Origin of the sequence: Paenirhizobium daejeonense (genome assembly GCF_014280875.1) — a bacterium.
GTDB lineage: Bacteria > Pseudomonadota > Alphaproteobacteria > Rhizobiales > Rhizobiaceae > Allorhizobium > Allorhizobium daejeonense.
In genome coordinates this window covers 65172-122266 of the sequence record NZ_JACLAL010000010.1, presented here as the reverse complement: position 1 = coordinate 122266, position 57095 = coordinate 65172, and the positions used below count along the sequence as shown (strand labels likewise).

At 61.8% G+C, this 57095-nt stretch carries 50 protein-coding genes (2 of these 50 cut by a window edge); 20 read left to right on the top strand and 30 right to left on the bottom strand.

Going from position 1 to position 57095, the window contains the following annotated elements; genetic code table 11:
• The 6 genes from H4I99_RS21355 to H4I99_RS21330 all read right to left on the bottom strand — a co-directional run.
• On the bottom strand, nucleotides 1-847 hold the 5' portion of the coding sequence (locus tag H4I99_RS21355) for a beta-1,6-N-acetylglucosaminyltransferase (RefSeq protein WP_163901718.1). It extends 101 nt beyond the left edge of the window; only the first 847 of its 948 coding nucleotides appear in the window; its start codon is at nucleotides 845-847; its stop codon lies off the left edge, out of view.
• A 49-nt stretch (nucleotides 848-896) separates the two neighbouring features.
• Nucleotides 897-1337: an acyltransferase gene (locus H4I99_RS21350; protein ID WP_163901716.1), complete on the bottom strand. Its 441-nt coding sequence runs from the start codon at nucleotides 1335-1337 to the stop codon at nucleotides 897-899.
• A 37-nt stretch (nucleotides 1338-1374) separates the two neighbouring features.
• Entirely contained in the window at nucleotides 1375-2226 is an 852-nt protein-coding gene (locus H4I99_RS21345) for a glycosyltransferase family 2 protein (RefSeq protein ID WP_163901714.1), read from the bottom strand.
• Between the two features lie 443 nt (nucleotides 2227-2669).
• Nucleotides 2670-3656: a UDP-glucose 4-epimerase GalE gene (gene galE, locus H4I99_RS21340; protein WP_163901712.1), complete on the bottom strand. Its 987-nt coding sequence runs from the start codon at nucleotides 3654-3656 to the stop codon at nucleotides 2670-2672.
• Nucleotides 3657-3816: 160 nt separating this feature from the next.
• Nucleotides 3817-6552 (bottom strand): DNA translocase FtsK, encoded by a 2736-nt coding sequence (locus H4I99_RS21335; protein WP_425314402.1) that lies wholly within the window; start codon nucleotides 6550-6552, stop codon nucleotides 3817-3819.
• A gap of 184 nt (nucleotides 6553-6736) precedes the next feature.
• Nucleotides 6737-7972: an ROK family transcriptional regulator gene (locus H4I99_RS21330; RefSeq protein ID WP_163901708.1), complete on the bottom strand. Its 1236-nt coding sequence runs from the start codon at nucleotides 7970-7972 to the stop codon at nucleotides 6737-6739.
• Between the two features lie 305 nt (nucleotides 7973-8277).
• Between H4I99_RS21330 and xylF the strand changes: the two genes are divergently transcribed.
• From xylF to H4I99_RS21315, 3 genes are all read left to right on the top strand, one after another.
• On the top strand, nucleotides 8278-9321 hold the full coding sequence (gene xylF / locus H4I99_RS21325) for a D-xylose ABC transporter substrate-binding protein (protein ID WP_163901706.1): 1044 nt from the start codon (nucleotides 8278-8280) through the stop codon (nucleotides 9319-9321).
• Nucleotides 9322-9448: 127 nt separating this feature from the next.
• Complete coding sequence (locus tag H4I99_RS21320) at nucleotides 9449-10750, top strand: sugar ABC transporter permease (protein WP_244625224.1); 1302 nt, start codon at nucleotides 9449-9451, stop codon at nucleotides 10748-10750.
• A gap of 15 nt (nucleotides 10751-10765) precedes the next feature.
• Complete coding sequence (locus H4I99_RS21315) at nucleotides 10766-11548, top strand: ATP-binding cassette domain-containing protein (protein ID WP_163901704.1); 783 nt, start codon at nucleotides 10766-10768, stop codon at nucleotides 11546-11548.
• Nucleotides 11549-11605: 57 nt separating this feature from the next.
• Here H4I99_RS21315 and H4I99_RS21310 read toward each other — a convergent pair whose 3' ends face one another.
• Complete coding sequence (locus H4I99_RS21310) at nucleotides 11606-12649, bottom strand: GlxA family transcriptional regulator (protein WP_163905906.1); 1044 nt, start codon at nucleotides 12647-12649, stop codon at nucleotides 11606-11608.
• A gap of 349 nt (nucleotides 12650-12998) precedes the next feature.
• Here H4I99_RS21310 and H4I99_RS21305 point away from each other — a divergent pair, with 349 nt between their 5' ends.
• On the top strand, nucleotides 12999-13847 hold the full coding sequence (locus H4I99_RS21305) for a sulfite exporter TauE/SafE family protein (protein WP_163901702.1): 849 nt from the start codon (nucleotides 12999-13001) through the stop codon (nucleotides 13845-13847).
• A 16-nt stretch (nucleotides 13848-13863) separates the two neighbouring features.
• On the opposite strand, the gene H4I99_RS21300 is transcribed toward H4I99_RS21305, so the two are convergent.
• The 12 genes from H4I99_RS21300 to ubiT all read right to left on the bottom strand — a co-directional run bounded on the left by H4I99_RS21300 (nucleotide 13864) and on the right by ubiT (nucleotide 27531).
• The gene (locus H4I99_RS21300) at nucleotides 13864-14664 is read right to left on the bottom strand and encodes an ABC transporter ATP-binding protein (protein ID WP_163901700.1); all 801 of its coding nucleotides are present in this window, start codon (nucleotides 14662-14664) and stop codon (nucleotides 13864-13866) included.
• A complete protein-coding gene (locus H4I99_RS21295) occupies nucleotides 14661-15458 on the bottom strand; it encodes an ATP-binding cassette domain-containing protein (RefSeq protein ID WP_163901698.1) in 798 nt (265 codons plus the stop codon). The genes H4I99_RS21300 and H4I99_RS21295 overlap by 4 nt, the downstream gene beginning before the upstream one ends.
• Nucleotides 15455-16288, bottom strand: coding sequence for an ABC transporter permease (locus H4I99_RS21290; RefSeq protein WP_163901696.1), 834 nt, complete (start codon nucleotides 16286-16288; stop codon nucleotides 15455-15457). The genes H4I99_RS21295 and H4I99_RS21290 overlap by 4 nt, the downstream gene beginning before the upstream one ends.
• A complete protein-coding gene (locus H4I99_RS21285; protein ID WP_163901695.1) occupies nucleotides 16285-17274 on the bottom strand; it encodes an ABC transporter permease in 990 nt (329 codons plus the stop codon). The genes H4I99_RS21290 and H4I99_RS21285 overlap by 4 nt, the downstream gene beginning before the upstream one ends.
• Nucleotides 17275-17330: 56 nt before the next feature.
• Nucleotides 17331-18941 carry an ABC transporter substrate-binding protein gene (locus tag H4I99_RS21280; protein ID WP_163901694.1) on the bottom strand — a complete coding sequence of 537 codons (1611 nt, stop codon included), beginning with the start codon at nucleotides 18939-18941 and terminating at the stop codon, nucleotides 17331-17333.
• Between the two features lie 134 nt (nucleotides 18942-19075).
• Nucleotides 19076-19690 (bottom strand): TetR/AcrR family transcriptional regulator, encoded by a 615-nt coding sequence (locus tag H4I99_RS21275; protein WP_163901693.1) that lies wholly within the window; start codon nucleotides 19688-19690, stop codon nucleotides 19076-19078.
• Between the two features lie 4 nt (nucleotides 19691-19694).
• The gene (locus tag H4I99_RS21270) at nucleotides 19695-22766 is read right to left on the bottom strand and encodes an efflux RND transporter permease subunit (RefSeq protein WP_163901692.1); all 3072 of its coding nucleotides are present in this window, start codon (nucleotides 22764-22766) and stop codon (nucleotides 19695-19697) included.
• On the bottom strand, nucleotides 22763-23845 hold the full coding sequence (locus H4I99_RS21265) for an efflux RND transporter periplasmic adaptor subunit (RefSeq protein ID WP_163901691.1): 1083 nt from the start codon (nucleotides 23843-23845) through the stop codon (nucleotides 22763-22765). The genes H4I99_RS21270 and H4I99_RS21265 overlap by 4 nt, the downstream gene beginning before the upstream one ends.
• Entirely contained in the window at nucleotides 23842-24993 is a 1152-nt protein-coding gene (locus H4I99_RS21260; protein WP_163901690.1) for an efflux RND transporter periplasmic adaptor subunit, read from the bottom strand. The genes H4I99_RS21265 and H4I99_RS21260 overlap by 4 nt, the downstream gene beginning before the upstream one ends.
• A gap of 122 nt (nucleotides 24994-25115) precedes the next feature.
• Nucleotides 25116-26054 (bottom strand): ubiquinone anaerobic biosynthesis protein UbiV, encoded by a 939-nt coding sequence (gene ubiV, locus H4I99_RS21255; protein WP_425314398.1) that lies wholly within the window; start codon nucleotides 26052-26054, stop codon nucleotides 25116-25118.
• A 2-nt stretch (nucleotides 26055-26056) separates the two neighbouring features.
• A complete protein-coding gene (gene ubiU / locus H4I99_RS21250) occupies nucleotides 26057-27034 on the bottom strand; it encodes a ubiquinone anaerobic biosynthesis protein UbiU (RefSeq protein WP_163901687.1) in 978 nt (325 codons plus the stop codon).
• On the bottom strand, nucleotides 27025-27531 hold the full coding sequence (ubiT, locus tag H4I99_RS21245; protein ID WP_163901685.1) for a ubiquinone anaerobic biosynthesis accessory factor UbiT: 507 nt from the start codon (nucleotides 27529-27531) through the stop codon (nucleotides 27025-27027). The genes ubiU and ubiT overlap by 10 nt, the downstream gene beginning before the upstream one ends.
• Before the next feature lie 111 nt (nucleotides 27532-27642).
• Here ubiT and H4I99_RS21240 point away from each other — a divergent pair, with 111 nt between their 5' ends.
• Together H4I99_RS21240 and H4I99_RS21235 are read left to right on the top strand one after the other, a co-directional pair.
• On the top strand, nucleotides 27643-29151 hold the full coding sequence (locus tag H4I99_RS21240; RefSeq protein WP_163901683.1) for a UbiD family decarboxylase: 1509 nt from the start codon (nucleotides 27643-27645) through the stop codon (nucleotides 29149-29151).
• Nucleotides 29148-29738, top strand: a complete 591-nt coding sequence (locus H4I99_RS21235) for a UbiX family flavin prenyltransferase (protein WP_163901681.1) — start codon at nucleotides 29148-29150, stop codon at nucleotides 29736-29738. Before H4I99_RS21240 ends, H4I99_RS21235 begins: the two co-directional genes overlap by 4 nt.
• On the opposite strand, the gene H4I99_RS21230 is transcribed toward H4I99_RS21235, so the two are convergent.
• Genes H4I99_RS21230 through H4I99_RS21220 form a run of 3 tightly spaced genes read right to left on the bottom strand, consistent with a single transcriptional unit; the run spans nucleotide 29735 to nucleotide 31054 of the window.
• A complete protein-coding gene (locus H4I99_RS21230; protein WP_163901679.1) occupies nucleotides 29735-30418 on the bottom strand; it encodes an NnrU family protein in 684 nt (227 codons plus the stop codon). The genes H4I99_RS21235 and H4I99_RS21230 overlap by 4 nt on opposite strands.
• Nucleotides 30415-30888 (bottom strand): hemerythrin domain-containing protein, encoded by a 474-nt coding sequence (locus H4I99_RS21225; protein ID WP_163901677.1) that lies wholly within the window; start codon nucleotides 30886-30888, stop codon nucleotides 30415-30417. The genes H4I99_RS21230 and H4I99_RS21225 overlap by 4 nt, the downstream gene beginning before the upstream one ends.
• Before the next feature lie 10 nt (nucleotides 30889-30898).
• Complete coding sequence (locus tag H4I99_RS21220) at nucleotides 30899-31054, bottom strand: hypothetical protein (protein ID WP_164490835.1); 156 nt, start codon at nucleotides 31052-31054, stop codon at nucleotides 30899-30901.
• Between the two features lie 99 nt (nucleotides 31055-31153).
• Between H4I99_RS21220 and H4I99_RS21215 the strand changes: the two genes are divergently transcribed.
• The 6 genes from H4I99_RS21215 to H4I99_RS21190 all read left to right on the top strand — a co-directional run bounded on the left by H4I99_RS21215 (nucleotide 31154) and on the right by H4I99_RS21190 (nucleotide 36865).
• Nucleotides 31154-31720, top strand: coding sequence for a cytochrome c oxidase subunit 3 (locus H4I99_RS21215; protein ID WP_163901675.1), 567 nt, complete (start codon nucleotides 31154-31156; stop codon nucleotides 31718-31720).
• 4 nt (nucleotides 31721-31724) lie between these two features.
• Nucleotides 31725-32006, top strand: a complete 282-nt coding sequence (locus tag H4I99_RS21210) for a cytochrome C oxidase subunit IV family protein (RefSeq protein ID WP_163901674.1) — start codon at nucleotides 31725-31727, stop codon at nucleotides 32004-32006.
• A gap of 162 nt (nucleotides 32007-32168) precedes the next feature.
• Nucleotides 32169-32621 carry a c-type cytochrome gene (locus H4I99_RS21205; RefSeq protein WP_163901673.1) on the top strand — a complete coding sequence of 151 codons (453 nt, stop codon included), beginning with the start codon at nucleotides 32169-32171 and terminating at the stop codon, nucleotides 32619-32621.
• Nucleotides 32622-32649: 28 nt separating this feature from the next.
• Nucleotides 32650-33996 carry a nitric-oxide reductase large subunit gene (locus H4I99_RS21200; protein ID WP_163901672.1) on the top strand — a complete coding sequence of 449 codons (1347 nt, stop codon included), beginning with the start codon at nucleotides 32650-32652 and terminating at the stop codon, nucleotides 33994-33996.
• Nucleotides 33997-34149: 153 nt separating this feature from the next.
• Complete coding sequence (locus H4I99_RS21195) at nucleotides 34150-34956, top strand: CbbQ/NirQ/NorQ/GpvN family protein (protein WP_163901671.1); 807 nt, start codon at nucleotides 34150-34152, stop codon at nucleotides 34954-34956.
• 10 nt (nucleotides 34957-34966) lie between these two features.
• Nucleotides 34967-36865 (top strand): nitric oxide reductase activation protein NorD, encoded by a 1899-nt coding sequence (locus tag H4I99_RS21190; RefSeq protein ID WP_163901670.1) that lies wholly within the window; start codon nucleotides 34967-34969, stop codon nucleotides 36863-36865.
• An 84-nt stretch (nucleotides 36866-36949) separates the two neighbouring features.
• Here the strand turns inward: H4I99_RS21190 and hemN are convergent, their stop codons facing one another.
• Nucleotides 36950-38302: an oxygen-independent coproporphyrinogen III oxidase gene (hemN, locus tag H4I99_RS21185; RefSeq protein WP_163901669.1), complete on the bottom strand. Its 1353-nt coding sequence runs from the start codon at nucleotides 38300-38302 to the stop codon at nucleotides 36950-36952.
• A gap of 218 nt (nucleotides 38303-38520) precedes the next feature.
• Between hemN and H4I99_RS21180 the strand changes: the two genes are divergently transcribed.
• Genes H4I99_RS21180 through H4I99_RS21165 form a run of 4 tightly spaced genes read left to right on the top strand, consistent with a single transcriptional unit; the run spans nucleotide 38521 to nucleotide 41039 of the window.
• Nucleotides 38521-38802: a DUF2249 domain-containing protein gene (locus H4I99_RS21180; protein WP_163901668.1), complete on the top strand. Its 282-nt coding sequence runs from the start codon at nucleotides 38521-38523 to the stop codon at nucleotides 38800-38802.
• Nucleotides 38803-38836: 34 nt separating this feature from the next.
• On the top strand, nucleotides 38837-40189 hold the full coding sequence (locus H4I99_RS21175) for a hypothetical protein (RefSeq protein WP_163901667.1): 1353 nt from the start codon (nucleotides 38837-38839) through the stop codon (nucleotides 40187-40189).
• Between the two features lie 2 nt (nucleotides 40190-40191).
• Nucleotides 40192-40713, top strand: a complete 522-nt coding sequence (locus H4I99_RS21170; protein ID WP_163905904.1) for a DUF2249 domain-containing protein — start codon at nucleotides 40192-40194, stop codon at nucleotides 40711-40713.
• A gap of 5 nt (nucleotides 40714-40718) precedes the next feature.
• The gene (locus tag H4I99_RS21165; protein ID WP_163901666.1) at nucleotides 40719-41039 is read left to right on the top strand and encodes a metal-sulfur cluster assembly factor; all 321 of its coding nucleotides are present in this window, start codon (nucleotides 40719-40721) and stop codon (nucleotides 41037-41039) included.
• Between the two features lie 75 nt (nucleotides 41040-41114).
• On the opposite strand, the gene H4I99_RS21160 is transcribed toward H4I99_RS21165, so the two are convergent.
• On the bottom strand, nucleotides 41115-42323 hold the full coding sequence (locus H4I99_RS21160) for an NnrS family protein (RefSeq protein ID WP_163901664.1): 1209 nt from the start codon (nucleotides 42321-42323) through the stop codon (nucleotides 41115-41117).
• Between the two features lie 251 nt (nucleotides 42324-42574).
• Between H4I99_RS21160 and nirK the strand changes: the two genes are divergently transcribed.
• The 4 genes from nirK (at nucleotide 42575) to H4I99_RS21140 (ending at nucleotide 46070) form a co-directional block, all read left to right on the top strand.
• Complete coding sequence (nirK, locus tag H4I99_RS21155) at nucleotides 42575-43717, top strand: copper-containing nitrite reductase (protein ID WP_163901662.1); 1143 nt, start codon at nucleotides 42575-42577, stop codon at nucleotides 43715-43717.
• Nucleotides 43718-43790: 73 nt separating this feature from the next.
• A complete protein-coding gene (locus tag H4I99_RS21150; protein WP_164490836.1) occupies nucleotides 43791-44690 on the top strand; it encodes an SUMF1/EgtB/PvdO family nonheme iron enzyme in 900 nt (299 codons plus the stop codon).
• Between the two features lie 97 nt (nucleotides 44691-44787).
• The gene (locus H4I99_RS21145) at nucleotides 44788-45483 is read left to right on the top strand and encodes a Crp/Fnr family transcriptional regulator (RefSeq protein WP_163901660.1); all 696 of its coding nucleotides are present in this window, start codon (nucleotides 44788-44790) and stop codon (nucleotides 45481-45483) included.
• Between the two features lie 149 nt (nucleotides 45484-45632).
• Nucleotides 45633-46070, top strand: a complete 438-nt coding sequence (locus H4I99_RS21140) for a pseudoazurin (protein WP_425314401.1) — start codon at nucleotides 45633-45635, stop codon at nucleotides 46068-46070.
• 114 nt (nucleotides 46071-46184) lie between these two features.
• On the opposite strand, the gene H4I99_RS21135 is transcribed toward H4I99_RS21140, so the two are convergent.
• The 6 genes from H4I99_RS21135 to H4I99_RS21110 form a co-directional block, all read right to left on the bottom strand.
• Nucleotides 46185-46811 (bottom strand): exopolysaccharide biosynthesis protein, encoded by a 627-nt coding sequence (locus H4I99_RS21135; protein WP_246225630.1) that lies wholly within the window; start codon nucleotides 46809-46811, stop codon nucleotides 46185-46187.
• Between the two features lie 206 nt (nucleotides 46812-47017).
• Nucleotides 47018-48115 carry a DUF475 domain-containing protein gene (locus tag H4I99_RS21130; protein WP_163901654.1) on the bottom strand — a complete coding sequence of 366 codons (1098 nt, stop codon included), beginning with the start codon at nucleotides 48113-48115 and terminating at the stop codon, nucleotides 47018-47020.
• A gap of 336 nt (nucleotides 48116-48451) precedes the next feature.
• Nucleotides 48452-48871, bottom strand: coding sequence for an OsmC family protein (locus H4I99_RS21125; protein ID WP_163901652.1), 420 nt, complete (start codon nucleotides 48869-48871; stop codon nucleotides 48452-48454).
• Between the two features lie 91 nt (nucleotides 48872-48962).
• The gene (pbpC, locus tag H4I99_RS21120) at nucleotides 48963-51053 is read right to left on the bottom strand and encodes a penicillin-binding protein 1C (protein WP_163901650.1); all 2091 of its coding nucleotides are present in this window, start codon (nucleotides 51051-51053) and stop codon (nucleotides 48963-48965) included.
• 13 nt (nucleotides 51054-51066) lie between these two features.
• Entirely contained in the window at nucleotides 51067-56523 is a 5457-nt protein-coding gene (locus H4I99_RS21115; RefSeq protein ID WP_163901648.1) for an alpha-2-macroglobulin family protein, read from the bottom strand.
• Between the two features lie 107 nt (nucleotides 56524-56630).
• Nucleotides 56631-57095: the final stretch of a CynX/NimT family MFS transporter gene (locus H4I99_RS21110; RefSeq protein WP_163901646.1), read on the bottom strand. Its footprint extends 819 nt past the window's final position; the window shows 465 of its 1284 coding nt (coding positions 820-1284); its start codon lies beyond the right edge, outside the window; the stop codon is at nucleotides 56631-56633.

Sequence of the window (57095 nt, the reverse complement as noted above, 5' to 3'; positions counted from 1 at the left end):
GATCTGCTTCTGTCAGAAGCTTCGGATGGCCATGCCTGGATTTGCTCATGTCGAAGTAGCGTCGGTTCTTGGCATGGAAACGGAAGCGCCGGTTATTCACCAGCACGGTCTGAATGAAGGATTCATCGGGAACGAGAACATGCCTGAAATATTCGACCGTTTCAGGGTGTTCCTCGCAGAAGTCTAACATGTATTCGGCGCATTCCCGCCTGATCGTATGCCAGTAGCTGCCAGCGTAGCACTTGAAATCCCCTTTGAAGGGATGATTACGTGCATGCGTTCCGATCATCAGACCATAGGCCGTATTGATACGTAGAAACCGAAGGTATTTTTCTGCGAAGATGCGCGGGAAAGCCAGAAGTTTGCGCTCGAATTGGTTCAACTCTGGTTTGTACTTCCTGTATTGGTAGTAATAGCGGTCGTATCCATGGTGCTGGGCCCAAGACATTGGCGCCATTTCCTCAGGTGCTTGCGTCAGAACGTCGAAATGGTGCAGGAAGCCATCATGCTGGGTGCGGGCGAGTTCTTCCTCGAAGCCTTTCAGCGAGGTGACTGGAAAATCGGCGCCGCTCAGGTTGATCAGCCAGTCATATTCGATCTGATGATCTCTTAACCAGGCCAGTGCTTTCAGGTAGCCATCGATGATGAGGAAGTCTCCGCGACCGCCACGACCGGAGGTCAAGTGCACATGCGCGTCTTCGGCAAAAAATCCTGTCGGAAGCGGCGGGGCCTTCTCGTCGTGGCAGATCAGAACCTGGGATGTCGGGCAGCCCTTGCGCAGTAGGCTGACCAAACGTTTCAGGTGCTCTGGGTCCTTATGGGTCTGCAGGAGAAACAATATCGTCATTTATCGCACCGCGGAGGAGTTGAGGGCGTGTCACAAGAAGGCCGAGGCGTTATTCCTTTATCCGGTCCTTCAGGCGTCCGAATTTCAGGGTTTCGATGCCGCTGCGAATGACCTGTGCCGGGTTGCCGGCGGCGGCGCTGTTTGGAGGAATGTCCTTGGTGACCACGGCTCCGGAGCCGATGACGCAGCTGTCGCCGATCGTCACGCCGGGGAGAATGATGCTGCGGGCGCCGATGAAGCAGTTCTTGCCGATCCGCGTGTCCGTCTTGATGGCGCGGGTCATGTCATGGGCGAGGATGGCGGCATCGAAGGCGATATAGGTGCCTTCGCCGATATGGATGCCCCTGGGATGGGTCTTGTCCAGCCGGGCACTCAGCGACATGACCACGGTTGGATGGATGTCCATGCCCCAGACCTTTGTCAGGTAAAGGCGCTTGCAGCCAACAACGAGACGCTGGAGCTTGATGAATTGGTTCAACGAACGAAGCATGGAGGACCTTTTCGCTTAATGAACTGGCCTGGCGGGATCATCGCGCGAACGCGCGCGTCAGAGCTGAGAAATAGTCCCTCCAGGACATCTGGCTGCGGGCGGCAAGCAGGCTTCCGACAAGGACCTTGCGCCCCAGCGCATGTATCTCCGAGGGGCGTGTGCGCACGTTCTTGGCGATCGCCCGCAGGGAGCCCGGATAATATTTCGCTTTCAGTGCCTTGTTAGGGTCACGGTGACCGATGCAACGCGCGTCGATATAGGCAGACTTGCGGGCACCCTGGAACGCACGCATCGCGTAATCGGTATCCTCGCCGCCCGAAAGGGTTGCGCCGACGCCAAGCTGCTCATCGAAGCCGCCGATCCTTGCCGCGAGTGCACTGCGCAGAACGATGGTATTCGACGAGGCGAAGGAGATGACGGTCTGGAGGCGCGGCTGGGTTGCCGGGAAAGATGCAGCCGAACGAGGTTCCATGCCGTAACGGCAGAACCAGAAATCGAGTGACGGGTCTGTGGAGAAGGCGTCGTGGATGGTGTCGAGCGTATCCTCGGGATACCAGCAGTCATCATCGGGGAAGGCGACGATGCCGTTGAGCGCGAGGCGGCGTCTTGCGTTCTCTCCCGTCAGTAGCATGTTGCGCGCAGCCGACAGAGACCGCCGATCCGGTATGGCGGATACCTGTGCCCAGGCCGGGCCATTTGCGATGAAGCGTTCCGCGGTGGCAGCGTCACAACGTTGCAGAAGGAGGAACAGGACGACGTCCACGTCCGGATTACGTTGCTTGAAGGCCTCGACCGAGCCAAGCATCCTGACGATGTCGTCATCGCGGCCCGACTGCATGTCCGTGGTCGAAAACAGGGTGATGGGCAGCACGGTACCGTTTTTGGTCATGGGCAAACTTCCTGCAACTCGGTTACTCTGTTTTCGCGGGGTTGCCGAACGGCTCGCCGCTGGAAATGGCGGGCGAAGGAACACGTCCCGCGACTTCCATGTCAAGCTGGCGCAAGCGTCTTGTTTTGGGCATTGTTGCTGGCTGCAACGTGTTTCCGTTCAAGTCTTTCAGCCCCAGATTGATTTTCGGCTATGGTTATTTAGCGGGTTCGTACGGCTTCTCTTGCGACACGGCAGGCGTTATTTGTGCGGAGCCGCGTCGGCTTCAGGTGCCATCGGTCCCAATGCGTATTCCCATGGGTAATACTATAGTCCGAGCCATCGCAGATCATCAACCCCGATTTGCCGCACCGCACAATTAACCTTTACGGGCCAGTCGGTCACCCTTCCCGGCGGCAGGGAAAACCTCTTGCCGCGCAATGGCTTGGCATATGGTGAATGACTTATCCGAGTAGGTTCGACGAGGAGTGCCAACGCCAGGCGGTGCGAATGATATCCTCGAGCGAGGATTGCGGCTCCCAGCCGAGAACCTGCCGGGCCTTGTCGTTATTGGCGACGAGAGCGGGCGAATCTCCTTCGCGGCGGTCGACATAGTCCACCGGGAAATCGCGGCCTGAAACGGTCTCGATCGTCTGGAGCAGTTCCTTCACCGTCGTGCCGGTGCCGGTGCCGAGATTAAGCGCCACGGAGGATCCGCCATCCAGAAGGTATTGCAGGGCGCGGACATGGGCGTCGGCGAGATCGAGCACGTGGATATAGTCGCGCACGCAGGTGCCGTCGCGCGTCTCATAGTCGCTGCCGAATACCTTAAAGCCGGCCCGGCGTCCGAGTGCGGCCTCGATCGCGAGCGGAATGGCATGGGTTTCCGGGGTGTGCCATTCGCCGATGCGGCCCTCGGGATCGGCGCCTGCCGCATTGAAATAGCGCAGGACGGCGGAGCGCAGGCCGACATAGGCGTCATAGTCCGACAGAGCCTGTTCGATGATCCACTTGGTGCGACCGTAAGGATTGATCGGCTGCTGGCGGTGGGTCTCGTCCATCGGCACCTTCTCCGGCAGACCGTAGGTCGCGCAGGTAGACGAGAAGACGAAGGCCTTGATACCGGCTGCCTGAGCTGCGGACAGAAGGGTGAGGGAGCCGATCACGTTGTTTTCGTAAAAGGACGGCGGGTCCTTGACGCTTTCGCCGACTTCGATCAGCGCGGCGAAGTGCATGATGGCAGCAGGCTTGTATTTGCTCAGGACCTCGTTCAGGCGGGTCCGGTCACGGATGTCGCCCTTTTCGAGAGGGCCCCATTTGACGAATTCCGAATGGCCGTTCGACAGGTTGTCGTAAACGATCGGCAGGAAACCTTTTTGCGAGAGTTGCAGGCAGGTATGCGAGCCGATGTAGCCAGCGCCGCCGACTACCAGAACAGGCGTTTCCGTCATCAGTAATAAGGCTCCCGTTGCAGTGCACACTTTTCTAGAGACTGTATCGGGAAAAGACAAGCCGGCGTTTCCGCCGGCTCTGCTTTCGAAATAACACTATATGAGAGAAGGAAAATCGGAGGCAGACAGCCCACCTTTGATTTCTCTTTTGGCCGGCCGCTCAGAATTCCGCGTCGGCGCCCGGCACTTCGGCGGTGTCACGGCCGCCGATGATGATCGAGCGTTTTCCGACATGGTTGGCTGGGCCCACGAGCCCTTCCTGCTCCATACGCTCCACCAGCGATGCCGCCTTGTTGTAGCCGATCGAGAGCCGCCGCTGGATATAGGAAGTCGAGCACTTCTTGTCGCGAAGGACCACCTTGACCGCCTTATCGTAGAGGTCGCTTGCGTCCTCTTCGCCCATTGCGGACTTGTCGAAGACCGCGCCGCCATCGTCGGGCGCTTCTTCCGCGTCGTCCGCATCTTCCGTGACAGTGCCGAGATATTCGGGACGGCCCTGCGTCTTCAGATGAGCGACGACCTTTTCGACTTCCTCGTCCGAGACGAAGGGACCGTGAACGCGGGCAATGCGTCCGCCACCCATCATGTGCAGCATGTCGCCCTGGCCGAGCAGGTGTTCGGCGCCCTGTTCGCCAAGAATGGTGCGGCTGTCGATCTTCGACGTCACCTGGAAGGAGATACGGGTCGGGAAGTTGGCCTTGATCGTGCCGGTGATGACATCGACAGAGGGGCGTTGGGTTGCCATGATGAGATGGATGCCGGCGGCACGCGCCATCTGCGCGAGACGCTGGATTGCGCCTTCGATCTCCTTGCCGGCAACCATCATCAGGTCGGCCATCTCGTCGACGATGACGACGATGTATGGCATCGCGGCGAGATCCATTTCCTCCTGCTCGAAGATCGGCTCACCCGTCGAACGGTCGAAACCGGTCTGGACGCTGCAGAGGATCGTCTCGCCCTTGGCACGGGCCGAGGCGGCACGGGCGTTATAGCCGTCGATGTTGCGCACGCCGAGCCGCGACATCTTGCGATAGCGGTCTTCCATCTCGCGGACGGCCCATTTCAGCGCCATGACGGCCTTCTTGGGATCGGTCACGACGGGGGTCAGCAGGTGCGGGATACCGTCATAAACGGAAAGTTCAAGCATCTTGGGGTCGACCATGATCAGGCGGCATTCTTCCGGTCGCAGGCGATAAAGCAGGGACAGGATCATGGTGTTGATGGCGACCGACTTGCCGGAGCCGGTGGTGCCGGCGACAAGCAGGTGAGGCATCTTGGCGAGTTCGGCGATCACCGGTTCGCCGCCGATGGTCTTGCCAAGCGCCATGGCGAGCTTGAAACGGGTCTCGGTGTAATCGTGGGACTCGATCAATTCGCGCAGATAGACGGTCTCGCGCACCGGGTTCGGCAATTCGATACCGATGACGTTGCGACCGGGGACGACTGCAACGCGGGCCGACAGGGCCGACATCGAGCGGGCTATATCGTCCGACAGGCCGATGACGCGAGAAGACTTCACGCCCGGGGCCGGTTCGAATTCGTAGAGCGTGACGACGGGGCCGGGGCGAACGTCGATGATTTCGCCCTTGATGCCAAAATCTTCCAGCACGCTTTCCAGAAGGCCGGCGCTCTGTTCCAGCGCTTCGGGCGACATGGTCGTCGTTTCCTGGAACTGTGGTTCCTGCAGCAGATCGATCGGCGGGAACTCGTATTCACCTTCGGCAAGCGCGGATACCTTGCGAAAAACCGGCTGACTCGGCCTTGGCAGGGGAGCGGCTTCCAAGAGCAGGTTCTCGGCCGAAGCCTCGGTCATAGGTTCATGCTCAGCGGAGACTTCTGCGGTTTCGTCAACGATTTCGCAAGAGGCGGTGTTCGGATCGGCCTCCCGCAGTCCGACTTCGCGATAGAGCGCAATGACCGACCAATCCGGTGCCTGAAATGTCGGCAACGCTGTCTTTGGTAACGCCTGAGCGGTTTGGGGGGCGGGTAACGGCGCCCTGACGACGGTCGCCTTCACGACTGGAGATGGGCGGGCTGACGTGACAGACACCCGACTGGTGGTCCCGACCGGGATCGGGCCGGGTGTGGCGGTGTCTGCGAGAATCTGCCCGACGTCGCCAGTGTCGCTGTCGAGGTTCATCGCCTCCCAGAATACATGGTCCGAAAGATAGGTGGTATAAGCAGGCAGGGCGGGAGCGGTTACAATCACCGATACGACGGGTTTGCCCTGTTCCTGCGGCTGCGCCGAGACGTTCGGCTGGTGCTGTTCGGTAGTGACGGTTGCGGCAGTGGGCTGGTGTATTTCGGGTGCTGGCGCGGCAATTGGCTCTTGAGCCGAGGGAGCGGCGACCTGCTGCAGACCTGCGGAGGCGGCTTCTTCCCGCTGGCGGGCGAGTTCGCGCCGCAGCTTGTAAGTAAGCGCACGGGCACCTGTGGAGTCCGGCGGCTGGGGTAGCATGACGGAAAGCCCGGCGCGGCGTTCCTGGCGGGGAGCGGCAGACTGCTCGGGGACTGCCTGAGCAGGTGCGGGTGTAGCCTGAGCAGCAGGCGCTGGCGCAGGTTCCGGGACAACCGCAACAGGTGCGGCAATCTCCGGCGCGACCTTACGGCTGAGCGCGTTTTCGGGTGTGCGGGTGAACCGCACGTTCGGCGCCATGGCAAAGGCGTTCTGCCAGACCGGCATTTCGGAGCGGCCCTCGATTTCGCTGGCCGCAAGTGCGTCGGTATGATGGCCGTTTACTCTTGGCACTGATGTCGGGGTTCTTGCCTGGGGAGCAGCTTCAAGCGGGCGAAGCACCGCCGGAGCGGGCTCGTGGGCTTTTTCTTCCCCTATGCTGTTGTCAGAATTCAAGAAATTGGAGCGGGGGAAATTCATGGCAACCTGTACACTCGTTATACGCGGACAATGAACATGCCTTTTCAATAGAAAATAAACGTTAACCACCTCTTGCCGAGGTGACGGACGAGGCCCGTTTCGGAATGCCAATGGCGGTCCCGCAACGCCAATTTCCAAGCAGGTTCAAGGCCTATCGAGGGGTAAAAAAATTTTGTTAAATTTGCTTTTGTGGATGTACGGTGCGTCACGCGACGTTATTGTTTGAATGGGCGCGCAACTGCACGATGTCCTGATCCACCAATGCCAGCGCCTGATCGAGATGCCCCTCGAATACGAGGCTGCCTTCATCGGGCAGGACGGTAATTTCCGGCATGCCGGCGAGCCTCACGGCATGGGATTGCGACAGGCCTTCCTCGATGCCCTGCTGCAACAGGTCATAGTAGCGCGTGCCGGGGCCGGTGATGGTGATCGGCATATGTTCATAGAGGCTGAGAAGCCGGGAAAGCCCGTTGCCGAGTGCAAGGCCCGCCTGCCGGAAGGCATGGACGCTGCCTCGGTCGCCGCGGTTGGCAAGTGCCGCGATCTTGTCCACCTCCGACAGGGGCACGAATTTTGCCGGCAGCGTGTCGATCGGTACCTCGAAGGCGGTCCGCAGAATAGCATAGAAGCCGGCATAAGCCTCGATGCAGCCGCGGCCACCACAGCGACAGAGCGCACCGTTCGCCAGATGCAGCATATGCCCGAAGTTCGGAGACGCGAGGACGTAGCCGCCAGCCGGAGATTGCGAGGCGAGGCCCAGACCGATGCTGTGGCCGAGGGAGAGTGCCGCAAGCGAGCGTCTGGCCGTTTGCCCCGATCTCCCGACGCGGCCAGCAAGCGCGCCCGCTACAAGTTGTGTCTCGTTGGCAAGCAGGATCCGGGCTTTCCAGTCTCGCGACAGAAGCGACTGAAAGTCGATCTGTTCGCTACCGAGCACTGGGGACCATATGAGGATAGGCCGTTCCGCATCGACCAGCCCCTTGCTGCTGATGGAAATTGCCAGCACCTCATCCCTGTCCAGGGCGGCGCGGCTTACGGTCCTTTCCAAGCCTGCCTCAAGGGCCGCGGAAAAGGCGGCTGCTCCGCCGGATGGTATTCGAGGTTCCGCAAAGCGGTCGATCAGTCTGCCGGAGTAATCTACAAGCGAGTATTCGAAGGTGTCGGAGGAAATGCTGACGACGATGAGATAGCCGCAATCGCGCCGCGGTTCGAACAGCACCCGCGGACGGCCTCTTCCGCCTACTGGCTGCTGCTCGGATTTTACCAGGATTTCCGCGCGCTCGAGTTCGGCCGTGATGGCGGAAACCGTGGCTGATGACAGGCCGGTCGCGGCGGAAAGTTCGGTGTGGGCCAGCCTGCCGCCGCGCCTTAACGCAGAAAGCACCAGGGCGCTGTTCTGCCGGCGGATGATTTCCGTGCTGCTGGATTTCGTCGGAAACATCTATACCCGTTCCTGCCCGTCGCCAACCTTCCGGTAACGTGGCGGGTAACCGTCACAACAACCGAAGGGGTTCGCATGTCAATCGGCAAAAGCCGCTGAGCCGCTTTTCGGTCGATTTTTCCACCTGCGCAGGATTGCAGATGACTGCCGGATTTCACCGGGAATTGCCGTGTTGACAGTGCCAATATTCTCTGACATCTATTTTCTCGACTGTCGAGAAAAATATTGGAGGCTCGACGGCGCAATCGTGGCAGCCGGCGGGAGCAGAGAAATTGCATCCGGCAGCCTCACATCGGGAGGACATCATGAAGCCTATTTTTAAGCTGATGGCAGGGGCTGCCATCATCGTTTCCATGCATTCTGTTGCTGCCAAGGCTGCCGACGTCGTTGTTGGCGTTTCCTGGTCCAACTTCCAGGAAGAGCGCTGGAAGACCGACGAGGCCGCCATCAAGAAGGCGCTTGAAGCTGCCGGAGCCAAGTACATTTCCGCCGACGCGCAGTCCTCGGCCGCAAAGCAGCTGACCGATGTCGAATCGCTTATTTCCCAGGGCGCCAATGCGCTGATCGTACTGGCGCAAGATTCTGATGCGATCGGTCCCGCTATCGAGAAGGCCACGGCTGAAGGTATCCCGGTCGTCGGCTATGACCGTCTGATCGAGAACCCTGAAGCCTTCTACATCACCTTCGACAACAAGGAAGTGGGCCGTCTGCAGGCGCGCGAAGTGTTCAAGGTCAAGCCGGAAGGCAATTACGTCTTCATCAAGGGCTCGTCTTCCGATCCGAATGCTGACTTCCTTTTTGCAGGCCAGCAGGAAGTGTTGAAGGAAGCAATGGACGCAGGAAAGATCAAGAATGTCGGCGAGGCCTATACCGACGGCTGGAAGCCCGAGATCGCCCAGAAGAACATGGAGCAGTTCCTGACGGCCAACGACAACAAGGTTGATGCGGTCGTCGCTTCGAACGACGGCACCGCAGGCGGCGCTATTGCGGCTCTGGAAGCCCAGGGGCTAGCCGGCTCCGTGCCCGTGTCCGGTCAGGACGCTGACAAGGCCGCCCTGAACCGCGTCGCGCTCGGCACGCAGACCGTTTCGGTGTGGAAGGACAGCCGCGAACTCGGCAAGAACGCTGCCGAAATCGCCCTGCTTCTCGCTAGTGGCAAGACCATGGACGATGTCCCCGGCGTGCAGACCTTCAATGGCGGTCCGAAGGGCGTTGCAATGAAGTCGGTCTTCCTCGCTCCGTTGCCGATCACCAAGGACAACCTCAACGTCGTGATCGATGCCGGCTGGATCAGCAAGGCGGAAGCCTGCCAGGGCGTTAAGGCGGGTTCTGTCGCCGCCTGCAAGTAAGGGCGGATGCATTGCCTCAAATGCCGCAGCGAAACCGCTGCGGCATTTGTCGCGATAGGCGAAGGGACGAGAGACCTTGTCATCAGTGAATGAAGAGTGGAGGGGCGGCAACGCAATGGCCGGCACGATGCAGACCACAACATCGAAGAATGCAGGAACGTCCAGCGGCGGGGCAATCGCTTCGTTTTTCCGTGCGACCGAGATCGACACGCGCCTTCTCGGCATGGTCGGAGCCCTTCTCATCATATGGATAGGCTTCGAAATTCTGACCGGGGGATTATTCCTGACACCCCGCAATCTGTGGAACCTTTCGGTGCAGACCTCCTCGGTGGCCGTAATGGCGACCGGCATGGTGCTGGTCATCGTGACGCGCAACATCGACCTTTCCGTCGGTTCCATACTCGGCTTTACCGGGATGATCATGGGCGTGTTGCAGGCCAAGCTGCTTCCAGGCATTCTGGGTTTCGACCATCCCGCCACATGGATCCTTGCGCTTACAGGCGGCATTGTCGTCGGCGCGCTGATCGGCATGTTCCATGGCGCCATCATCGCCTTTCTCAATGTGCCGTCCTTCATCGTTACGCTTGGCGGTTTGCTGGTCTGGCGCGGCGCGACGTGGTTCGTTACCAGCGGCCAGACGGTTGCGCCCATGGACGCCAATTTCCGCTTGATGGGTGGTGGCACGGACGGCTCCATCGGCTGGACCGCAAGCTGGATCGTCGGCGTCATCGCCTGCATCGGCATCGTCGCCGGGATCATTCATTCGCGTCGTCAGCGCAAGCGTTTCGGCTTCCCGCAGCGGCCGCTCTGGGCGGAGTATTTCCTTTCTGCGCTGGGCTGCTTCATTGTGCTCGGTTCCGTGCAGGTGGCAAACAGCTATTACTGGCCGACGAATATCGCTCGTCGCTATGCCGATGCCAACGGCATTGCGTGGCCCGATGGCGGACTGCTGATTTCCCATGGCATCGCCATTCCGGTGCTGATCGCGCTTGGCGTCGGTCTTGTCATGACTTTCGTCGCCACCCGGTTGCGGTTCGGACGCTATGTCTTCGCCATCGGCGGCAACCCCGAGGCGGCGGAACTCGCCGGTATCAAGACCCGCTGGGTTACGGTCCGCATCTTTGCGATCATGGGTATTCTCTGCGCCATTGCGGCTGCGATCTCCACCGCACGCCTCAACGCGGCGACCAACGCCCAGGGCGAGCTCGACGAGCTCTATACCATTGCCGCGGCCGTCATCGGCGGTACGTCCCTTGCCGGCGGCACCGGCACTGTTGCGGGGGCAATCCTCGGGGCGCTGGTCATGCAGTCGCTGCAGTCCGGCATGGTGCTTCTCGGCATCGATACACCCTTCCAGCGCATCGTCGTCGGCGTCGTCCTTGTTGTCGCCGTCTGGCTCGACACCGTCTATCGCGCTCGCGCCAAGTAATCAGGAGTTTCCATCATGACGGAGCAACGCACTCCCCTCGTGGAAATGAAGGACATTTCCATCTCCTTCGGCGGTATTCACGCCGTCGACAGGGCATCTGTCGATCTTTACCCCGGCGAAGTCGTGGCCCTTCTCGGTCATAACGGTGCCGGCAAGTCGACGCTGATCAAGATCCTCTCCGGCGCCTACCGGCGTGATAGCGGCGATATCCTGATCAACGGCACATCGGCCGATATCCGCAATCCGCGTGATGCGAAGGCTTATGGCATCGAGACGATCTACCAGACGCTCGCGGTTGCCGATAATGTCGATGCCGCCGCCAATCTCTATCTTGGCCGCGAACTCAAGACGCCGTGGGGCACGCTCGACGACGTCGCCATGGAGGCGAAGGCCCGCGAGGTGATGGGTCGGCTCAACCCGAACTTCAAGCGCTTCAAGGAACCGGTGAAGGCTTTGTCCGGTGGTCAGCGGCAGTCTGTGGCGATTGCCCGGGCGATCCTGTTCGACGCCCGCATCCTGATCATGGATGAGCCGACCGCAGCCCTTGGGCCTCAGGAAACGGCGCAAGTCGGCGATCTCATCCGGCAGCTGAAGTCGGAAGGCATCGGGATCTTCCTCATCAGCCACGATATCCACGACGTCTTCGATCTGGCGGACAGGGTGTTCGTGATGAAGAACGGCCAGGTTGTGGGGCATGCCCGCACCGAGGATGTGACCAAGGACGAAGTGCTCGGGATGATCATCATGGGCAAGTGCCCGCCCGGCGCGATTGCCGGCCCCGGCGCCATGCGCAGCTGATCAATGGCTTCCGGCGGGCGACTGCCGGAAGCATTCCTCTTCCAGGATACGGATGTGTTACTGCGTCTGCTCGATGCCGGCGAAGAGGTCGTCGTCGAGATGCACGAAGCCATTGTCCTTCTGCCGGGATCTCAGCACATTCGGCGTGCAGCCGAAGGTCTGGCGAAAACGCCGGCCGAAATGGCTTGAGTTGGCGAAGCCCACTTCAATGGCAATGTCGATCAATGGCTTCGACGTCTGTAGCACAAGGCTTCGGGCACGCCGCATCCGCAGCCGCGCATAGACCGCGCCGGGCGACATCTTGAGCCGGCGATGGAAGAGCCGCTCCATCTGCCGGCGCGAAAGGTTCATCGATTTCGCCACATCGTCCATCGAAACCGGCTTGTCGAGATTGTTCTCCATGAAGATCAGCGCAAGCCGCATCTTGGAGTCCTTGTGCTCGGTCGAAAGCGGGTTGCGCGGCTGAATCTCGCGGCCTTCGCGCCGACGCTCGATCTGCAGGATCTGAAGGGCATTCTTTTCTGCCGAATTCCCGATGTGCCGGCGGACCAGACTGGCCGCGAGGTCGGCCACGGCGCTTCCACCAGCGCAGGTGATGATGTCGCGATCCTCGACGTAAAGCTGGTTGCTGACGAGCCGGTGGTCGGGGAACCGGTCGAGATAATCGTGATGGTGCAGCCAGCTCACGCATGCCGTGCGGTTCTTCATCAGCCCCGCCTGTGCCAGAATGAAGCTTCCGGTGCAGACCCCTATGACCTTTACCTTTTCGGTGATCGCGCGCTTCAGATAACGCTCCATCTCCCCATCGATCGGGTCCTCGACATTCAACAGGCCGCCGACAACGGCCAGATAGTCGAATTCCTTCGGGGCCGGCAGCCCGGTTCCCGGTGCGATCTGCACGCCGCAGCTCGAGCGGATGAAATGGCCGTGGGCGCTGAGGATCTGCCAGTCGCAATTCTTGCGCGTCGAGCGATCCTCGTCATCGCTGGCGAGCCGCAACGTATCGACGAACAGCGCAAAGGCGCTGAGCGTGAAGCTCTTGCTTAGGATGAAGCCGACCTTGAGGGGCTGGCGCGGCTTGATGGGCTCGGAACTGGTCATGATGCGATCAGCAAGGCTTTCCCGAACAGAAAAGAGGATATCGGCGACCGACGATTTTACTGCCTTCAATCAAAAGCGCCATCCGTGATTTTTGAAGCATGGTCTGTGGAATTCCGATCGCGTCAACGAAGGTGCTCCTGATCGCTGCTCAATCGTTTCTTGCCCATTGTCTCGAACCTCGCCCAATCTGGACCGACCGAACCGTTCACGCCGGAAGTTACCTTGTCATACTCTCTCCGGGCGCTATGGTCCGGTCCGTTTACGGCAGGCTTTTGCGGAGACAGATCGGTCACCGCATGTTTGATCCGGTAGTAACCAGACTTCACGCACGACGGACGAGACGCGTTCCATGATATTCGGCATGCCCTATGGCGACCTTCTTCTTCTGATCCTCGCCCTGCTTGCGGCCGGGGCGCTTACCGGAGTGCTTGCCGGCCTGTTCGGCGTCGGCGGCGGCACGGTCATCGTGCCGATCCTCTACGAACTTTTCCGCATTCTGGAGGTGCCGGAGGCTGTGCGCATGCAGCTCTGTATCGGCACCTCGCTTGCGGTGATCATTCCGACCTCCTTCCGTTCCTTCATGACCCACAAGCGAAAGGGAGCGGTCGATCTCTCGGTGCTGCGCATATGGGCGGTGCCGATCGTCGCCGGCGTACTCGGCGGCAGCGTCATTGCCCGCTATGCCTCACCAGAAATCTTCAAGGTCGTCTTCGTGGTGGTGGCCGGCTTTTCGGCGATACGCCTGTTGTTCGGCCGGGACAGCTGGCGTCTTGGCGACGACCTGCCGGGCAGCCTGCCGATGAGGATCTATGGCGTGGTGATCGGCGTGCTGTCGTCCCTGATGGGTATTGGCGGTGGACAGCTTTCCACCATGGTCCTGACCTTCTACCGCCGGCCGATCCATCAGGCGGTTGCCACGTCCGCCGGCGTTGGCATGCTGGTGTCGGTGCCGGGTGCGCTCGGCTACATGTATGCCGGCTGGGGTCGCGCTACTGATTATCCCGATGTCATGGCGCTGCAGTTCCCCCTTTCGATCGGGTTCGTCTCGCTGATCGGTGCCGCGCTTTTTATTCCGACCAGCGTGATGTGCGCTTCATTCGGCGCGACGCTTGCTCATGCGCTTTCCCGCCGCAAGCTGGAGATCGCCTTCGGCCTGTTTCTGCTGGCAGTCAGTGTCCGCTTCCTGCTGACGCTTTGAAAAGGCTTGCCCTCCCTCACGGATGGCTGGGGTCCGGTTCAGTTGGCGTTCCGGTGACTAGCCGAGGCACGGCGGCGATGAGCGCCTTCGCCGCCGACGATTGCGGATTGCCGATCACAGCATTGGTGGCTCCCGTCTCCACGATTCGGCCCTCATGCATGATCGCGATCCGGTGCGAGACGACCTGGAGAACGGCGAGGTCATGGGAAACGAAGAGATAGGCGATCCCGCGTTCCTGCTGCAGTTCGACCAGAAGCTCGAGGATGCGGCGTCTCACCGAGGCATCCAGTGCGGAAACGGCTTCATCCAGAACGATCAGCGACGGTCGCGTGGCGATGGCGCGGGCGATTGCCACGCGTTGGCGCTGACCGCCCGATAGCTCGCGGATCGAACGCCCGGCATAAGATGTCGGCAGTCCGACGCGGTCGAGCAGGCCCGCGATCTCGCGTGGCCGTTCGGCCCGGGCGACGATGTCGTGGATGCGCAGAGGATCGTCGAGCACGGAGCCGACCGTCGCGCGCGGGTTGAAAGCGCCGAGTACATCCTGAAAGACCATCTGCATTCCGCGACGCCGCTGCCTGAGCCGGGAGCCGGAAAGCGTCAGCCAATCCTCACCGGCGAAGTGCACCTGTCCGGCGTCGGTGGCAAGCAGCCGTAGCAGTACGCGGGCGAGCGTCGATTTCCCGCTGCCCGAAGCGCCAGCGAGGCCGAGCGTCTGTCCCTCGGCGAGTGTGAACGACACGCCGTCGAGGGCCGTGACATGACGGCCATGGCCCACGTAACTTTTGGTCAGGTTATCCACGGTCAGCAGTGTCATAGGGGAGACGCCTTCCCTATGAGCGGCGGCGAGGACAGATCGAGATGATTGGCGATCAGGCTTCTGGCATAGGTGGTCTGCGGGGCCGCGAGCACAGTGCCGGTTGGCCCTTGCTCGACCAAATGACCACCCTCGAAGATGGCGACGCGATCGGCGAAGCCCGAAGCTAGCGCCAGATCATGGGTGATGAACAGCAGCGTCATGCCGGTTTCGCGGACGAGTTCGTCGAGCAGCGATACGATTTCGGCCTGCACCACCATGTCGAGCGCGCTCGTCGGCTCGTCGGCGATCAGGAAGGAGGGGCGGGCGGAGATGGCCGCGGCAATTGCGATGCGCTGGCGCTGGCCGCCGGAAAACTGGTGCGGATAGGCCTTCAACGCCTTTTCCGGATGGGGAATGCGGACGCGGTGCAGCAGCTCCAGCGCATGCGTGAACGCTTCCTTCCAGCCGATGCCGAGATGCCGGCAGGCGCCTTCGGCAATCTGCTCGCCGATGGTGAGAACGGGGTCGAGGCTTGCTGTTGGATCCTGAAAGATAAAGCCGATGTCCCTACCAGGTTTCGGTTGGTCTCCTCCGGAGGGCCAGCCGATCCCGCCTTCTACCCTCGATCCTTCCGGCAACAATCCGGCAATGGCTCTGGCCAGCGTGCTTTTTCCCGAACCGCTTTCGCCGATGATGGCGAGACGTTCGCCTGCGATTACGTCGAGGTTTACGCCGCGAAGCGCGGCGGGCTGTGTGGTGTCCTTCCCGTAAGTGACTGAAAGCTGTCGGATAGCGCAAAGAATGCTATTCATCGCGTGCTATCCTTCTGGTCTTTCAGCGTCCGGTCGAGACCTTCGCCGACGAGATAAACCGCGATCACCGTGACGACGAGAGCGAGCCCCGGAATGACCGAAAGCCAGGGCGATGAACGCAGCACGTTGCGTCCCTCAGCAATCATCGATCCCCATGTCACCATGTTCGGGTCGCCCAACCCGAGGAATGAAAGGGCTGCTTCCGTCAGGATCGCCGCGGCGACGATGACGGCGGAAAGGGCAAGCAGCGGCGGCAGGATATTCGGCAGTATTTCCTTACATGCGATTTCGGCGGGGTGCATGCCGATGACGCGGGCGGAGGCGACGTAATCCTGCTCGCGCACGGACAGAACCTGCGCGCGTGTCAGGCGTGCCGGGTCCGACCATGCGCCGAGTGCGATGGCAAGCACCACCACTGGCATCGATCCGCCCATGACGCTGACGAAGGCGAGGGCCAGCAGGAAGCCGGGGACGATCTGGAAGGCATCGACGACGCGCATCAGCGCTTCATCGACGAGGCCGCCGGCAAAGCCCGCCGTCATGCCGACGCTCAGTCCCAGCGCAAGGGCTGCGACGGCGGCCGCCAGTCCGACGGCAAGCGAGGTGCGCGCACCATGCAGCAGTCCTGCGAGCACGTCGCGGCCCAGCCGGTCGGTGCCAAGCGGAAGGGCGGGGTCGGTGAAGGGGGCGATAAGGGCCCGGCCGGCGATGCGTAGCGGATCGCCGGGCGAGAGAACCGGCGCCAGCAGGGCGATCATGGCAAGCAGGAGCAGCAGGGCAAGGCCGATCGCACCTTCGGGCGTGGCCAGCAACTTTTTCGCGAGCCTCAAGATGCGGCCTCCGAAGCACCGACCCGCGGGTCGAGCCAGGAATAGAGCATGTCGATCACGAGGTTGATGAGGATCACGAGAATGGCGGAGGTGAGGATGATGCCCATCAGAAGGGGGGCGTCGCGACCGCTGACGGCTTCCTGCGCCAGCCTTCCGAAACCCGGTATGGCGAATATGCTCTCGATCACGACACTGCCGCCGAGCATGGCGGCGGACCGCAGGCCCAGCATGGTGACGAGTGGCAACAGCGCATTTCTTGCAACGTGGCGCAGCACGATCCGTGTCCGTGATAGACCACGAGCGCGGGCGAAGAGAATGAAATCGAGCGTCCAGACCTCGGCCATGCCGGCGCGCATCACGCGAAGGAAGAGAGCAAGATAGATCAGCGCGAGGGTTGCGACGGGGAGAGCGAGGTGTGCCGCAATGTCGGCCGCGCGCGCGAGACCGGTACGGCCCGAGGCAATGGTCTCGATGCCGGATACCGGCAGCCAGCGAAGCTGGACGGAAAACAGGATGCTGAGCATCAGGCCGAGCCAGAAGCCCGGTATGGCATAGAGGATCAGCGATGTGGTGGAAAGCAGCCTGTCGCGCAGGCTGCCGGGTCGAGCGCCGGCGAGAATGCCGAGCGTTGTGCCGAGGCCGAAGGCAAATGCCGTTGCGCTGCCCATCATCAGCAGGGTGTTAGGGAGCCTTTCGATGAGCAGGCCGAGCACGGGCCGATCGAAGGCGACCGACCAGCCGAGGTCGAGCCGGGCAAGCGAGGACAGGTAGAGCCAGAGCCTTGCCATCATCGACTGGTCGAGGCCGTAGCTCTGCCTCAAGGATTGGACGAGAGAGGGATCGCCGCCGCCGATCGAGACGAGATAGGCGTCAACCGCATCGCCGGAAGCGGACTCCAGCAGGAGAAAGGTCAAGAACACGATAATCAACAGCACCGGAATGCTGCTAATCGCACGTCTTCTGATCAATCGGATTGCGCGCTTCACGCCGAGGCTGGCCTTGGTTGGTCAATAGGTAGGGGCCAAGCTAGCACGCTGCACCATCAGGATTGAAGCGTGGTATCGGCCCAGTTGGAAACCGCCCATCGTGGATTGCTTGCGACGTTGAGAACCGTGTCGCGCGCCACTGTGATGAAGCCCCATTCCGCAACGTTGATCAGCGGCAGGTCGGAGGCGACACGTTCCTGGAACGTCCGGTAAAGCGCGGTGCGGGCATCGGCATCCACCGTTTCCGCGGCTTTGGCGATGATGCCGTCGAGTTCGGCGCTGGCGTAGCCGCCCTGATTGGAGAAGGGCACGCCAGCCGGAATACCGGATTGAACGAGGATGGTCGTCGAGATCGCCGGGTCTCCACGGAAAACCGGCGGCGCCACCGCCAGATCGAAGTCGTGATCGGTGTAGACGGCTTTCTGATGGGCGGCCGAGTCGGCGTTGACGAGTTCGGCGTCGATGCCGACGGCTGCAAGCGCCTGACGGAGATAGTCGCCGAACTGCCGGGTCTCGTTGAAATAGGGGGCGGGCCGAAGCTTCAGCGAGAAACGCGTACCGTTTTCGCCACGCGGGTATCCCGCCTCGTCCAGCAGGGCATTGGCCTTGGCGACGTCGAAATCATAGGTCTGGACATCCGGATCGTAGAATTCCGGCGCGTTCTTCGGAACAGGTCCGGTGGAAGCCGTGGCATAGCCGAGGAAGATGGTGTCTACGACGAACTTGCGGTCGATGGCATGGGCGATCGCCTGCCGCACCTTGAGGTCGGCAAGCTCCTTGCGGCGGTGGTTGATCTCCACCACGAGCTGATAGGTAAGAGCTTCATAGCCCTTGGTGATGACCTTGATGCCGGGAACCTTGGAGATGCGGTCGAGGTCTGCCAGCGGCACGGCGGAGAAGGCGGCGAGCTGGATTTCTTCCGCTTCCAGAGCCGAGGCGGCTGCTGCGCGGTCCGGTAGCACGCGATAGATCACCTCGTCGAGCTTCGGTTCGTCCTTATCCCAGTAGTCGGGATTGCGTTCCAGCCGGTAATATTCGCCCGGCTTGTGCTCGGCAAATCGGAAGGGGCCGGTGCCGACGGGGCTGGTGTTCGCCGGGTTCGCGGCGATATCGGTTCCCTCGTAGAGATGCTTCGGCACGACGCTGCTGACGACGGGCAGGGCGTTGCGGATCAGCTGCAACGGTGTGGGCTTCGAGAAGCGGAAGATGGCGGTCAGCTCATCGGGGGTCTCGACGGTATCGAGATTGGCGAAGACGGTGCGCCCGAGGTTCTGCAGCGGTTTCCAGAGGTTCAGGGCAGAGAAGGCGACGTCGGCGGAAGTGAAGGGCTTGCCATCATGCCATCTCACGCCTTCACGCAATTTGAAGGTGATGCTGCAGCCATCTTCCGCACCTTCCCAGGAGAGCGCGAGCCGTGGCGAAAGGCCGTCTTCACCTTCGAAGGAGGCTTCGGCCAGAGGTTCGACGACTTTACTGGAGATGAAGAAGACGCCGTTCGATGCCACGATTGCCGGGTTGAGGTTCTTCGGCTCGGAGTCCGCTGCAACGATCAAACGCCCGCCGCCTGCAGCGCTTTGCGCAAAGGAAAACGATGGCAGGGCGGTGGAAGCGAGCAGCCAGCCGGCGCCCTTCAGCAGGAAACGGCGGGAAACGGCGGAATGGGTCATTGATCTTTTCCAGGTGGGATTGCGATACCGTCATATTCGGCCTGAAAGCCGACCGTCGGAAGTTATGAAAATCTTGTCCACCCAGCGGTCGTGGCAAATCATTGTAAGGACTGCGCCGGGAAAGAAAAGGTCGTTCATCTGAGGAGGATGCTGGAAAGTGTCCGGTGCAGTTCGGCGCGGTAGCTGTCGTCCTTCCGGGCCGTCGCTGTGAAGCGCGCAAGGTAGGGGCGGGTGGCGGCAGTCATCGCCATGGCGCTGGCGAAGGCATAGAACAGAAAGTCCGGATCGCCGGCTGGAGCCTTGCCGTGTGCCTGTGCGATCCGGATGCGGGCGACGAACAGGCCCCGCATCATAGAGCCGATTTTTTCGAAGGCATATTCGAAGCGCTCGTCCCGGTCGGCGAATTCCTTAAGCATGAACATGGCGAGTTCCGGACGATCGCAGAGAAGATCGCAAAGCACCGCGATGGCGCGGGGCAAGGCATCTTCGGCATCCGGTTCCGGAAGATTTCGCAGGCGATCGACGAGTTCTTCGGCGACGCCGTCGATCGTCGCTTTCCACAAGCCCAGCTTGGAGCCGTAGAGGCGACCGACATAGGCGACGTCCACATCGGCTCTTTCCGCGATCAGGCGCAGACTTGTGCCTTCATAGCCGAATTCGGCGAAGGCGAAAGTCGCCTTCTCAAGGATGGCGCCGGCCTTTGGCTCCTGTCCCAGCGGCGGGCGGCCACGGCGACGCGGTTCCTTCATACTGTTACTCGGCCTCAGCAACGACCGGCGTTGCTGGCGTATCGGGTTTCAGCCGGAACCAGGCCACGTAGAGCGCCGGCAGGAACACCAGCGTCAGCAACGTGCCGACGATGATGCCGCCCATCATCGCATAGGCCATCGGTCCCCAGAACACTTCGCGGGCGATGGGGATCAGGCCAAGGCTTGCGGCGGCGGCGGTCAACAGGATCGGCCGCGTTCGATGCTGGGTCGCTTCGACCACCGCCTCCCATGGCGCCTTGCCCTCAGCTCGCAATTCCTCGATCTGCACCACCAGGATGACCGAGTTGCGGATCAGGATGCCGATCAGCGCGAGTACACCGAGTATTGCCACGAAACCCATCGGCGCGCCGCTGGGCAGGAGGGCGGCGACGACGCCGATCAGTGCGAGTGGCGCGACGGAGAACACCAGGAAGAGCCGCGAAAAGCTCTGCAGCTGGACCATTAGGATGGTCGCCATGGTCAGCAGCATGTAGGGCACGACGGCAGCAATCGGCTGCTGGCTTTCCGCGCTGGATTCCACGGTGCCACCGACTTCGAGCGTGAAGCCCGGCGGTAGTGTGTTGCGGAATTCATCGACGTCGCCCGTCAATTGTTCGACCACGGTCGCCGGCTGGGTCGCGTCGAGAACGCCGGCCTTTACCGAGATCGTCGGTATGCGGTCGCGCCGCCAGATGACCGGCTGTTCGGTCTCGTAGCGGAAGTTGGCGACTGCGGCGAGGGGCACCGAGTTTCCATTGGAGCCGGTGAGCTGCAGGTCCTCCAGCGTATCGATAGAACTGCGCTCCTGCGGATTGGCGCGAGCCACCACGTTCACGAGATAGACGTCGTCATTGATCTGGGTGACGGTGGTGCCGCCGACGACGCTGTTGAGGACTGTCGCAATGTCCTTGGACGAGACGCCGAGCAGGCGGGCCTTGTCCTGAAGCACATCGACGCGCAGCACGCGGGCCGGTTCCATCCAGTCGTAGACCACATCACCGACATGCGGGTTGCGGGCCATGATGCCGGCCAGTTCCTGTGCCTTGAGCTTCAGGGTCTCGATGTCCTCGCTGGAGATGCGATACTGGACGGGCCGGCCGACGGGTGGACCGATGTCTAGCAGCTTCACATAAGCGTCTGTCGCCGGGAAGGTCTTCTTCAGATAGTCCTGAAACTGGCGCTTGAGCCGGTCGCGGGCCTCCAGATCCTTGGTGATGATGATCGTCTGGCCGAAGGCCGGGTCCGGCGGCTGCACGTCGAAGGCCAGAACGAAGCGGACCGATCCCTGGCCGACATAACTCGAATAACGTATCACGTCAGGATTGCCGGCAAGCTGTTCCTTCTCGAAACGCTCGATCTCGGCGTTCGTTTCGGCAATCGAGACGTTCTGCGGCAGAGACCAGTCGACAATGAGTTCCACACGGTCGGAGGACGGAAAGAACTGCTGCTGGACGAACTGCATGCCATAGATCGACAGGCCGAAGATGGCGATGGTGGTGGCGATCGTCGCGTAGCGCCAGCGCATTGTCAGATGCAGGAAGTTTTCGAACATGCGGCCGGCACGGCTCTTCTTGTGTTCGTGCTTCTTCAGCTTTTCCGACAGGATGGTCGCGCCGAGCAACGGCGTGAAGAGAACGGCCACGATCCATGAGGTGAGAAGCGAGACGGCAAGCACCACGAAGAGGGTGAAGGTGAATTCGCCGGCCGCACTGCTGTTCAGGCCGATCGGGATGAAGCCAGCGACGGTGACGAGGGTGCCGGTCAGCATCGGAAAGGCGGTCGATGTGTAGACATAGGTTGCCGCCTTCTTCATGGGATCGCCAAGTTCGAGGCGCGCCACCATCATCTCTACGGCGATCATCGCGTCATCCACTAGGAGGCCAAGGGCGATAATGAGCGCGCCGAGTGAAATGCGCTGCAGCGAGATTTCGAGCAGCGACATGACGAGGAAGGTAATCGCCAGCGTCAGCGGGATCGAGAGCGCCACCACGAAGCCGGCGCGCAGGCCGAGGGAGACGAAGCTGACCACCAAAACGATCACGACCGCTTCGAACAGCGCTTGCGTAAAGCCGGAAACGGCTTCCTCCACCACCTGCGGCTGGTCGGAGACAAGATGCACGCCGACACCGACAGGAAGCTTCGACTCGATGTCGCGCATTTCCGCCTTCAGCGCCTTGCCGAATTCGAGAAGGTTGGCACCCTGCTTCATACCGATCGCAAGTCCGATGGCCGGCTGGCCGTTGAAGCGGAAGAGATTGTCGGGCGGATCGGTATAGCCACGCCGGATGGTGGCGATGTCGCTCAGGCGGAAGAAGCGGTCGTTGACGCGGAGATTGACCTCCCTCAGGCTTTCCTCGCTGGAAAACTGGCCGCCGACGCGAACGCTGATGCGCTCGGGGCCTGACTGGATGACGCCGGAAGGCGCCGTCGCATTCTGGGCCTGTAGGGTTGAGAGCACGGCCGTCTGGTCGAGGCCGAGGGATGCCAGCTGCCGGGTCGAGAATTCGAGGAAGATGACTTCATCGCGTGCACCGACGAGATCGACCTTGCCGATATTGTCGACCGCGAGGATTCGGGTTCTGGCTTCCTCGACATAATCGCGCAGTTGCCGCTCGCTCAGCCCGTCGGCGGTGAAGGCGTAGACGTTGCCGAAGACGTCGCCGAAATCGTCGTTGAACTGCGGGCCGAGCACACCGGAGGGGAATTCCCCTTTGATGTCGGCCATCATGTTTCGGACCTTCTGCCAGATCTGCGGCACATTGCGGGCCTTGGTGGTCGGTTTCAGCTCGACGAAGATCAGGGTGGAGCCGGGGCGAGTGATCGACTTGGTGTAGTCGAGGCTGTCGAGTTCCTCCAGCTTGCGTTCGATGCGCTCCGTCACCTGCTTCGTGGTGTCGGACACAGAAGCGCCCGGCCATTGGGCCGAGATCGTCATGGTCTTGATGGTGAAGGAGGGGTCTTCCTCGCGACCGATTTCCACGAAAGAAAGCGCGCCGGCCAACATGAAAATGATCATCAGGTACCAGACAAGCGATCGATGCCTGAGGGCCCAATCCGAAAGGTTGAAGGACTTCATGGCTTGTTTCCTTCCGGAAGAATAACTTTCTGACGATCCTCGAGCGTGTGTACGCCGGCAATTGCCACGCGGGCGCCCGGTTGCAGGCCGGTGGCGACCGTGAAGATCCCGTCCTCACGATGGGCAACCCCGATCTCCTGCTTGACCGCGATGCTGTCCTTTTCGTCGATCAGCCAGACATAGGCCTTGCCGTCCTGTTCGAGCAGGGCGGAGGCCGGAAGTGTCAGCGCCGGGGTGGCGTCACGCTCCAGCGTGGCACGAACCGTCGTGCCGAGACGGAAGGATGGCGGCGGGTCGATGAGCGCGATGCGAACGCGCAGCGTGCGCGTGATCGCATCCGCCTCGGGAGCGACTTCGCGTACGCTGCCTGCAACGACGGCGCTCGGGTCCATCTGCAATGCGATCCGAAACTTCGTTCCGATCGCGATGGGGCCGCTATCGACGGGAATATCGACGACCGCGTCCCTGAGATCGGGTCGTGCGATCGTCACCACGGCATCGCCGGGTTCGACGATCTGTCCGACTTCGGCAGCAGTGGCCGTCACGACAGCATCGAAGGTTGCTTCAACCTGGGCATAGGAAAGCTGTTCCTCGGCCTTTGCCAGTGCCGCCTGAGCGCGGCTTACCGTGGCTTCAGCGGCAATCGCGGCCTGATCGGCGCTTTCGACCGTGGCCTGGCTGGAGGCCTGTGTCGTCAGAAGCGCGCGCTGGCGTTCCGCGGCGGCCTGGGCGTTGGTGAGCTGGGCAAGCGCGCTTCCGACCTCGGCGGAAGCCGAGCGAACGGCAAGCTCCAGCGCCGTCGGATCGATTGCGGCGAGGCGTTCGCCGCGAGCAACCGTGTCGCCGACATCGACATCGCGGGAAATGAGGCGGCCGATGATGCGGAAACCGATGTCCGTCTTGATCTGCGGTTCGACCGTTCCCGCATATTCTTCGCTGCGCGCAGGTCTCAGTTCCGCAACAGCCGTCAGCACCGGCCTCGGCTGTGTAGTCTTGTCGGCGTCCTCGCTGCTGTCGCAGGCTGAAAGCGCGAGCGTTGCGAGCATCAGGTTGGCCGTTCTTCGGATGAAGCCTCTCATTGGGTTACCTCCGGAAGAACGGTGACAGTTTGCCCGTTGCGCAGGAGCTTGGTGCCCTCGCTGACCACAATCGTGCCGGGTTCCAGCCCGTCGGACACGAGTATCCGGCCCTTTTCATAAAGGAAGATATGGATCCTGCGCCGCTCGACGGTATTGGTCTTCGGATCGAGCACCCAAACGGCGGGCTCCCCGGCCTCCGTCGCCAGTGCCGTCCACGGAAGCACGATGATCTCAACCTGCTGCAACGTACCCGTGCCGGTAACGGCAGAGCCGAGGGTCATCGCTTCGGGCGTGTCTGCAAGGCCGACCTTCACCCGCACGGTGCCGGTCGCTGGATCGACGGTCGGCGAGATCTCGCGGATTTTGCCGATGGCCGTCACCTTGGGATCGTTGACCAGCGCAATGCTCATCTCATCGGAGACACGCGCGCCGGCATTGATGAAGGGCGTTTCGTAGAAGCGGAAGATGGCGTCCCGCTGGCCGTTATGGGCAAGGCGGAAAACCGTCTGCGCGGCCTGCGTCAACTGCCCGATTTCGGCCTTGCGCTCGACGATGATGCCATCGGCCTCGGCTTTCAGCAGTGTGTAACCGAGCGCTTCCCTGGTGTTGGCGAGAGCGGCGCGGGCACCCTCGGCAGAATTGACAGCGCTGTTGTAGGCAGCGTCAGCCGCATCGAAGTCGCTGCGGGTAGTGAAACCCTTGGTCAGCAGTTCCTGCTGGCGTCGGAGGGTTGCCTGACGTTGATCGACCAGCGATTCCGCGGAGCGCACCGTCGCTTCGGCGGAAGCAAGGTCGGCCTGCTGTTCCTCGGCATCGAGCCGCGCCAGCACGTCGCCGGCTTTCACCTGACTTCCGACATCGGCATTACGCTCGATGATGCGGCCGGAAACCCGAAAGGAAAGATCGCTCATCGTGCGTGCGCTGATTTCACCTGTCAGCGTGATGGTGCGCGCATAGGGGGTCTTTTCCGCAATGATGGTACGGACGAAGGTTTCCGCGTGGGGCGTCTCGCCCTTTTCATCGCCGCAGCCGGAGAGCGCAAGCGGTATCGCCAGCGCCACGAGCGCGGGCCAATACCGCCAGCCGATTAGGATCTGCTGTCTGGACCACGGATGCGCTGGCGCGCGCCGACGAGGGAAAGGTAGCATCCGTTTCCTGCTCCGGTTGACGGTATTGGAATGCAGCCCCTTTTTCTGGGGCCGCGCAAGTTGAATTTAATCATTGCGCGTTGATTAAATTCTTCCAGCCGGAAAGCAAGCGGAATTTCGGATCAGGCCCCTGCGGCGCTGTGGGCCGTATCCCTTGCGCGGGCAACCCATGCCGCACCTTCGCGGGCATGATGAAAGCCGTTGGAGAGCGGGGCCGATGGATAGATCGCACGTAGTCTTTCGATCGCTTCATCGGTTTCCATGTCGCCATCGATAACCGACCGGTAAAGACTTGCGACGGCTACCATGTCGCAATCCTGTGGCGAGAGGCGGAAGCCGAAAATCCCTACAGCCGTCAAGTCGGCCAGCTCGCCGAGCAGCGCCTGACAGGTGTGGGAAACGGTCTGAACGCCGTTGAGCACCAGGAAGGATTGGCGGTCGAGGGTTTTCACCGGCAGGCCGTCGGGATCATCGCCACAAATAAACTGGCAGTTATCCTTGATATGACCCTTCGCGCGGGCATGGGCGCAGCGCGCCGAAATCGCAAGCGGCATGCGACCGAAGGCAAAGACTTCCAGTGCGACATCGGGCGTTTGTTCCGCGATCGCTTTCACCGAGGAAAAGGGCAGTTCCGGCGGCAGGCAGATGCTCGTTGCGCCGCGTCCGCCGAGAAGCCTCGCGGTCGCGGCATTGTAGACGTTGACCAGCGGACCGATCGAATGGGGCTTGCCATTGAGCAGGCCGAGCGCGGAAAGATCGTTTGCTTCGACCGGATGCTCGCTGTTGGCGATGCTATCCCGAACGTGACGGCTTTCGCGTTCCAGCGTTACCAGCGCGAGCGTTGAAAGGATGACCGTTTTGCCCGCGTCTTCCAGACGTTCGATGACCTCGGCAATGTGAGGCTCAATGAAATGCTGGCGTTTCGAACAGACGGTTTCGCCGATCACCACGCGATCCACTGGCGCCTCATCGGCGATGCGAAAATGAAAATCGCGCCACTTCGGGCCGTCCCAGAGATAGTAGACGGGACCCATGGTTAGTGAGGGAGTTATATGGGGCATGCTCATCTCCAGCGCTTTTCGTATGCGCCCGACGTGGTCTTCTGGCCCTCGCTCAAGGTGCTGAGGCGGGAAAGCAGCGCGGTTCGGCTTGCCGGGTCGGCGGCCAGCGCCTTCTTCAGCGTCGAGACGACTTCTGCGACATAGGCCTTGCCGCGCTGCCGCCCTTCGATTTTGAGCGCGCTGACGCCGGCCGCCTTCAGGGCTTCGATCTCGCCCATGACATCGAGTGATACCGGGTCCTCGAAGGCATAGGCATGGGTTTCGGCGATATCGAAACGGCCCTTGCAGAGGGTGGGATAACCGGCTGCCTCGCCGCGCGGGAAGCGGTTGATGGTGTATTCGCCGAGTTCGGAGACGAGGTCGTCGCCTTCGTTGCGATAGTGGACATGGCTGGCGGGAGAACAGACGCCGTTCATGTTCGGCGATTTGCCCGTCGCATAGGAGGATAGCGAACAGCGTCCCTCCGCCATGACGCAGAGGCCGCCGAACACGAAGACCTCGATTTCGCAGCGGATCTGTCTTGCGATCCGGGCGATGTCGCTGATCGTCAGTGTTCTGGGCAGGACCACGCGCTTGGCATTGAAGGCATCGATGAGGAAGTTGATCGCATCGGCATTCGATGCCGACGCCTGCACCGAGACATGCAACCGCTGTTCTGGGTAACGTTCCGCGACATGGGCCATGAGGCCGAAATCGGCGAGGATCAGCGCATCGGCGTCGAGTGCGACCGCATCGGCGGCGGCGCGGTACCAGATCTCCTCGTCGCCGGCGCGCATGAAGGTGTTGAGGGCGACAAAGATCTGGGTGCCGCGTTTCCGGGCGTAGGCGATTGCCTCGCGCAGTTCTTCGCGACTGAAATTGAGGCCCGGGAAGTTGCGTGCATTGGTTTCGTCGCGAAAGCCGCAATAGACGGCATCGGCGCCGGCATCCACGGCTTCGCGGAAGGCGGCGGGCGTGCCGGCGGGGCAGATCAGTTCCATGCGTTGTTTTCCCCGGTGAGCGCCCGGCGGCGGATTTCGCTGGCGACACGGTTGAAGATCGGTCCGAAAGGCCCGGCCAGTGCGGATAGATCGCTCGGCAGGTCTATGTTGCAGTCGTCGAGCGCGTTGCGCATGGCAAGCATCGCTTCCATGTCGCCGGTGACCACGAGATCGCGGGAAAAGAACAGCGCATCGGCATCGCAGCGCCCTTCAAGTAAGGCGAGCAGCAGGAAGAGCGGGCCTTCCACTGATGCATCGGCGTGAGTGGTCGATGACTTGCGCTGCACCTTTATGGTGGGTGCCGCCGGATCGACGATGAAGGTGAGAGGCAGGTCGGCGGGCAGGAAGGCGAAGCGCTTCGCCTTGTGCTCTCCCAGTCGCTCGAATAGCTTCGGATGTTCCTTCAGCATCCGTCTGAACAGCATCCCGGTCGCTCGTTCGATCACCGGAAGCGGCATGAGGTCGAGCGGCGTTGCAAGCGTTGCGGGAAATTTCATGGGCCTCGGTCTCTCGGGGATAGCTATCGGATCGCAAGCTAGCCGCAGTGACGGGCAACTGGTTTGAGCTATCGCAAAGACGGGGAGATTTTGCCGGGCCACACATTCGGGATGACAAGCCCTCCTTCTCCGCCCCGCCGCTATGACAGCCTCCAGCATTTCGCCGCCGCGCTCGAGCGAGCCGGGAGGCTCACGCGGATTTCCCGTCCTGTCTCGCTGGTGCATGAGATCACGGAAATCCATCGTCGCGTGCTGGCGGCCGAGGGACCTGCGCTGCTTTTCGAGAAGCCTGTGAATGCTTCGGGCGAGGTGGTGCCCGTGCCGCTGCTCGCCAATCTCTTCGGCACGCGTGAGCGCATCGAATGGGGGTTCGGTCTGGCCAGCGGCCGGATCGGTGACCTTGCCACTCTTCTTGGGGAATTGCGGGAGCCAAGGCCGCCGGCCTCGTTTCGGGAAGCGCTTGGCAAGTTGCCGCTGGTGCATTCGGCGCTTTCGCTCGGGGTTCGCCGTGTCTCGCGCGCGGCATGCCAGGATGTCGTCTGGCAAGGCGATGATCTCGATCTCGGGCGGTTGCCCATCCAGTGGTGCTGGCCCGGAGAGCCCGCACCGCTCGTCAGCTGGCCGTTGGTGATTACCTGTTCGCCCGATGATCCCAATGACGTGAATGTCGGGATCTACCGCATGCAGGTGCTGGGCAGGGACCGCCTCATCATGCGCTGGCTCGCCCATCGGGGCGGCGCGAAACATCATCGCCAGTGGCAGAAGCTTGGGCGGGACATGCCTGTTGCCGTGGTAATCGGCAGTGATCCCGCCACCATCCTTTCGGCGGTGATGCCGCTTCCGGAAGGTATGAGCGAGCTTGGCTTTGCCGGCGTCCTGAAGAAAAGACGAAGCCGGGTGGCGAAGGCCGTCAGCCAGCCGCTCCTCGTTCCGGCCAATGCCGAGATTGTGCTGGAGGGAACCGTTTCGGTCTCTGAGACGGCGGAGGAAGGGCCTTACGGGGATCATACGGGCTATTACAATTCCGTCGAGCGGTTCCCGGTGATGACGCTTTCGGCGATCACCATGCGGAAGAACCCCTTCTACCTCTCGACCTATACCGGCCGGCCGCCGGACGAGCCTTCCAAGCTCGGCGAGGCGATGACCGAGCTGTTTATTCCGCTGGTGAAGAAGCAGTTTCCCGAAATCGCCGATCTCTGGCTGCCGCCGGAAGCCTGTTCATATCGGGCCATCGTGGTGTCGATCGACAAGCGGTATCCGGGGCAGGCGAGGCGGGTGATGATGGGGCTTTGGTCCATGCTGCCGCAGTTCAGCTATACGAAGCTCATCATCGCCGTCGATCCGGATGTCGACGTACGAAACTGGGACGATGTGGTCTGGGCGCTTTCCACCCGTTTCGATGCGGGCAGGGATACCGTGCTGATCAACGACACACCGATCGACTATCTCGATTTCGCCTCGCCGAAGCAAGGCCTTGGAGCGAAACTCGGCCTCGACGCGACGATCAAGATCGGGCCGGAGACCGATCGCGAATGGGGCCGTGTCCTGAAGATGACGCCGGAGGTCGGGGCGAAGGTGGATGCCATCTGGCACGAACTCGGCCTTGGAGATCCGGCATGACGGGCACCAGCAAACGGGTGGTGCTTGGAGTGTCCGGCGCTTCGGGGGCGGGGATTGCGCTGAGGATCGGCGAGCGGATTGCCGCGCTTGCCGGTGTCGAGCTGCATCTCGTCGTGACGCGTTCGGCGTTCAGCGCCTTTACCCAGGAACTCGGCGCGGATGCCATCGGCCGGCTGGTCGGGCTCGCGGACCGCTATTACAAAATCGATGACATCGGTGCCGCCATAGCCAGCGGATCATTCCGCACCGCGGGCATGATCGTTGCGCCCTGCTCGATGAAGAGCCTTGCGGGGATCGCAACGGGGCTTTCCGACAATCTGCTGGTCCGGGCAGCCGATGTGCATTTGAAGGAACGGCGTCCGCTTGTCCTTCTAGCAAGGGAAACGCCGCTGCATCTCGGCCATCTGCGCAACATGACCGCCGTGACGGAAACGGGGGCAATCGTGATGCCGCCGGTGCCGGCCTTCTATCGCCGGCCGCAAACGCTGGACGATATCGTCGATCACATCGCTGCCCGCGCCATAGATCTTCTCAAACTGACGGAAGAGCCACTTGCTGTCGAATGGCGGGGAGAGCAGGGCAGTTAATACGAGAGCGCCATTATTGGGTCTGCACCGAAAAGTGCGGCGTGACCGCCCGTCAGCAGCCAGATCGTGATGGCGGCCGTGATCGCAAGAGACAGGGCAAGCGGGGCATCTACCCGAAGGCGGGCTTCACCCTTCAACAGGCCGGCAAGGGGCATCATCGGGTAGCGCGCAGCAAGCGCCGGCCAGCCGGGGCCGATCCGCCGGCGGGCGCGCCGGTCGAGCATGAAAAGCCCCGCCACGGAGAACAGGCCGAGGCCGCCGAACAGGACGAGCGAGCGGAGATCGCCATTGACCACGAGGTGGCCAAGCGACCAGAGCGTGAAGCCCCATTGCACAGGATGGCGCGTGATCTCGACGATTGCGCCGGGCTCATCGCCATGGCGAAAGCTGATCGAAAAGGGATTGGTCGAGAGCAAGCCGGCTGTCACCAGAAGGAGGCCGAGCGGGGCAAACACAAGCGTCAGCATTGCCTGCCAGCCGGCCGGTGTCCAGAGTTCGATGTAATCGGTATTCAGCGCGGCATGGAAAAGCCAGGCGAGCACGACAACCGACACGAGAGAGTAGAGGCCGAGATAGGTTCTGCGTCCGAGGAGCGCTATCGCGCCGGCGCGAACCGGTGGTAGTGCCGGGATCGAATGCAGCGCCATAAAGGCGGCAAGCGCCATGAGAAGCTGGCTCACATCAGGATCTCCCGCCCCTCCGCCTCGGCGACGCACAATGCCTCGATCATCAGCTTCTCGGCAGCGACGTGCCGGCGGACGCACTCGAAGAAGCCGCGAAGCATGTAGCCTACCGTTTCGAAAGACAGGCGGCAACGACCTTCGATCATCGCCTTCAGCGTCAGGGAAATCTCTTCGGCCGCTAGTCCGTCGCAGCGGTGCTCGCCCTTCAGTCGCTCGATCATCATCGCGGCGAAACACGATCCGGCGCTTCGGTCGAAATCGGGGAAAAGAACCCGTTCTTCCAGTTGCTGCGTCTGCCGGAGCAGCGGCGTGGCCGACTGCACCACCTCGCGGCAAAGGTCCTCGTTGATGTCGAAAGGCAGCGAGTCCGCAATCTCTTCGAGCTTGAGACAAAGGGTAAGCAAAGCATCGTGGTTCCTGCCGAGGGCGGCAAGATCCTGTGCATTGAGTGGTGATCGGGACGTCATCTCCGCCTCCTCATTGTCCGACGAACAGGATGGCGGCGATGGCGACGGAGGCGAGCACCGCCGAGATGGTGCCGCCGCGCTGAAGCACGCCCATCCTGTGCAGGGTGATAGCAAAGCCGACGATAACAGGTGTCACCACGGCAAGTCCGATCTGTGCGTCCGTCATGAGCAAAATCTCCTTCGATGCTGCAGCCTATGCCCGCCAACCGCACGCTTCTTTGTGTTTGCTCAAAGAGACCGGCGATGTCGCCGGCTAGAAGAGGCCATGAACGCAAGTGCTAGATTACAGAACATGACCGTCTCGACTGTTGCCGAAGAGGAAGGTGATACACTTCTCCTCTGGATACTCGTGTGGAGCGAACTCATTGCTTTCGGCATCCTTCTTGCCGGTTTCCTCGTGATGTCCCTGCTGGAACCGGAGCGTTTCGCGCTGGCGCGGCACTATCTCAATCCCGGCCTTGCGGCGCTCAATACGCTCATTCTTCTCTCGAGCGGATGGCAGGCGGCGCTCGCCGCTCGCAGGACCGCGCCCCCGGTGGAAGTCAGGCGTTCGCTGGTTATCGCAGCGTTCCTTGGCTTCGCCTTCATGGCGGTCAAGCTGGCCGAATATGCCGGTGAGGTCGGGCATGCAGGGGAAGAGGCGCTCAGTGGCTTTTTCGAGATCTATTTCCTCATCACGGGCTTCCATCTGCTGCATGTCGTCTTCGGATCGGTCATCCTCCTTATCGTCGCGTGGCGGCCGGCACGGCAGAACGTACTGATGATCACCACGCTCTGGCATGTGATCGATCTCGTATGGATCGTCATGTTCCCCATTCTCTATCTGGCCTGATGCGATGACCGATGCTTCCAAAGGAAAACTGTTCGGTACTTTCTCGACTCTGATGGTGTTTGCTTCCGGCGGGGCCGCGCTCGCCGCTCTGAGCGGCGGTCTTCTGGTACCGGTCGCTGCCGTCCTGCTGATCGCCGTGGCCAAGACGCGTCTCGTCATTCTGGATTTCATGGGGCTCCGCACCCAGGGGGGCGGCATGCGCCTGGCGCTCCTTTCATGGCCGGTTCTTTTCCTCCTCGCGGCGTTCGCGCGGTCGGCTGCGCTCGCCTTCTTCGTCGGTGCCTGAGCGGATCGCTCGCTTGTTTGCAGAAGCGCAAAGAAGGCTTTCTCCCTGCCGTTAGAAAGGGAGCGTCCCGCAGCCTGCGCGTCCTGATCATCGCGCGGGTTGCGGGAGGGGATTTCAACAGGCCGGCGGATTCTGACCGCGGGCGAAAGAAAGGACCAGGGGATGGCAGAGCGCCTGACCAAGACGGGGGCCCGCAATGTCTTTTACGGCGGGTCCATCTTCTTCTTCACAATCTTCGTGGGGCTTACGGCCCACAGTCACTACTACATGCGCACCACGTCCACGGACGAGACGACGCTGACCGACAGCGTCGCCCGGGGCAAGCATGTCTGGGAGAAGAACTCCTGCATCAATTGTCACACCCTGCTTGGTGAAGGCGCCTATTTCGCGCCGGAACTCGGCAATGTCTGGAAGCGCTGGGGCGGTGACAGCGATCCCGAAGGCGCGCGCGAGACGCTGAAATCATGGATGGCGGCCCAGCCCTCCGGCATTGAGGGACGGCGGCAGATGCCGCAGTTCAACCTGACGGAACAGGAACTCAACGATCTTTCCGATTTCCTCGAATGGACGAGCCGGATCAAGACGCAGAACTGGCCGCCGAACGACGCCGGCTGAGCAACGTCGATCCAAGGAGAACCTACTCATGAAGTACCAGACACAGAAGGTCGCGATGCTGTATTTCTACGGCGCGCTCGGCCTGTTCCTCGCCCAGGTCCTGTTCGGCGTACTCGCCGGCACGATCTATGTCCTGCCCAATACGCTTTCCGAGCTGCTGCCCTTCAACATCGTCCGAATGATCCATACCAATGCGTTGATCGTCTGGTTGCTGATGGGCTTCATGGGCGCCACCTATTATCTCCTGCCGGAAGAGGCCGAGACGGAGCTTTACAGCCTCAAGATCGCCATCGCGCAGTTCTGGCTCTTCCTGGTCGCGGCGGCGATCGCCGTGGTCGGCTACCTCTTCCATATCCACGAGGGGCGCGAATTCCTCGAACAGCCCTTCGCGATCAAGGTCGGCATCGTCATCGTCTGCCTTATGTTCCTGTTCAACATCACGCTGACGGTGCTTAAAGGTCGCAAGACGGTCGTCACCAACATCCTGATCTTCGGTCTCTGGGGTGTGGCGATCTTCTTCCTCTTCGCCTTCTATAATCCGGCGAACCTTGCGCTCGACAAGATGTACTGGTGGTACGTCGTCCATCTGTGGGTCGAGGGCGTGTGGGAACTGATCATGGCATCGGTGCTCGCCTTCCTGATGATCAAGCTCAACGGTATCGACCGCGAAGTGGTCGAGAAGTGGCTCTATGTCATCGTCGGTCTGGCGCTGTTCTCAGGCATTCTCGGTACGGGACATCATTACTACTGGATCGGCGCACCGGGTTACTGGCAGTGGATCGGTTCACTGTTCTCGACGCTCGAAGTCGCTCCGTTCTTCACCATGGTCATCTTCACCTTCGTGATGACCTGGAAGGCCGGCCGCAAGCATCCGAACCGGGCGGCGTTGCTCTGGTCCATCGGCTGCTCGGTCATGGCTTTCTTCGGCGCTGGCGTCTGGGGCTTCCTGCACACCCTGTCGTCGGTCAACTACTACACCCACGGCACGCAGGTCACGGCGGCCCATGGTCACCTCGCCTTCTTCGGCGCCTATGTGATGCTGAATCTCGCCGTCATGGCCTATGCGGTTCCCGAGATCCGCGGACGGCGGCCCTATAACCAGTGGCTTTCCATCGCAAGCTTCTGGGCCATGTGCACGGCGATGTCGGTCATGACCTTCGCGCTCACCTTCGCGGGCGTGCTGCAGGTGCATCTGCAGCGAGTTCTCGGCGAAAGCTACATGGCCGTACAGGACCAGCTCGCCCTGTTCTACTGGATACGCCTCGGCTCTGGCGTCGTCGTGCTTGTCTCGGCACTGATGTTCATCTGGTCGATCCTGGTGCCGGGCAAGGAGCGCAAGCCCGCCTTCGGCGGCGTCGCGGAGCCTGCGGAATAACGAAGAGGGATTGTCTCCCCCAAACGGAGGGAGGCAATCCCGAGACGGCAGGCGTGGGGGCGAAAGGATAGCCTCCAAAATAAACCCGAAAGGGAACCCCACGCCTGTTGTCTCGATCACATCGAACGTCGTTGCCCGAAAGGAAAACACCCCATGAACCTGATGCTCACCAATCCGCCTTCGCCCGATATCCCGGCCTATTCTCCGGCCGGCAACGAATGCGCGCTTTTCGAGACCGCCTGGACGCGCCAGCTGCCGCTGCTGCTCAAGGGGCCGACCGGATGCGGCAAGACCCGTTTCGTCAGCCACATGGCAGCCCGGCTCGGCCTGCCGCTTTCGACGGTTTCCTGCCATGACGATCTCGCCGCTGCCGACCTCACCGGCCGCTACCTGCTCAAGGGCGGCGACACGATATGGGTGGACGGACCGCTGACACGCGCGGTGCGCGAGGGCGGGATCTGCTATCTGGACGAGGTGGTGGAAGCCCGCAAGGACGTGGCCGTCGTGCTTCATCCTCTCACCGACGACCGTCGCATCCTGCCGCTCGAACGCACCGGCGAACAGCTCGAAGCGCCGCCCGGCTTCATGCTCGTCGTTTCCTACAATCCCGGCTACCAGAACCTCCTGAAGACGCTGAAGCCCTCCACCCGCCAGCGTTTCGTCGCCATCGAATTCGATTTTCTTCCGAAGGATCGCGAGATTGAGGTCGTGTCCTCCGAAAGCGGACTTGGCACGACTGAGGTCGCGCCGTTGGTCGAACTGGCGCGGCGGTTGAGGGTGCTCAAGGGCCACGACATCGAAGAGGGCGTGTCTACCCGTCTCCTCGTTTATTGCGCCAGCCTGATTGATGCCGGCCTCTCGCCGCGCGATGCCGTTCGCTCGACCATGATCGAACCGCTGACGGACGAGCCGGATGTGCGGGCCGCGCTGATCGAGCTCTCGCAGGCGGTTATCCGCTAGGAGACGAGCGATGCTGGACTTCCTCGAGCTTGAAGAAACCGTGGGGCGTGCCTGGCACAACATTGCCGGCAATACGCGGACATGGCCGCGCTATCCGCAGGCTGCCATATCGCTGGAGGAGATCCAGCCGATGCTGGCGGTCTGCTTTCGCGGGTTCGGCGGCGAGCGCACGGTGCAGGTGGCGCCGGCCCGCGGACGAACCTCCGGTCATCGGCTGAAGTTTCGCCAGCGTCTGGGGCTCGGTGAGGAAAAGCTGGTACAGCCCGGCCGCGACCACGCCACGCTCATGCTTCCCCCGGTGATCGATCTGATGCCGGAGGCCGATCTGAACCGCGATCTCTATGTCTGGCTGGCTGCGATGATGGCGGTGATGCCGCTGGAACCGGTGCCGGACGCCGATCCCCTGCGGCGGGATCTCGCGGTGCTGGAGCAGGCGCGGGTAACAGTGGAAGATGTCATAGCAGCCTTTCCCGGCATGGCGGATCGCTATGCCCGTCTTTGCCTCGCGCTCCTTGCCGAACGCCAGCGGGGCAAGCTGCCGCGCGTCGAGCAGATGGTAGAGGAACGCATCGTCGATCTCCTACGCAAGGGTGCGGGCCTCGGTGCGCTGCATCCGCCGGCGATCCTGCCGGCGAAGGCGCCGCCCGGATACCTGCCGATGCTGCCGGTGCCGCTCTGGCCGGATGCGTTGCTGCGTGAAGAAAGTGCCCCCCGCGAGGTGGAGGATCGGCCGGCTGCGGGCGGCGACAGGCAGGCTATGGCAGCGGGCCGCCACATAGCGACGCGAGAGAAGACTGACGGTCGTGATAAGGATCGCAGCCCGTTCATTCTCAACCGGTTCGAGAAGATCCTGGCGATGGCGGAAATGGTCAACGTCGACCGCCCCGGCGACGACAGCGACGATCACGATGCAGCGGCGGCGGAAGAGCTCGACGACATGACGCTCGGCGAACGGAAGGGACGGCCATCCGCCCGTTTCCGCTTCGATCTCGATCTGCCGCCCGAGGCGCTGGACCGCACGCCATTGACGGCCGAGCTTTCCTATCCGGAATGGGACTACAGGCAGGGCGTCTATCTCAGGGATTATTGCCGGGTGCTTGCAACACCCGCGCCGGAGGAGGGTGCTTCTCTGGAGACGGATGCGGCGATGAAGGGTCTGATGCGCCGGGTGCGGCGGCAGTTCGAAGTGCTGCGCCCGAAACACGAGATGCTTCGTGCCCAGCTCGATGGCGTCGATCTCGACCTCGATGCCGTCGTGCGCAGCCGCAGCGATCTTGCAGCCGGTGGCGAGGGCAGCGACCGCATCCATCTGATGAGCCGGCCGCAAGCCCATGATCTCGCCGTGACGCTGCTTGTCGACGTTTCCCTTTCCACGGATGCATGGTTCGACGACCGTCGCGTGCTCGATGTGGAGAAGGAGGCTCTGCTGGTGCTGGCCAATGGACTTGCCGCCTGTGGCGACAATCATTCGATCCTGACTTTCACCTCCCGACGCAGGTCATGGGTTCGCGTCGAAACCGTGAAGGACTTCGGCGAGAAGATGGGACCGGCAATCGAGCGGCGCATCGGTGCGCTGAAGCCCGGTTATTACACCCGGATCGGCGCGGCGATCCGTCATGCATCTGCCGGTCTCGCGAAGCAGCCGAACCGGCGGCAGCTTTTGCTGGTGCTGACGGATGGCAAGCCGAATGACGTCGATCACTACGAGGGCCGTTTTGCGCTGGAGGACAGCCGCCGTGCGGTGATGGAAGCCCGACGCAAGGGCATCCGGGTTTTCGGCGTGACGGTCGACCGCGATGCCAAATCCTATGTGCCGGCGATCTTCGGCCAGCATGGTTATGCGATCGTCTCCAACATCGCGAAATTGCCGGCAGCCCTGCCGGCGATCTATCGCAGCCTTGCGGGTTAGGCGGTCCGCGAGGCGCGGAAAAGGCCCGGCATCGGGGTGTTGCCGGGCCTTTTCTCATTCAGGGGTCTTTGACGTGCACGGGTTTCAGGCGGCTCTGGAATGGGTGCGGCCGGCTTCGCCGAGATAGGCGTCGAAGCTTGCGGCGACCACGCGGATCACGAAACGATAGTTGCTGCTTACGCTGATGACGCCATTCCTGATTTCGATGACGCCGTCATTGGCCAATCTATCGAGCATCGTATTGCCCTCGGTCAACAAGATGGTGTCGAAGCCGTGGCAGCGGGTGAGACTGTCGAGATCAACCTCGAAATCGCACATCAGGCGTTCGATTACGTCGGCGCGAAGCCGATCCTCCCTCGTCAGCCGGTAACCCTTAGAGGTGGCAAGCTGTCCCGAGGCAATCCGCTGCGCATACTGGCCGATGGCGACTTCGTTCTGCATGTAACCTTCAGCAGTCCTGCCGATGGCAGATGCGCCGAAGCCAATGAGCGTACGGCAGGCGTCGGTGGTGTAGCCCTGGAAATTGCGATGCAGACGCCCGTTTTCGGCGGTGAGACTGAGTTCGTCCTCGGGACGTGCGAAATGATCGAGACCGATGCGCCGATAGCCGGCCGCAACAAGCGTTTCGGCGATGGCTTCCGCCTGGGCGTGACGCTCGGCGGTACCGGGAAGGGCCTCTTCGTCGATCAGTCGCTGATGTTTCTTGAATGAGGGAATATGGGCGTACCCAAAGACCGCGAAACGATCGGGTCGCATGGCAATCGCCGTTCGGGTGGTTTCGATGCAGGAGGCGACGGTCTGGTGGGGCAGGCCGTAGATCAGGTCGAAATTGATGCTGTCGATACCGGATCCGCGAAGCCGATCCGTAGCCCAAGCCGTCTGTTCCGCGGTCTGTATGCGGTTGATAGCCTTCTGCACGACCGGGTCGAAGCTCTGGACGCCAAGGCTTGCGCGGGTGACGCCGGCTTTGGCGAGCGCTCCGATCATGTCGCCGGTCAAGGTGCGCGGATCGATCTCGACGGCGATGTCGACGCCGGGCATCACGTCGAGCCTTTTTTGCATGAAGGCGGATAGGTCCAGGAATTCCTCGGGTTTCATGATCGTGGGCGTGCCGCCGCCGAAATGGATGTTGCGGACCTTCAGCGGCTTACCGGCCGTTTTCGCGACAATGGAAATCTCGCGCTTGAGCACGTCGAGATAGTCGAGGATCGGCTCGTCCTTGAGGGTGATGGAGGTATGACAGCCGCAATACCAGCACATCGACCGGCAGAACGGGATGTGAAGATAGAGCGATACTGGCTCGCCCGCCGGGATCTGGGTGAGCCAGTCGCTATAGGTGCCGGCGCCGATGGAGGGGGAAAAACGCGGCGCGGTTGGATAGCTGGTGTAGCGGGGCAGGCGGGCTTCGCCGTATTTTTCGACGATATCAAGGGACATGGGGCGGCACTCCGTTCGAAACTGCCAGGAGCCTAGATCGCGGTCCGCTTTTGCTCTTTGCCAAATCCCAAGCAACGGAGCGAAAGCTGGATGATGTTCTCGATATTATTTGCGCAGCGACAAGTTCTCATTGCTCCCTTGGGGCTAGGTTTCGCTCGCAGGCCGGAGCCCGGGCCTCACAAAGACGACTTCGGGCCGATGAAGGACAAGAACGACCCATGAACCAGACCACGCAAGAAAAGCCCTTGATCGATGTTCGCACCGTGCCGCCGGCCGAGAGGCATCCCCGCATCTTCGGCATGCTCAATGCACTGCTTCCCGGTGGGGCCATGCTGATCACGAGCGATCACGATCCGCGACCGCTGCACTATCAGCTCGAGATGCATTTCTCCGGCATGTTCGGCTGGGAATATCTCGAGCAGGGTCCGGACGTCTGGCGCGTCGAAATCGAGAGGCTGCAGAACAGCGGCTGCGACTGCTGCTGCGGCGCGGATCATTGAGACGCGTAGTTTCTCGCTGAGTGAGGTGATCGATATGCCGGGAGCAAGCCTTTCCCGCTGGACCATGAGCTATTTCGCCGCCGCCTGTCTTCTCCTGCTTGCGGGAGAGGGCTTGCTGGCCGTGGGTTATGGCAATCCGGTTGCCGGCATTTCCGGCGGCGATGTGCTGGCCGTCGTTCATCTGATTACCGCCGGATGGCTTGGTCTCCTGATGTCGGGAGCCCTGCTGCAGTTCGTGCCGGTGCTCGCGGCAAAGCCGCTGCGGGCTGGGAGGCTGGCGCTTCCGGCCCTCGTTGCGATCCTTGCCGGCGAAGTCGGGCTGGTGTCCGGCTTCGCCCTTATTGCCTCGGGCATGGCGGTGTCGGAGCATCTTCTGGCCTGTGGAGCCGTGCTGTTGGCGGTAGGTTATCTCGGCGTTGCCGTCATGGTGGCGCGCACATTTCTCGATGCCCGGCCCCTGCCGCTGGCGGGGCGTTTCGTGGCGCTCGGTATCGTCGGCCTGATCGGCACGCTGTGTCTCGGCGTCTTCATGGCGTTCGGACTGTCGGGATTGCTGCCGGGGGAACTTCTGGCGCTCGTGAGCGATATCTTGCCTTTGCACGTGATTTTCGGGCTTGGCGGCTGGCTGACGCTCTCGGCGCTCGGCGTGAGCTACAAGCTGTTGCCGATGTTCCTGCTTGCGAGCGAGCCTTCCGGCCGCCGGCCCAATACGGTTCTGCTAGGCGGCGCTTCCGTCCTTGTGCTTCTCGTCTTGTTGGTGCTGTTGACAGTGTTCGATGTCAGCGGCGTGTTTGCCGCCCTGTTGCTCGGGATCGTTACGGGCATCGGCCTCCTTCTTTACGGTCTCGATCTCTCGGCGGTCCTGAAGGCTCGACGGCGCCGGGAGATGGAGTTGAACAGCATTGGGAGCCTTGCGGCTTTCCTCTGGCTTTTCATCGCATTCGTCTGGCTTGCCACAGCCTTTCTCCTTGACCGGCTTGAAGAGCAGGTGCCGGCCATCGTCTATCTTGCCGGCTTCGGCTGGCTGACCGGTCTCGGTCTCGCCCAGCTCTACAAGATCGTGCCGTTTCTCACCTGGCTTGAATGCTATGGCCCGGTGCTGGGACGCGTTCCTACGCCGCGGGTTCAGGATATCGTGCGCGAGCAGCGTGCCCGACTGTGGTTTCTGGCCTTTCATGCGGGCGTGACGACCGCCACGCTTGCCCTCGTGATTGGTCACCCCTTCCTTTTTCGCGTGGGCGTTGTTCTGCAGTTCGGAGCAACTCTTGCGCTGGTCCTTGAATTCTTGCGCGCAAGACGTCTTGCAGATGTCGATGCCGACTTGCGCTTGCCGAAAGGCACCATCCGCCCCTATCTCTTTCTGCCATCCCCCGACCTCAGGAGGTAATGATGACACGACCATACAAGGAACTCGATGTGCGCCCCATACTGCGCAATGGAGGTGAGCCGTTTCAGGCCATCATGGAGGCTGTGCAATCGCTCGCGCCGGGTGAAGGGCTGCGACTGCTGGCGACGTTCAAGCCTGAGCCGCTGTTTCGCGTGATGGGCAAGCGCGGCTTCGGCCATGAAGTCTCGCAGATCGGCGGAGGTGACTGGCAGGTGCTCTTCACGCCTGAGGCCGGCGGTCCCGCTGACATTTCCGCATCGGCCAGCGGAAACGACGCCGCTGCATGGGCCGAGCCGGTGTTTCATCTCGACCTCACCGATCTTGATCCGCCGGAACCGATGACGCGCATTCTGGCGAGGATCGAACTCATGGATCCCGGCGAGGTTCTTTTTGCCCTTCTTTCACGGGAGCCGGTTTTTCTCATGCCGGAACTGGAGAAGCGCGGGCATCAATGGGTCGGCAATTTCGATGAAGGTGGCTCTGCCTATCGGATGCTGATACGTGTCGGTGAAGCCCGGGAGTAACTGACGTGAGCGACGATGCTGTGAGTGCCCTCGTGGCGCGTATCTATGACGCGCTGAGTGGTATCCTTGATCCCGAAATTGGCGGAAACATCGTCGATCTCGGGCTGATTTATGAAGTCACGGTATACGCCGACGGTGTCGTCGCGATTGCCATGACAACGACCTCACGCGGTTGCCCGGCTGCGGGTTTCCTGAGGGACGCGGTCGAGGCGAGCGTGGTTGGGGTCGACGGGGTAAGCCGGGTGGCTGTCGAGCTGGTTTACGAGCCGCGCTGGACGCCGGACAGGATCCGTGCCTCCGCGCTGAAGGTCGTCAGCCGGCATTGAGCAGAGGCATTACAGGTTCATGAACACGAAAACGTCCGGTCCTCGAACCGGGCGTTTTCGTTTGTCCTGCTGCTGTCAGCGGCGGCGAACGCGGGCGAGCATCGGACCGTATTCTGCGAGGAAGAGGCCGAAGGCGGTTAGCCATGCCAGACCGGCAAGGCTGTAAAGCGTCATGGCCTGGTCAGGCAGAATGTCGGCAAGCGGTCTGAGGATCGCGGCCATGAGGATTGCGGCATAGGAAGCGTTGGTAAGCCATGAGGACGCCAGTTGCCTGCCGGTGTGGCCGCGAGTGGCGCGGGTCATCACCGCCAGCATCATCGCCGTCATCGCCCCGACTGTCATGACATGCATGATCGCGGTATCGCCGAGGCCGATGCGGTCACCGAGCGCGATTGCCGCAAATCCCAGCGGCAGGAAAGCGTAGGCGACATGCAGGATGAAGAGCAGCTTTTCCGGCCACACCGCCAGACCGCGCCAACGCCTCAGCCTTGCTGCATGGGCGATGCCGGCGATCGCGGCAAGTGCAAGCGTTGCCGGCTCATTTGGGCGAAGGCTCCAGCAGGCCAGCGCCAGCGCGCCGATTATAATGACCGCTGTGTCGAAGCGTCCGTAAGATGCCGGAAAACGCGTCTCACCCTTCTGGTTCAGCCAGTTGCGGCTGAAGCTCGGAATGATGCGACCGCCGATGATCATGATGAGGACGAGATAGGCTGAAACCGCCAGTCTCTCGACCATACCGCCGTGCTCTCCGGCCAGCGTGTCCAGATGGAAACCGATATTGGCGAGGGATAGTACTGCCAGAACGCCGAGCACCTTCAGATCCTTCCACTTGCGTCCGGTGATGATTTCCCGGGAGCAAATGAAGAGCAGGACCGGAAGGAAAAGGCTCTCGATGGCGACCGAGGGCACAATGCCGATCAGGTCTGGCCAGAGCATCAGCAGGCGGCCTGCCACCCAGAGCGCGAACAAGCCGGCGAGCGGCAGTCCCGAAACCGGCAGTCGGCCGGTCCAGTTGGGAACTGCGGTCAGAAGAAATCCAGCGACCACGGCAGAGGAAAAGCCGAACAGCATTTCATGGGCATGCCAGTGATGAGCGCCGTAAGAGCCGCCGACTTCGACAGTTCCGGCCAGCGCCGCGATCCAGAGGATCATGGCCGTCATGGCGACGATTGCCGCGCCGAGAAAGAAGGGGCGAAAGCCATAGGAAAACAGGACCGGTCCTGTTTTGGACAGTCCGCGTGGAATTCCGCCCGCCGGGCGGCTCGTCTGTTGGCTGGTGTTCATGGAGCGTCTCCGACTGCTTGATAAACCGCAATCGTTTTAGAAAGAAACTTTTTGCCGCTCTTTGTGCATTCGCAAGCAAATGGCTGCGCGGTTCTTCTTCTGATCTTTGTCATTTCATGACCTGCCAAAATGACGCAGTGAAAACCCCCGTCGAAGAAGTTTGTTCTGGCACAAATTACCTTTTACGATCGGGAGTAGAACTCTTGTCAACGGACGATATCCGCTCCGCTCTACCACAAGGAGACATTCCGATGACTGAGCAGTTTCAGGTAACCCGCCGCACAATCCTGGCCGGCGTGGCCTTTGCCGGCGCCCTGGCGCCGATCATCAATACTTCCGAGGCCCGCGCCGAAGGAGGTGGCATCAAGACCAATGCGGCAGCAACCGCTGCCGACATCGCCAAGCTTCCCCGGGAAAAGGTCGAACTGGTCAAACCTCCGTTCGTCCACGCCCACACGCAGAAGGCCGAAGGCGGTCCGAAGGTCGTCGAATTCACTTTGACGATCAAGGAACAGAAGATGATCCTGGACGATGCGGGCACGGAAGTGCACGCCATGACCTTCAACGGTTCGGTTCCCGGCCCTTTGATGGTGGTGCATGAGGGAGATTATGTCGAGCTGACTTTGATCAACCCGGACACCAATACGCTGCAGCACAACATCGACTTCCATGCTGCAACCGGTGCACTGGGCGGCGGCGCGCTGACGTTGGTCAATCCCGGAGAGCAGACGGTGCTCCGCTTCAAGGCCACCAAGGCCGGCGTCTTCGTCTACCACTGCGCACCTCCCGGAATGGTTCCGTGGCACGTTACCTCGGGCATGAACGGCGCGATCATGGTGCTGCCGCGTGACGGCCTGAAGGATGCCAAGGGCAACGACCTGACCTATGACAAGATCTACTATGTCGGCGAACAGGACTTCTACGTTCCCAAGGACGAGAACGGCAACTTCAAGAAATACGAGAGCGCCGGCGATGCCTATGCCGATACGCTGGAGGTCATGCGGTCGCTCACTCCGAGCCACATCGTCTTCAACGGTGCGGTTGGCGCGCTCACGGGCCAGAACGCCATGAAGGCAGAGGTCGGCGACCGGGTCCTGATTGTCCATTCGCAGGCCAACCGCGATACCCGTCCGCACCTGATCGGCGGGCACGGCGATTATGTCTGGGCTAACGGCAAATTCCACAACGCGCCTGACACCGACCAGGAAACCTGGTTCATCCCCGGAGGTGCCGCAGGCGCTGCCTACTACACCTTCCATCAGCCGGGCATATATGCTTACGTTAACCACAACCTGATCGAGGCTTTCGAGCTTGGCGCCGCCGCCCACTTCACTGTCACCGGTGAATGGAACGACGACCTGATGACCTCGGTGCTGGCGCCGAGCGCAAGCTGAATGACAAAGGATCCGCGTCTGCCACAAGCGGGCGCGGATCCGCCACGTCCATCGCGGCCTTGGGGAGGTCGTCATGCTTTCCGTTCATGCAAATCGTTCCGTTTCCGCCCTGTCGCTGATGCTGCCGGGGGTGCTGCTGCTTGGCCTTGCGGGGGCGCTTGCCCTGCGCACCGGTATCGTGCCTCAGCCCGGCGTGGTTTCGGTGGCATCGCCGGAGACCGTTCTCATCGAGCCGCGGGCCTTCAGTTACCGGCAGGCGGGCGAGTTCTTCAAAGCAGGATTTGCCGTCGATGCCCCGATGCTGGAACGGGAAGCCGCCCAGGCTTTAACGATCACCAGATACCAGATTTCTACCGCCGAATATGACCGTTGTGTCGCGGACGGAGCATGTCCGGCGCGGGAATCGAAGATGCCCTCTTCTTCCGACATGCCCGCGACCGGCGTCAGCTATGACGATGCGACCGGCTATGCGGTCTGGCTCAGCCAGCACAGCGATGCAGTGTGGTCGTTGCCGAGCGACGAGCAGCTTGCTTTCGCTGCAGGCTCGAAATTTCCAGACGATGCGCTTGGCGTCGATCCCGACAGCAAGAACCCTGCGCTCAGATGGCTGGCCGACTATCAGCGTGAAGCCGCCCGCAAGGCATCGCGGGAGCCCGCTCCGCAACCCTTCGGATATTTCGGCGAGAACGAATATGGACTTGCTGATTTCGCCGGTAATGTCTGGGAATGGACGACCACTTGCAACCGCCGCGTCAACCTCGGGGCCTCGGGCGAGGTCATCGACAGCGTCGAAAGCTGCGGCATCTATATCGCCACCGGCAAGCATCGTGCGCCGCTCAGCGCCTTCGTGCGTGAGCCGAAGGGTGGCGGATGCTCTGTGGGTACACCCCCCGATAATGTCGGCTTCCGTCTTGTGCGGGACGAACGCTGGATTGCGCGCCTCTTTTTTACCTTCCGCCAGGCAAGGCTCTAGTCTAAAGGAATCGATGATGTTGCATTTGCGGATACAGGGCGTGCGCACGCGCGCACCCTGTTCGTAACGTTCGATGCCGGAGGAAAGGGTTGCGGGAGTGAAGATTGACCGGACCGTCGTGAAGACGCTCCCGTTGTTCGATCGCATGAGCGACGAAGAGCTGGACAGGCTGCTCTCATACGCGACTTCGCGTCGTGTGCCGCAGGGCGAAGCCGTGTTCGAACAGGGACAGCCGGCAATCAGTTTCTTCCTTCTCCTCCATGGACGTCTCAAGGTCACTCAGGTGACGGAGGACGGGCAGCAGATCATCGTGCGTGTCGTCCATCCCGGAGATCTCTTCGGTTTTGCCAAGGCGCTGCAGCGGACGGATTATCCCGGTACCGCGATTGCCGCGGCCGAGAGCGTGACGCTGTGCTGGCCGACCGATCTCTGGCCGAATTTCGTCGAGCATAATCCCCGCCTCGCTGTCAGCGCCATGCAGACCATCGGCCAGCGGTTGGAGGAGGCTCATACCCGCATTCGGGAGATGTCGACCCAGGAAGTGGAGCGTCGCGTCGCCCATGCGGTGCTGCGTCTGGCGCGCAAGGCCGGGCGAAAGGAAGCAGGCGGCATCCGCATCGACTTCCCGATTTCCCGGCAGGACATTGCCGAAATGACCGGTACCACGCTGCACACCGTCTCGCGCATTCTCAGCGCCTGGGAGTCGCGCGGCTTCGTCGAGGGCGGGCGCCAGAAGTTGCTGGTGATCGATCTTGAAGGCCTTGCCGAACTGGCGGACGGCGCTCGAGATTAATTTCCATCAGTATTGAACACGCCGGCTTCGCCGCTTCGCACAAATTGCGCTTTGCTATTTGTGCAATGACAAAGAAGGTGCGGGCTCACGGGCGTATCTCCTTGTTCAACAGGCCCGAGGGGCCTCTTTCAAGGAGCAAGACAATGACCATGATGATGAAGCGTCTCGTTGCCGCCGCCGCGATCCTCGCCGCTTTTGCCGGCACTGCCGCTGCCGCAGATTACGAAGTTCATATGTTGAACAAGGGCAAGGACGGTGCGATGGTCTTCGAACCGGCAGGCATAAAGATCGCAGCAGGCGATACTGTGACCTTCATTCCGACCGACAAGGGCCATAATGCCGAGAGCATCAAGGGCATGATCCCGAATGGTGCCGCCGAGTTCAAGGGCAAGATGAGCGAGACGATCAAGGTGACCTTCGACGTGCCCGGCGTCTACGGTGTCAAGTGCGCACCGCATGTGGGCATGGGTATGGTCGGCGTGGTCGTCGTCAACGATCCGAGCGCTAACCTTGATGCCTTCAAGACCGTCAAGCTGCCGAAGAAGGCCCAGGAGCGCATCGACGCAGCGCTTGCCAGCGTGCAGTAACGTCTTTCCCAATTGTCTCCCGGGACATCTCAGAGCCGCTTCTGCATAAGGAGCGGCTTTTGGTTTGTAAGGACTGGGCTCAACGAATTCGAATGTTCATGACGGAGAAGCGCGTCAGGATGCGATTGCCCAACCCAGCACCGAGGCTGCGCCCCAGATCAGCCCGCCGGACGTGCCGAGCGCGATCGCGGCAAGCACGATGCCTAACAGTGTGGCAAGGCCGTCCTTTTCCATGAGGCCCATGGCTATCACCACGAGTGCGCCGACCGGCAGGAAATTGCCGAAGGGAATGGGCAAGGCGATGGCCACGGCGAGAAGAAAGACCGGAACGCCGAGCAGCGTCTGTGCCCTGTGGCCGGTGAGCGCCCGCAACCGGCCGCGCTGCAGCAGGGCCTCGACCCGGCGGACGAGGGGCGCGGTATGGCGGACAACGAGCGTCACGACGGATGCCGAGAGCCTCCGGTCAGCGAGCGCGTGCGGCAGCCAGATGCGCCTGTAACCGGCGATGATCTGCAGGGAAACGATGGCAAGGCAGGTGCCGAAGAACATGCCAAACGGGCCGGGGATCGGGGTCAGTGCCGGCAGGGAGAGGATGAGGATTGCAAACGCGATGCTGGTCCTGCCCATGGCGTCCAGCAATTCCCCGAGCGAAAGCGTGCCTGCGCGGGTGGCGGTTTCGGCCAGGGCCTCGAGCTTGGCGGAGGTAATGCCGGCGCGTTGCTCTTCGGTTTCGCTCTTCACTCGGATCCTCTTGTCTGTTGGAAGCGATTCTTCCGTCACCCTTGGTCCGGGCCGGCCGGACTGATGTAGGAACGCGGATCGACGGGGCAAGGTTCGGCACAAAAACGCCCACATTGTTTCAAGCCGGGGCTAAGTATTTCATCTATCGATATGAAAAGAGCCGGCGTGAAGGCTGGCTCTTCCGTTTCTGCCGTCGGTTTCCGAGGTCAGATATTTTCGGCGATCGCTTCGCGGTCACGCTGGAGTTCCTCTGCCCGTTCCTTGCGGTTGTAGCGGATGGAGGACCAGAGCGAGATGCCGATCAGGGCGGCGCCGCCAAGGCCGGTGATGACCTCGGGGATGTGCACCAGCGTCTGGCAGTACATGATCACCGAGAGGATCAGGATGGCGTAGAAGGCTCCGTGTTCCAGATAGCGGTATTCCGCGAGCGTTCCCTTGTCGACCAGCATGATGGTCATCGAACGAACGTACATGGCGCCGATGCCGAGGCCGATGGCGATGACGAACAGGTTCTGGCTGAGCGCGAAGGCGCCGATGACGCCGTCGAAGGAGAAGCTGGCATCGAGCACTTCAAGATAGATGAAGGCGCCGAGGCCGCCTTTGGCCGCCGCCGACATGGTCTTCTGCGACTGGTCGAGCAGGCCGCCCAGAACTTCCACCGCAAGGAAGGTCAGAAGGCCGTAGATCGCGGAATGTACGAAGGTATTGGCTTCCTCGCCTTCCAGCAGGTTGGAGAACAGGAGAATGAGGAGCAGCACGAAGGCGATCTCGATACCCTTGATCGAAGCTGAGCGCGCCATGTGCTTCTCAAGGAAGACGATCCAGTGGACTTCTTTTTCGTGGTCGAAGAAGTAGGTGAGGCCCACCATCATCAGGAAAGTACCGCCGAAGGCGGCAATGGGCAGGTGCGCATCGTTCATGATGCGCGCGTATTCAGCCGGTTCGCGCGCCGCAAGGAAGAGCGCCTCGATCGGGCCAATGCCGGCGGCGATGACCACGATCAGCAGCGGAAAGACGATACGCATCCCGAATACCGCGATGACGATACCCCAGGTCAGGAAGCGATGCTGCCAGACGGGTGTCATGTCCTTGAGCTTGTTGGCGTTGACGATGGCGTTATCGAAGGAAAGCGAGATTTCCAGAACGGCAAGCACCGTGCAAATGAAGAAGACGGTCGCCATGCCGCCAAGCGTGCCGGTGGTCTGCCATCCGAGCCATGCACCGAGCAGAAGGCCTACGCCGGTGACGATGAAAGCCCATGTGAAATAGGAGAGGGACGATTGTCCGGTCGAAGGCTTGCTCATTGGCGTGCCTCCGAAAGGTCAGTTGTGAAAAGATACGCGAAATCGGCGTGCACGGCGTCGCATGCACGCGGGAGAGGCATGATCTGAATAATCATGTTTTTGAATCCGCCGGCTCATCTTGCTGGCGGTACCGACATCACGAGAGCGCCGTAAACTCTCGCCAGAGGGGCCCGGCACCAGAAGTTTGGTCCGCAACGCAAGGCACGAGGCGTTGCGCGACAAGCCGGTTTTATCTCAGCGTGACCATACGTCAAGCCTTGAATCTGCCAGCCCGCTGCTCAGGTAAGGTTGTGCGTACAAGATTTCCAGTGGTGGGCTGATTTTTGTCGGAAACAGTCAGTCACCGGCTTCTATCGAGAATTCCGGGCTGCCCGCCAGCGTGTTGCTGACAGTGCAGATTTCCTCGGCGGCGTGGATGATCTTGAGGCGAGTTTCGGCATCAACATCGCCTGTAATGGTGATGCGGACATCGAAGCGCGTTACCCGTGAGGGGCCTTCATGGGCCTTTTCGCCCTTCACTTCGGCGGTGATGTTGGTGACCTTGTCCATGACATGCATCTGGGTCGCGGCGATGCGGGCGCTCATGGCGAGACAGGCGGCAAGCGATGCATAAAGCAGGTCGACGGGATTGAAGCCCGGCTGGCTGGGGCCGGTCACGATATCCAGTTCGCCTCCGGTGGCCGATACGACATGAGGGAAGCCGCGATGGCCGAGCGTTGCCGTTGCGCCAGTCTGTCTCGTTTTCAGTTCCGTCATGGCCTCGATCCCTCTTCCTGTCCGTCATGGCTTACGCTTGTCGCGGCCAAGGGGCAAGACGTCCGCGGTCCCGGCAATATCAGCACTGTTTTCAGGAGCGAACGAAAAAGCCCACGGTTGCCGCGCGGCCAGCGGCGTCGATGACGGTCAGCGTCGAATAGCCGATGCCTTCGGGTGTCCATTCCGTCGTGCGCCGGCGCGTCGGTTCCGACAGCGGTTTGCCATTGGCAAGCCAGCGGAAGGGTGCGCGCCCGGACTGCAGTTTGAGGGCAAGGGGCAGTGGCGCGCCGTCAGGTCCCACCCCGAGTTCGATCTGCGCGCCTTCCGGCGGATAGACGATCTGCGGTGGCTTTTCGCGTGTCGAGGCAGACAGGAGGCCGCTCGGATCGAGCGAGAACCGGCGCTGGCTGATCGGCAGTTCCGACTGGGCGATGCGGTTTGCGCCGCGTGGGGCGGAGGGAAGCGGTGTGCCTGAAAGCCCCGATTTCGAAAAACCTTCGAACAGCAGGGGAGCCGCCGTCGCGTAACCGGAAATACCGGGAACCGCCGCATTATCGGGACGGCCGATCCAGACGCCGAGGACATAACGACCGTCGAAGCCCACAGACCAGGCGTCACGGTAGCCGTAACTGGTGCCTGTCTTGTAGGCGATGCCGATGGTGGGGCTGCCGGAAGGAGGCAGAACGCCCGAGAGGATGTCCGCGACATTCCACGCGGCGACGGGTTCGAACAGGGCAGCGGTGTTTTCGATCTCACCGGGCTGGTCATTGATGCCGTCACCCAGCCGAACCGGCGTCGTGCGATTGGCGAGGCCGGCATAGAGCTGGACGAGTTCCTTGAGTGTCAGGCCGGCTCCTCCGAGAGCAATAGCAAGTCCCGGCGCTTCGGCAGTCGGCAGGCGCGGACGCACCTCGGCGCGACGCAGCCTTACCATCAGCTTCGAAGGGCCGAGCGCATCGAGTAGCCGCACCGCTGGTACGTTCAGGGAGAGTTGCAGGGCCTGGCGGATGCTGACATCACCCTGATAGCTCATGTCGAAATTCTTTGGCCGATAACCGAAGAAATCCGCAGGGCGATCCTCGACGATGGTCTCCTGCGCGACCAGCCCTTCCTCGAAGGCCAGCCCGTAGATGAATGGCTTCAGTGTCGAACCGGGCGAGCGGCTGACGCGGGTCATGTCGATCCAGCCGGAGCGGGAGGCATCGAAATAATCGGCGGCGCCGATCTCGGCGACGATTTCCCCGGTCTCCGCATCAGCCATCAGCATGGCGAGCGACACCTTTGGATCGAGACGCTGCGAGGTTGTCCGCGCAACGGTTTCCAGCCGCTGCTGTACATCCCGGCGAAGGGTCGTTCGATATGTCGTTTCAGCCGGCGCCTTGCGTCTTGCGGCTTCCGCCAGATGGGCGGCGAGTGCTGGCAGTTGCAGACGTTTTTCAGGAAGGGGAGCGATTTCGGCGCGGGCAATCTCACCGGGTTCCAGCACGCCGGCGGTGTCCATGCGTTGCAGGACACGCTTGCGGGCTGCCTCGGCGTTTTCCCTGTAGCGGTCGGGGCGGCGTCGCTCCGGCAGCTGCGGCAGCGCGACCAGCAGGGCGGCTTCCGCTGTCGAAAGGCGTTTCGGCTCCTTGCCGAAATAGGCAAGGCTTGCCGCCCGCACGCCTTCGAGATTGCCGCCATAGGGCGCGTGGGTGAGGTAGAGGTCGAGGATCTCCGATTTTTCCAGCCGCCGTTCGATCTGCAGGGCGCGGGCAATCTGGATGAGCTTGGCGGTCAGCGACCGTTCGCGGCGCGGTTCGATCAGGCGGGCGACCTGCATGCTGAGCGTCGAGCCGCCCGAAACGATGCGGCCATTGGTCAGCAATTGCCAGCCGGCGCGGCCGAACGCCATGAGGTCGATGCCGGAATGCTCGTAGAACCGCCGATCCTCATAGGCGACCAGCATTTTCATGAATTGCGGATCTACATCGGCAGCCGTCGTCTTCAGGCGCCACAGCCCGTCCTTCGTCGCGAAGGCGCGCAGCAATTGCCCATCGGCATCCAGCACTTCTGCCGAGACCGTGGCGGCCTCCGGCAATGGCGGCGGGAAGGCGCGATCGGCTGCGTCGAGGGCAAAGAGCGCCACGGTTGCTGCAACAGCAGCACCTGCAAGGCTCCAACCCGCGACGCGCAGCTTTCCCATCACCCTTTTCCCGTTACTCCGCCGCCGAGACCTGCATGCGGCCGGTGGCCGTGCGGGCCGAGAACTGCGGCCGGTACATGTCCTCGACCGAGGCCGCCGGATGCTCGTATGTGCCCGGCGTTACGGCGCGGACGACATAGGCGAGGGTGATCTCGCCGTTCTCGTTGGCCGGCCGGTTGATCGCCGCTACGAAGCGGTCGTTGCGGAATTCGAGATGGGCCGTTTCCGTCTCGCCGATCCAGTCGAAATTGGCGAGCGCCGCACTGTCGACGAGGCTCGGATTGTCGATCTCGAAACCGGCGGGAAGCAGGTCGGTGATCAGCAGTTGTGCCGGCCAGTCGTCGTTTTCGGTGACGTTGAGAACGACGACATAGCGTTCGTTCTGTGCGGCTTCGCTGACATTCGCCTCCTCGCCATCCAGCGTGTAGTAGGTGCGGGTGATGTCGAAGCCTTCGCCGCCGGCCGGCAGCGGAGCCTTCGGTGCCGCGACAGTGGTGATTGCTGCCGAAACCGGGTCGCTGCTCCTGTTGGTCAGCGTGACCGCATGCTGGAGCAGGGCGTCGCCGGTGATGCTTGCCTGATAGGCGCCGTTGTGCTGAGCGCCGTTGACGTCGAGCGACAGGCCGTCGTCTCCCTTCTGCAGGGCGCGGGCGGCCAGCAGAAGCCAGGTTTGCTCCTGGGTGCTGAGATACTGTTTTTCACGCCATTCGTCGGTGACGACCTTGGCAAGCGCCGGCACGATCGGCGGAACCGGGCGGCTTTCGGCGGCAAGCGCAAGCACGGCCGCTCCGTCGCGCAGCGACGAGCCATAGTCCGAGCGGTTGAGGCTGACCTTGGTCAGGCGAGCTTCTTCCGACATGCCGGCGGCATCGAGGAAGACCGAGCGCGAGCGTTCGGCATCGCCATACAGCGAAAGCGCCGCAGCCAGATGCGCCTTCGAAAGCGGGGTCGGGAAGTCGCCGAGCATGGTATCCGCGTAGTAGCGCAGGTCGCTGATCGCGGCCTTGCGATTGCGCGCCAGCACGTAAAGCGAATAGGCAATCTCGTTGCCGCGGCTGCGGATATCTGCATCATAACCGATGCGGTTCTGCAGATTTTCGATTGCCTGCAGCATCGCCTGTTCCGGCACTTCGAACTTCTGCTCGCGGGCGCGGGTGAGGAAATCGGTGACATAGGCATCGAGCCACAGGTCCTCATAGCCCGGAGCCCAGAGGCCAAAGCTGCCGCTGGAGGACTGGTAGGAGAGAACCCGGTAGATTGCGTCCTGCACCCGCTTCTTCACATCCTCGTCGTCTGGCAGGCCTGAGATCTTGGAAAGCTCGCTCAGATAAAGCAACGGCAACGCACGGCTGGTGGTTTGCTCGGCGCAGCCATAGGGATAGCGGTCGAGACCCATCAGCAGGGCCGGAAGGTCGAAGCCATCGGCGCGGCTGACATTGAGGCTGACTGCCGCATCCTGCAGCAGGCTGTCGGCCAAGAGGTCGGCATCGACAGTCAGGCTCTTGCCGGGGGCGAGAGACAGCACCCGGCGTTCCGTCACCGGCAGGGAGGCCGGGCGGACGGGAACCTCGAGGCTCTGGTCGAGCGACAGGCCGGCCGCGTTGGTAAGTGCGATGTCGATGCTTGCCGGTCCCGGCTCGATGCCGGTGACGGGCAGTGTCACGACCGTTTTGCCGCCAGCTTCCAGGCTGATGGTCTGGGTCGCGGCCTGTGGATCGATGTGAACCGCATCGTTGGACGAAACCGCGAGAGTGTAGTCACCGGTCGGCGCGTCGGTCGCGGCGATGTCGAGACGCAGTTCGGTTTCGTCGCCGGGAGCGAGGAACTTCGGCATGCTGGCCGTGACCACTACCGGATCTCGGATAATGACATCTGTCTCGGCATGGCCAACGCCGGATTTCGACCAGGCTACGGCCATCACGCGGGCCGTGCCGTTGAATTGCGGGATATCGAAGGACACGGTGGCGCGGCCCTCGGCATCGAGCTTCACCGGACCGGCAGAGAAGGCGACCAGCTTTTCCTTCGGCGGATTGCCCTGAAGCGGGCTTTGTGCGCCATCACCGCCGGTGCGCAGGCGTCCCATGGCGCCAAGCGATCCGTCGATCAGGCGGCCGTAAAGGTCGCGGATCTCAAGACCCAGCCGACGCTGGCCGAAATACCAGTCTTCCGGGTTCGGGGCTTCGTAACGTGTCAGGTTGAGGATGCCGACATCGACGGCGGCGACCATGACATAGGCTTCCTCGCCAATTCCGGCACCTGCTACCTCGATGGGGATTTCCAGCGGCTGGCGGGGCAACGTCTGCTTCGGCGGATCGAGCTTGATCGCCAGTCGGTCCATGCCCGGATCGACCTTCAGCCAGCTTATGCCGATGGCGCGCGCCGGCATACGGCTTTCCTGCGCATCGCCGGGACGGAAAAGCGTTGCGGTGACATAGGCTCCGGCACCGAATTCCGCCGTGACGGGAATGGCGACTTCGCCTCCGTCAGCGGGAATGGTCGCCACCTGCGTGGTAACGAGAGATTCGGTGCCGACGGTTACAAGCAGTTCGCCGGCAAAACGGGGGGATACCTTCAGCGTCGCCGTATCGCCGATGGCGTAGCTTTCCTTGTCGAGCCCGATTTCAAGCGCATCGGGCGTTTCGGTGGTGCTCGCCTCGACAAACCAGCCGGCGTCGAATTCCACGCTGGTCGCGGGGCCGTTGAGGATCGTCGTTTCGATTTCAAGGCGGTAGCGACCCCATTGAACCGGAGCGGAAACTTCAGCTCCATTGGCGGAAATATCGACGGTACCATCCGCCACCTGCTTGGTGGTGATGATCGGCTCATAACGCCAGGAAGTGCCTTCGCGATACCACTGGTAATTCCGCTCGAGGCTGACGAGTTTCCACTTTGCGCCGGCGAGCGCCTGACGCTTGCCGTCGGGACCGAGTGCTATGACGTTGAATTTCGCGATCGAATTCTCGGCAAGGTCGCCGGTGAATTCGGGCTTGATGCCGATCATCGGGCCTTCGGGGCGAACCGGAAGCGTGAGTTTGCGCTCCACGGCACGGCCGCCGCCTTCGACAAGACGAAGGACGACTTCGGCGTTGAGTAGCTGCGTCGTCGATGGCAGTTCGCCGAGTTCGACATCGAAGGTCGTCTTGCCGTCCTCATCCAGTGGTTCCAGCGCTTCAAGTGGCACCTGGGTTTCTTCGCCGGCCTCCTCGTCGGCAAGGCCAAAGACATAGCGCTCATAGTCCGGATGGCTCCGGGTCGGGCGGATGTTGACTTCACCTTCCAGCGACAGGCCGGCGGCGGGTGCGCCATAGAGATAGCGTCCGTCGACGCTGACCGGGACGGAGGCTCCGGGCTCGATGTCCTTCGCTTCGCTGGTGATGTCGAATTCCAGCCTGTCCGGCACGAAGTCGTCGACCAGGAAGGTCTTGCGGGCGATAGCTTCCTTTTTCGGATCGGTATGGATCGCGAGGCTCCATGTGCCGCGCATGGAATTGGCGAGCAGTGGCAGGTCGACGGCATAGCCGCCGAGTGTTTCGCTGGTCACCACCATGCGGCGAAATTCGACACCATCAGGCCGCGAGAAGATGAAGGTGAGCGGCAGCCGGTCGATGGAATCTGCCTCGATGTCGCGGGCGAGTGCCGCGGTATGCACGGTCTCGCCGGGACGGTAGATGCCGCGTTCGGTCCATGCGAGCAGATCGATTGCGCCGGGAGCGGGCCGTCCGGTGACACCACGGTCAGAAAGGTCGAAACCAGCGCGGGTCATATCGAGGAAAACGTTGTCGTCGTCCTGCGAGCGAGCGGTGATGACGGCGGGGGCAAGTGCCGCGCCGGCGCGGATGAGACCGGCATCGAAGCGGGCATGGCCATCGTCATCCGTCTTCGCTGTCGCCAGCACCTCGTTGTTCTTGGCGATCAGCTGGAGATCGACGCCAGCCAGCGGCTTAGCCGTCGCAAGTGAGCGGGCAAAGACGTGCAGACCATCGGTGCCGGCAAAGGTGGAAAGCCCGATATCGGAGACGACGAACCACTGGGTCGGACGGCTGTCCCAGTTCTCGGAGCTGGCATTGGCAACGGATGCCGTCATCACGTAGATACCGGGCTTGCGCTGGGGCAGCGCCTCATCCACCGGGAAGCTTGTGACGACATCCTTGTTGAGTTCGGTGGCAATATCGATCGAGCCCTGCCAGACGAGTTCGCCTGTTTCGCTCTCGATGCGGTCGGCGCTGTAGCCGTCGAGCTGGGTGAGGAACTGCGAGGCGGCGAGCAGCGGAGCGACGTTGCGGTCGCCGATGCGGTAGAGCTTGAGGTTGGCGCTGTCGGTGTTGACCGAAACCAGCGGAATGCCGCGCCGTGCCGTAGAGGGCAGGACGAAGCTGTCGCCGGTGAAGCGAACCGATGCGGAGCGGTCGCGGACATAAATGTCGAGATCGACCTGTGCCTCGAGGTTCTCCTCGACGGAGGAGGGCAGGCCGGCGCGCAGCGCCAGTTTGTAGCGCGCGCCGTGGGTCAGGCCTTCGACGCAGATCTGGTTGTCCTTGGCTTCAAGCGCCTTGGGTGCCGCGCCATCGAGTGTCACGAAGGGCGTGTAATCCACCCCGCGCTTGACCAGTGGATCGGAGAACTCGACGCAGGCGCGCGGCGTCAGGCTGTCGGCATCGACGCTATTGGATACGACGCGGAAGCCCTTGCGGGAGCGCAGGTCGTTGTAAGCGGCCTGAACGGTCTTGGCGGTGACGAGCTTGAGGCTTTCCTTGTAGGCATTCAGCGCGTTGCGGTAGTCCTCTGAATTTTCGAGACCCTTGGCAAGGGTGGCGAGCGCATCGGCGCGGGTCTGGGTGTCGCGGCTCTGCAGGTAGCCGTTGAGCGCGGCGAGCACGCCCTGTCCGGTGACGCTACTGTTGCCGGTGACTGTATTGGCGGCGCGGGCCATCTCCAGCCAGATGGCAGAGTCGTCAGGGGTGATCGCGAGCGCACCCTTGAAGGCATAGAGGGCCGCGTCGATGTTGTTGTTCACAAGCGACTGACGGGCGATGACGAGAAGTGCACCCTGACCGAGCTGCTGCTGGTCTTCTCCAAGCGACAGGTCGGCGCGCTGCGTGCGGGCATCCTCCATCAACTGGTCGGAGACGAATTCGGGGCGTTTGGCTGCACCGAGATCCTCCGCAACGCCCGCTTCCACCACGCGACCGGCAATCGCGCCGGCAAAGGTGTTGAGCTGGTTGAAGTCGGATTTCAGGAAGCACCATTTCACTTTCGGATTATAGGTGAAGGCGCGGCAGGAGCCGTCCGCGATACAGCTTGCCTCGCACTCGTCGAGCGAGAGGTTCTTCTCGGTTCTGAGATCAAAGCCGAAGTAATCGCCGTCCGGGGTCGTGAGGATACTGCGGGTGTCGGTCGCCATTGCTGGCATCGCCAGCAGCGAGATTGCCAGGAATTTTGCGAGAAAACCTAAAGCCTTGCGCCCAGACATTCTGTCCCTCCCACGCTGACCGTTTTATTAGGGGGTACTCTTCTTCCATAACAACGGCTTGTCAATTGGACCGAAGATGAGGCTGTGCGTGATGACACAGTCTCATTTTATTTTTCGGTGGGCATCGAACGGACGTTCACATGGGCGAGACGCCCGGCCCCCCAGCCATTGATCGCGGCGCCGAGACCGAGTGCGACGAAAAGTAGTGCCGTCGCCGAAAAACTTCCCGTCCAGCTTCTTATCAGCCCGACCAACAGGGGGCCGATAGCCGCCAGAAGATATCCGATGAACTGCGCCATTCCCGAGAGATGGGCGGCGACATGAGAATCCGGGGAGCGCAGTACGATGGCGGTCATGGCGACGGCGATCAGGCCGCCCTGACCGATGCCCTGAAGCACTGCCCAGATCCATATCGTGGAGAGGGGTGCGAAGAGGAGGCCGAGCAAGGCGACGACTGCGAGTACGACCAGCGTAACATTGATGAGCCGCTGGTCACGTCCGCGCACGGCGATCTGCGGTGCTACGATGCAGGATGCCGCCTGTACCATCACCGAGACCGAGACGATGGCGCC

Excerpts from the sequence above, each read along its gene's own strand:
- H4I99_RS21350 (WP_163901716.1), bottom strand. The coding sequence starts at position 1,337 with ATGCTTCGTTCGTTGAACCAATTCATCAAGCTCCAGCGTCTCGTTGTT.
- H4I99_RS21345 (WP_163901714.1), bottom strand. The coding sequence starts at position 2,226 with ATGACCAAAAACGGTACCGTGCTGCCCATCACCCTGTTTTCGACCACG.
- galE (WP_163901712.1), bottom strand. The coding sequence starts at position 3,656 with ATGACGGAAACGCCTGTTCTGGTAGTCGGCGGCGCTGGCTACATCGGC.
- H4I99_RS21330 (WP_163901708.1), bottom strand. The coding sequence starts at position 7,972 with ATGTTTCCGACGAAATCCAGCAGCACGGAAATCATCCGCCGGCAGAAC.
- xylF (WP_163901706.1), top strand. The coding sequence starts at position 8,278 with ATGAAGCCTATTTTTAAGCTGATGGCAGGGGCTGCCATCATCGTTTCC.
- H4I99_RS21320 (WP_244625224.1), top strand. The coding sequence starts at position 9,449 with ATGCAGACCACAACATCGAAGAATGCAGGAACGTCCAGCGGCGGGGCA.
- H4I99_RS21315 (WP_163901704.1), top strand. The coding sequence starts at position 10,766 with ATGACGGAGCAACGCACTCCCCTCGTGGAAATGAAGGACATTTCCATC.
- H4I99_RS21310 (WP_163905906.1), bottom strand. The coding sequence starts at position 12,649 with ATGACCAGTTCCGAGCCCATCAAGCCGCGCCAGCCCCTCAAGGTCGGC.
- H4I99_RS21305 (WP_163901702.1), top strand. The coding sequence starts at position 12,999 with ATGATATTCGGCATGCCCTATGGCGACCTTCTTCTTCTGATCCTCGCC.
- H4I99_RS21300 (WP_163901700.1), bottom strand. The coding sequence starts at position 14,664 with ATGACACTGCTGACCGTGGATAACCTGACCAAAAGTTACGTGGGCCAT.
- H4I99_RS21295 (WP_163901698.1), bottom strand. The coding sequence starts at position 15,458 with ATGAATAGCATTCTTTGCGCTATCCGACAGCTTTCAGTCACTTACGGG.
- H4I99_RS21280 (WP_163901694.1), bottom strand. The coding sequence starts at position 18,941 with ATGACCCATTCCGCCGTTTCCCGCCGTTTCCTGCTGAAGGGCGCCGGC.
- H4I99_RS21275 (WP_163901693.1), bottom strand. The coding sequence starts at position 19,690 with ATGAAGGAACCGCGTCGCCGTGGCCGCCCGCCGCTGGGACAGGAGCCA.
- H4I99_RS21270 (WP_163901692.1), bottom strand. The coding sequence starts at position 22,766 with ATGAAGTCCTTCAACCTTTCGGATTGGGCCCTCAGGCATCGATCGCTT.
- H4I99_RS21265 (WP_163901691.1), bottom strand. The coding sequence starts at position 23,845 with ATGAGAGGCTTCATCCGAAGAACGGCCAACCTGATGCTCGCAACGCTC.
- H4I99_RS21260 (WP_163901690.1), bottom strand. The coding sequence starts at position 24,993 with ATGCTACCTTTCCCTCGTCGGCGCGCGCCAGCGCATCCGTGGTCCAGA.
- ubiV (WP_425314398.1), bottom strand. The coding sequence starts at position 26,054 with ATGCCCCATATAACTCCCTCACTAACCATGGGTCCCGTCTACTATCTC.
- ubiU (WP_163901687.1), bottom strand. The coding sequence starts at position 27,034 with ATGGAACTGATCTGCCCCGCCGGCACGCCCGCCGCCTTCCGCGAAGCC.
- ubiT (WP_163901685.1), bottom strand. The coding sequence starts at position 27,531 with ATGAAATTTCCCGCAACGCTTGCAACGCCGCTCGACCTCATGCCGCTT.
- H4I99_RS21240 (WP_163901683.1), top strand. The coding sequence starts at position 27,643 with ATGACAAGCCCTCCTTCTCCGCCCCGCCGCTATGACAGCCTCCAGCAT.
- H4I99_RS21235 (WP_163901681.1), top strand. The coding sequence starts at position 29,148 with ATGACGGGCACCAGCAAACGGGTGGTGCTTGGAGTGTCCGGCGCTTCG.
- H4I99_RS21225 (WP_163901677.1), bottom strand. The coding sequence starts at position 30,888 with ATGACGTCCCGATCACCACTCAATGCACAGGATCTTGCCGCCCTCGGC.
- H4I99_RS21220 (WP_164490835.1), bottom strand. The coding sequence starts at position 31,054 with ATGACGGACGCACAGATCGGACTTGCCGTGGTGACACCTGTTATCGTC.
- H4I99_RS21215 (WP_163901675.1), top strand. The coding sequence starts at position 31,154 with ATGAACGCAAGTGCTAGATTACAGAACATGACCGTCTCGACTGTTGCC.
- H4I99_RS21210 (WP_163901674.1), top strand. The coding sequence starts at position 31,725 with ATGACCGATGCTTCCAAAGGAAAACTGTTCGGTACTTTCTCGACTCTG.
- H4I99_RS21205 (WP_163901673.1), top strand. The coding sequence starts at position 32,169 with ATGGCAGAGCGCCTGACCAAGACGGGGGCCCGCAATGTCTTTTACGGC.
- H4I99_RS21200 (WP_163901672.1), top strand. The coding sequence starts at position 32,650 with ATGAAGTACCAGACACAGAAGGTCGCGATGCTGTATTTCTACGGCGCG.
- H4I99_RS21195 (WP_163901671.1), top strand. The coding sequence starts at position 34,150 with ATGAACCTGATGCTCACCAATCCGCCTTCGCCCGATATCCCGGCCTAT.
- H4I99_RS21190 (WP_163901670.1), top strand. The coding sequence starts at position 34,967 with ATGCTGGACTTCCTCGAGCTTGAAGAAACCGTGGGGCGTGCCTGGCAC.
- hemN (WP_163901669.1), bottom strand. The coding sequence starts at position 38,302 with ATGTCCCTTGATATCGTCGAAAAATACGGCGAAGCCCGCCTGCCCCGC.
- H4I99_RS21180 (WP_163901668.1), top strand. The coding sequence starts at position 38,521 with ATGAACCAGACCACGCAAGAAAAGCCCTTGATCGATGTTCGCACCGTG.
- H4I99_RS21175 (WP_163901667.1), top strand. The coding sequence starts at position 38,837 with ATGCCGGGAGCAAGCCTTTCCCGCTGGACCATGAGCTATTTCGCCGCC.
- H4I99_RS21170 (WP_163905904.1), top strand. The coding sequence starts at position 40,192 with ATGACACGACCATACAAGGAACTCGATGTGCGCCCCATACTGCGCAAT.
- H4I99_RS21160 (WP_163901664.1), bottom strand. The coding sequence starts at position 42,323 with ATGAACACCAGCCAACAGACGAGCCGCCCGGCGGGCGGAATTCCACGC.
- nirK (WP_163901662.1), top strand. The coding sequence starts at position 42,575 with ATGACTGAGCAGTTTCAGGTAACCCGCCGCACAATCCTGGCCGGCGTG.
- H4I99_RS21150 (WP_164490836.1), top strand. The coding sequence starts at position 43,791 with ATGCTTTCCGTTCATGCAAATCGTTCCGTTTCCGCCCTGTCGCTGATG.
- H4I99_RS21140 (WP_425314401.1), top strand. The coding sequence starts at position 45,633 with ATGATGATGAAGCGTCTCGTTGCCGCCGCCGCGATCCTCGCCGCTTTT.
- H4I99_RS21130 (WP_163901654.1), bottom strand. The coding sequence starts at position 48,115 with ATGAGCAAGCCTTCGACCGGACAATCGTCCCTCTCCTATTTCACATGG.
- H4I99_RS21125 (WP_163901652.1), bottom strand. The coding sequence starts at position 48,871 with ATGACGGAACTGAAAACGAGACAGACTGGCGCAACGGCAACGCTCGGC.
- pbpC (WP_163901650.1), bottom strand. The coding sequence starts at position 51,053 with ATGGGAAAGCTGCGCGTCGCGGGTTGGAGCCTTGCAGGTGCTGCTGTT.
- H4I99_RS21115 (WP_163901648.1), bottom strand. The coding sequence starts at position 56,523 with ATGTCTGGGCGCAAGGCTTTAGGTTTTCTCGCAAAATTCCTGGCAATC.